The following is a 56,244-nucleotide window of genomic DNA, read 5'->3' as shown; positions in this document are numbered from 1 at the left end:
ATTATCCTCAGCCGCGACCCGGCCTTCGCCGCCGAAGGCGTCGAGGTGGCCGCCGACGCGGAGAGCGCCCTGGCCCGCGCCCAGGCGGCGGCCGGGGGCGAGCAGGTGATGATCCTCGGCGGCGGCGCGGTCTACCGGCTCTTCCTGCCCCGCGCCCACCGGGTGGAGCTGACCGAGGTGGATGACGCCCCGCCCGGCGACACCACCTTCCCGGCGCTGGGCGACGACTGGCGGGAGACCGCCCGGGACGAGGCCGAGGAAGACGGCTACCGCCTGACCTTCCGCACCCTGCTCCGTCGCGACGGTTGACCCGGAGGCGCCGTGTACCAGTACCTGTTCGGCCCCGTCCCCTCCCGCCGTCTGGGCATGTCCCTGGGCGTGGATCTGGTCCCGCACAAGGTGTGCAGCTTCAACTGCGTCTACTGCGAGTGCGGCCGCACCACCCGGCTGACCGTCGCCCGCGACGCCTACGTACCGCTGGAGGCGGTGACCGCCGAGCTCGAGCACTACCTGGCCCACCACCGCCCGCCGGATTTCTTCACCTTCTCCGGCGCCGGTGAGCCCACCCTCAACAGCCACCTGGGCGACGTGCTGGCCTTCATCCGCGAGCGCGCGCCGCAGGCGCGCACGGCGGTGATCACCAACGCCAGCCTGATCGACGACCCGCAGGTGCGCGCCGAGCTGGCCGGCGCCGATGTCGTCATGCCGTCGCTGGATGCCGCCACCGAGCGAACCTTCCGGCGCATGGACCGCCCCTCGCCGCGGGTGCGCCTGCAGCCACTGCTCGACGGCCTGGTGGCCTTCCGCGACCGCTTCAGCGGGGCCATTTGGCTGGAGGTGGTGATCCTCCCCGGCCACAACGACAACCCCGAGGACCTGGCCGCCCTGCGCGAGGCCCTGGTGCGCATCCGCGCCGACCGCATCCAGCTCAATACCCTTGACCGCCCCGGCACCGAGACCGACCTACAGCCCGCCCCGCGCGAGCAGTTGGAGCGAATCGCCGCCGAATGGGGGCTGGGGAACGTCCACGTGGTCGGCGCCGCCCCGCCCCCTGCCACCGAGGCGGGCTACCGCAGCGATGGCGGCTCCAACACCGTACTCGCGACCCTGGCCCGCCGCCCCTGCACCGCCGACGACCTGGCGCACCTGCTCGGCCTCCCCACCGACGAGGTGACCGCACGCCTGGCCACCCTGGAGGCAGAGGGGCAAATCACCGCCGTGGTGCAGGAGCGCGGGGTGTTCTACCAGGCCACGGACCGCGCCGCCCGGGGCGAGGCGGAGTGACGTCAGGGACTTGGGTGCCGCGAAGCCACGCACGCCTTCAACCACTACTGCAAGAGGCCTGCGAAACTTATTGAAAATATTGCGCCATTCCCCACCAGACGTATTGCGCCGATCCTCGACCATCGTGTAAAAGGTGGCGTATCCGCTGAGCCGCTTGAAAAGGCTCAACGGAGCCCGTGACGCGGGGGCACTCAAGCATCGCCGGCACCGGCCGACAACGGTTGGTGAGGGACCGGCTCGCGGAAACGGCGGCCCCGGCTGACAGAACGACAAAAGCAGAAGCTCAGAAAAAGACGAGGAGCACCCCCTATGAAGAAGCAACTCATCACCCTGGCGACGGCCACCGCCATGACCGCGCCCGCCGCCGTGCTGGCCGACGCCCACAGCGACGGTCCGGAGGTCTATGGCCGCGTGCACCTGTCCCTCGACCACGAGGGTTACGACGTCAACGCAGCCGGAGACAGTGGCGACCTCACCCTCGCCTCCCGGACCTCGCGGATCGGCGTCCGCGGCTCTGAGGAAGTCTCCTATGGGCTCACCGCGATCTACCAGTTCGAGCACCAGCTGGACGCCTCCGACTCAGGCTTCAGTGGCCAGCAACTGCGGGATACTTTCGTCGGCGTGCAGGGCGACTGGGGCCAGGTTCGTGCCGGCCGCCTGCCCGCGCTGAACGGCATCGTCTACGGGCCGGGTAATTTCTTCCCCACCCAGGCCGGTGACCCGGGCAACGTGCTCCTGGCAATGGGCGCCGCGGAGGACGATGGTAGTTTCCTGGGCGGCCGCGCTAGCGGCGTGGTCGAGTACACCACCGCCCTCGCCGGGCCGGTGCAGGCAAGTGTCCAGTTCATCCCCTCCGCTTACGAAGAGCCCGGCGATCACGAACACGATTACAGCCTCTGGGTCACTTACGACGAAGGGCCACTGGCGGCACAGGGCACGGTCTACGTCTATCACTACGATGATGATCCGGTTGGGTCCGGGGCTGAAGCGGGCGATAACGACACGCTGGCTGCTCTGCAGGCCGAGTATGATTTCGGCCTCTTCCGTGTAGGCGGTGGCTTTGCCACTGTTAGCTCAGACGTGGATGACATGGACGACTCCGCAGCGTGGCTCGGGGCAGGCTTTGACGTGACCGAAACCGGCACCATCAACGTTCAGTACTCCGGGCTGATGGCGGATAGGGATGACGCCGACGCCTCGATCATCGCGCTCGGCTTCACCGAAGCCCTCAGCGACCGTACGTCGGCCTACGCGAACGTAGCATTCATCGACAACGATGAGAAAAACGCCGTCAACCCTCACTCGTACGCCTCAACTGGCCCGCAGGACGGCATTGCGAACGATGAAGACGGCCAAGTGGTCTCCGTCGGCGTCATCCACGACTTCTAAAGCGGTCCTCACCCGCACAACAAGAAGCCCCGGGTGCAACCGGGGCCTTGTCTGACTCCAGGGCGCCCTCGGGCGCCCTTTTTTTGTCGGGATCGGGCTAATCGAAGTGGGTGCCGGGGCGGGCCTCGACCTCGGCGGGCAGGCGGTAGCCGCGCTCCATGGCCGTGCCGCCGAGACCGACGAGCAGCAGCGGGCGCAGGCCCTCGCCGCCGGCGGCGATGCGCGCGCTGACCAGCCACGGTCCCCACTGCCCGCCCAGCTCGAGGAAGGGGTAGCGATTGGAGCTGCGCCCGCCGGGCATGGGGACCGCGCTCTCGTCGTCGTCCCAGCGACTGCGTTCCCACGCCTGGTTGGCGGTGAGCCAGCCCACGCCCGTCTCGCCCAGGGGCCGCCACAACCCGGCGCCGATGGTCAGCTGCACGGTGTCCAGATCGACATCAGCACGCTGACCGGCAACGTCCTCGACCCGGTAGCTCACACTGCGCAGGCCGAGACTGCCGCTGGCGGTAACCGGCAGGCGGTCGGCGAAGTACTGCCCCTGAACGCCGAAGTGGACGTTGAGTTCGCCGTCGCGCTCCACCCGGGTAAGCCCATCGAAGCCGTCCGGGCGGTCGCTGTAATCGACCCCGCCGTCGCTGCCCGGCAGGCGGTAGCTGTCGTAGGGCTCGCCGCCAAGGCTGCCCACGCTCACGCCCCAGCGCCAGCCGTAGTGGTAGGGGTGGCGGTAGCGCGGCTCCTTGTAACGGCGCTCGATGCGCTGGTCCGGGCGCAGCACCAGCTCATCGACGACGTCCTGGTAGTCGGGGTCATCCCGGGTGACGCGCACCGTGTACGCCCCCGCCTCGGCGGGGCGGCGGATGGCACCGGGCTCCTGGTGGTCGTGGCTGTCCAGGCGGATGACGCTGTGCCGGCCGGCGGCACGCAGGTCCAGGTGGCCGTACTGGCGCTCGGTCAGGCGGGCCGAGAAGTAGGCCGCCGGGCTCCGCTCGCCGACTTCCACCGTGGCCGTCTCGCCGCGGTACTCGGCGGTGTCCAGCACCCGGATGCGGTAGCGCTGCCCCGGACGCACCGGCACCCGCGCCGGGGTGACGTAGTCGCGCCCGTCGATGCGCACCACCGCCCCGGCGGGCTGGGTGTGCAGGTAGAGGGTGGCTTGCTCGGCGTCCGCCCACGCCTCCGGCTGCAACGCCACCAGGCAACAGAATTGGGCGGGCAGTCCGGCGGGCTGATCCGGGGCACCGAGGACCTGGACGCGGATCTCGCCACCGAGACCGCGCAGACTGCGCGCCGCTGTCCGGCCGTTGTCGTCGGTGAGCAGGGTCATGCCGCCGATGCGCAGCTTGAGGTTGGGCTGTGGGCGCAGGGAGTGGCGGTCCACGGCCACGAAGCGGACCTCGCCGTCGGTCACCACCGGGATCACCTGCAGTTGCGCGGCGGCCTCCCGGGCGGTCTCCTCGAAGTAGGCGGCGAAGGTGGTCTCGCCCAGGCGGGGGCTGTAGAGTCGCTCATCGCCCACGCCGGTGCGCACCACCGTCTGGTGGCCCCGCGCCGCGCGGGCGAAGCGCTGCCCGGGGCGGTCCTCGGGCACCGCCTCGGTGAGCTCGAACTGCGCCATGGCCGGGGCGTTGCGCCGGGCCTGGGCGCGCAGCCGATCCATGCGCCCATCGGGCAGGCGAACCCGGACGTACCACCCTTCGGCCACCCGCTGCTCGGCCACTACGCTTGCACCCTCCAGGGCGACGTGGCTCACCGAGGCCACGGTGGCGGTAAGTTCCAGCTCGGTGTCCCGCTCCACCTCGTCCCCGGCGACCTCACCCCGGCGTTGCAGGCTGCGGAAGACCTCGCGCTGCTCGCCGCGCACGGCGGTGACCACCTCACCGGCGATCTCGTAGAGGGCCGACTGGCGTGCCTCCTCGGGGGTCTCGCCGGTGCCGTGCCCGTAGGTGTAACCCGGCTCCGCCGCCGCCCGCCCCTGCTCGCGCAACTCCGCAGCATCGGGGTGGCGATCGCCGAGCCAGGCACACCCGCCGCCGAGCACCATCCCGCCAACCAGCAGCAGGACGGCGGCGAAACGTGGCAGGCGGCCCGGCACGGGAGCCCCCGTCACCGCTGCTGCATGCGGTCGCGATGCTCGTCCCGGGCCCGTTCCAGATCCTGCTCGGCCTGCTCCCGCTCCTCGCGGGTCTCGGCCTCCTCCAGGGCGCGCTCGGCGGCCCGCTCGCTGGCGCTGCGCTCAACCCGCTCGGCACAGCCGCCGAGCAGCAGCGCGCCGAGCAGCGGGATCAACAACGTCCGGCCACGGCGCATGGTGCCCCCTACTGGTTGACCCGCTCGCGCAGCCGGTCCAGGTGGTTCTCGGCGGCGCCGCGCAGATCCGAACGCAGCCCATCGTCGTCCTCGGCGCCGATGGCGCGGAAGTAGGCGTCGAAGTCCTGCTCCAGATCGTACTGCGACATCACCACCCAGCGGCCGTCCTCGGTGACGTCGGTGCGTTTGACCTGCACGCCGACCAGGGTCTGGTCGATCCACTGCTCGGTGCTCTGCTGCAGCTGCTGCCGGGTGCGCGCGCCCTCCTCGTCACGGCCCAGGTCCTGACGGTCGAAGTATTCGCTGTTGAGCGCCTGGATGGTCTGGGTCAGCTGCTCGGCGATCTCGGCGGCGGCGTTGGTGCGCGCCTGGCGGCGCATCTGATCCGGATAGTCCGGCTCGGCCTGGGAGACGCCGAAGCCGTAGACCACCATGGACTCCTCCGGCGTCTCGCGCTGCACGTACCAGCCGGGCAGCCCCAGGCGCTCTTCGGCCTCAGGCTCGGTCTCGGGCGGCTCGTCGGGGGTGGTGCCGCAACCGATCAGGGTCGCGGCCAAGGCGCTGGCCGCCAGCAGGGCGGGGAAACGGTTCAGGGGCATGGATCCTCCGGGGTGAAAGCCGCTTCGTGGATGGTCTCCACCAGTCCCTACTATAGCCCAATCACCCCTGCTGCGCGCCGGGTATCCGGGCTAGAAGATGCGGCCGAAGACCATGTGCACGCCGGCGCTGCCGCCGGTGTCCGCGTGCAGGCCGACGTAGCCGGTGCGATCGACCATCAGATCGAGCTGGGTGTAGGCGCCGGTGAGCCGGTCCTGCTCGAAGCCGTCGCGTACACCATTCACGTACTGATCGCCATCGATGGCACTGAGGTAGCCGCCCACACTCCAGCGCACCGGGCCGACGCGCACCACCGGCCCGAGCCGCGCCTGCAGCTCGGTCCACTCGCGCTCGACCTCGCGGCCGTTGCTGCTGCCGTCGACGTCGTGCCAGGTGTAGCGGACCTCGCCGAGCAGGCTCACCGGCTCGCGGTGGAACAGGTGCGAGCGCACGCCGGCGCCGATGTAGTAACCGCTGAGCCGTGTGGTGTCGGCCACCTGGCTGTCGGGGGCGGGGCCGGGGTCGTCCACCCGGGAGCGCATCCAGCCGCCGAACAGGCCGGGCTGGATCTGCGGGTTGCCGACCTCGAAGAGCTGGAAGCCGACGCGGCTGGTGCGGTGCTCGACGGTGCGATCACCGTAGTCGAGGTCGGTCTGGGCGTGGGCACCGCTGATGCGCAGATCCACGTCGTATCCGCGCTCACCCTGGTAGCCGTGCGCCGACGCCGGGCCGGCCACCGCCATCACCACGGCGGCGATCAGCGGGGAACGGACGCGGCGGCGCGGGAGGGTCATGTGCGCTTCATGGCCTCGAAGAACTCGGTGTTGGTCTTGGTGTCCTTGAGCTTGTCGAGGAGGAACTCGATGGCGGCGACTTCGTCCATGTTGTTCAGGAGCTTGCGCAGGATCCAGGTCTTCTGCAGCTCCTCCGGGGTCATCAGCAGTTCCTCGCGGCGGGTCCCGGAGCGGTTGAGGTGGATGGCCGGGTAGATGCGCTTCTCGGCGATCTTCCGGTCCATGTGCAGCTCCATGTTGCCGGTACCCTTGAACTCCTCGTAGATCACCTCGTCCATGCGCGAGCCGGTCTCCACCAGCGCGGTGGCGAGGATGGTCAGGCTGCCGCCCTCCTCGACATTGCGCGCCGCGCCGAAGAAGCGCTTGGGCCGGTGCAGGGCGTTGGCGTCGACACCGCCGGTGAGCACCTTGCCGGAGGACGGCACTACCGTATTATAGGCGCGCGCCAGGCGGGTGACGGAGTCGAGCAGGATGACCACGTCCTTCTTATGCTCGACCAGGCGCTTGGCCTTCTCGATGACCATCTCGGCGACCTGGACGTGGCGCGAGGCCGGCTCGTCGAAGGTGGAGGAGACGGTCTCGGCGCTGAGCACCGAGCGGGCGAACTCGGTGACCTCCTCGGGCCGCTCGTCGATGAGCAGGACGATGAGGTAGCACTCGGGGTAGTTGTAGGTGATGCTCTGGGCGACGTTCTGGAGCATCATCGTCTTGCCGGCCTTCGGCGGCGAGACGATCAGGCCACGCTGGCCCTTGCCGATGGGGGCGACCAGATCGATGACGCGGGCGGTGAGGTCCTCGGTGGAGCCGTTGCCCCGCTCCATGCGCATGCGGTCGCGGGTAAAGAGCGGCGTCAGGTTCTCGAAGAGGACCTTGTTCTTGGCCGCCTCCGGCGGCTCGAAGTTGATCTGGTCAACCTTGAGCAGCGCGAAGTAGCGCTCGCCATCCTTGGGCGGGCGGATCTTGCCGGTGATGGTGTCCCCGGTACGCAGCGCAAAGCGCCGGATCTGGCTGGGCGAGACGTAGATATCGTCGGGCCCGGCCATGTACGAGGCATCGGCGGAGCGCAGGAAGCCGAAGCCGTCCTGGAGGATCTCGAGGACGCCGTCGCCGTAGATGGAGTCGCCGTTCTTGGCGTGGGCCTTGAGGATGGCAAAGATGATGTCCTGCTTCCGGGAGCGGGCAGTGCCCTCAATGCCCATGGACTGGGCGATCTCCAGGAGTTCGGTGGCTGGCTTTCTCTTGAGCTCGGTGAGATTCATGGTTCGCTTCGGCGTGGGGAGGGTCACGGGGGCGCCGTCCCGCCGGAGGTCCGCAGGGGCGCGGTAGCGCGGGACTGCATCCGGGGGCGGCGCCGCGGCGGTTTCGCTACAGGTTGCTGTCGATGAACGCGGTCAGCTGGGACTTGGACAGGGCGCCGACCTTGGTGGCCTCGACGTTCCCGCCCTTGAACAGCATCAGCGTGGGGATCCCGCGGATGCCGTACTTCGGCGGCGTTTCCGGGTTCTCGTCGATGTTCAGCTTGACCACCTTGAGGCGGTCGCCGTAATCGGCAGCGATCTCTTCGAGAATGGGGCCGATCATTTTGCACGGGCCACACCACTCGGCCCAGTAATCCACCAGCACCGGCACGCTGGCTTGAAGCACTTCCTGCTCGAAATTCTGGTCGGTGGCGTGCACGATTGCGTCGCTCACGGTAGAAGACCTCCAGGTTCGATTGCGTCGATATGGGCGGAGCCGCTGCGCGGGGCTCGGAAAATTGGAAACCGCTCGCTGATTGGAACCGAGGATCCCGACAAGGGGGCCGAATGCGGGATTGGGCGCTGCGCTGCCAAAAGAGCCGGTGCGCGACGCGCGGTTGTAGTAGGACGGAAAATAGCGGCCCTCGGCCAGCGTGTCAACTGCGCTGGCAGGCGCCGAGCGCTTCGCAGCAGCGCAGACCACGCTCTGCCACCTGTTTGAGGTCGCGCAGGGCGTCGTGGGCGGCGAGGATCCGCTCCTGGGTCTGCTCGCCGGCGCCTTCGTCGGCGATGGCTGCGGCGCGTGCCGAATCCGCCGCCTGCTCGAGTTCGATCACCCGGGCGCGGAAACAGCACAAGCGCTGACACTCGACGCAGTTGAGTGTCGCCTCACTCTTGCGCAGCAGCTCCTCGAACACCGCCCGCAGCACCGGCGAGGCGCCCGGGTCGCTGCAGACCGCCGCCACCGCCTCGGCGACGCAGTGGCTGATACGGGTCAGCTGCGCTTCCACCTCTTCCAAGGGGGCCATGGACTCGGCCAATTCCGGTTACCTCCGCTACGGGACAGGCTATGATCCTCTAATGATGCGGGTGAGACTCCACAATCACAAGTACCCCGCTGGCGGCCTAGCGTCGCGCCTCCCAGGGCAGGCCGTCGGTAATGCGCGCCCAGTCGTAGGCCGGGTCGCCCACGGCGATGAAATCGGGATTGAGCAGCGACGCCCCGGTGTTGTAACGCAGCGGGTCCCCGCCGACGTCCATCAGGCGACCGCCGGCGGCCTCCAGCACGCACTGCGCCGCACCGGTGTCCCACTCGCAGGTGGGCCCGAAGCGCGGGTACAGGTCGGCCTCGCCCTCGGCAATGCGGCAGATCTTCAGCGAGCTGCCCACCGAGAGTTCGCGGTAATCGCCCAGCCGGGCGAGGATATCGGACACCGCCGCCTCGCGGTGGGAGCGGCTGACCACGGCGGTCAGCGGCGGCTCGGCCGCCCGGGTGCGGATGCCGCGCCGCTCTCCGCCGGCCTCGCGCCAGGCACCGGCGCCTGCCGCAGCCGCCCACGTCACCCCCAGATCCGGGGCGTGCACCACGCCGAGCACCGGGCGACCGCCGTCGACCAGCGCGATGTTCACGGTGAACTCACCGTTGCGCTTGATGAACTCCCGGGTGCCGTCCAGCGGGTCGATCAGCCAGTACTGCCCCCACGCCGCGCGCTCGGCCGGCTCGATGTCCTCGCCCTCCTCCGAAAGCTGCGGCAGATCGGGGGTCAGGCCGCCCAACCCGGCCCGGATGGCGTCGTGGGCCGCCTGGTCGGCCCGGGTCAACGGGCTGTCGTCCGCCTTGGCCTCCACCTCGAAGTCGGCGGTGCGGTACACCGCCATGATGCGCTCACCGGCCTGCTCGGCGATCTCCTGCACCGGCGCCAGCCAGCGCTGCCACTGTTGCTCTGCCATCATCCCTTCCGTGTCGTTCGGGCGCGCATTACGCCGTGCGCGCCGCCAGGTGATCCCGCGCCAGGAACAGCGCGGTAATCGAGCGCGCCTCGGTCAGATCGGCCTGCCCGAGGAGCCGTTCCAGCTCTTCCAGCGGCCAGGGCACCACCTCGATCGGCTCCGGCTCATCACCGGGCAGGGGATGCTCGTAGAGCCCCTCGGCGAGGATGAGCTGCGTGCGGTGACTGAAGTAGGCGGGCGCCAGGGTGACGCTGCGCAGCACGGTGAGCCGCTCGGCGCCGTAGCCGACCTCCTCCATGAGCTCGCGGTTGGCAGCGCGCAGCGGGTCCTCCTCGGGCTCCACGCGGCCTTTGGGCAGCCCCAGCTCGTAGCACTCGGTGCCGGCGGCGTACTCGCGGATGAGCAGCACCTCGCCACGGGTGTTCACCGGGACCACCAGCACCGCCCCGGCTGCGCTGCCCCCCAGTCGCTCGTACTCCACCTCGACGCCGTTACGAAAGCGCAGCCCCACCGACTCGATGCGAAACAGCCGCGAGCGGGCAACGGTGCTGCGGTGGAGCGTCTCCGGGTAGCGATCGCTCATCGGCCCTGCCTTTTTTCGCGTCGGGCCATTGTACATCCCCCGACCCGGCGGCGGCGAGCGCCGCCTCAGGCGGCCAGGCGGGCGGTGTGGGCGGCGATGACCCGCTCCTCGTCGGTGGGGATAACCCAGGCGCGAAGGGCGCTGCCCGCCGCGGTCAGCCGGGGTCCACCGGCCTCGTTGGCGGCGCCGTCGAGCTCCAGGCCGAGCCAGGCCAGCCCCTCGAGGATGCGCCGGCGCACCGGCGTGGCGTGCTCGCCGATCCCGGCGGTGAAGACCACAGCGTCCAGCCCGCCGAGGACCGCAGCCAGGCCACCGATCTCGCGCAGCGTACGGTGGCAGAAGAGATCCACCGCCTCTTCGGCGGCCGGGTCGTCGCTGTCGAGGAGCACGCGCATGTCGGCGGAGAGCCCGGAGACGCCCAGCAGCCCGGACTCGCGGTAGAGCAGGCGCTCGACCTCCGCCGCCGTCATCCCCTCCTGCTGGAGCAGGTGCAGGATCACCCCGGGGTCGATGTTGCCGCAGCGCTGCCCCATGGGCAGACCGTCCAAGGCGGTAAAGCCCATCGTCGTGGCCACGCTGCGCCCGCCGGCCAGGGCGCAGAGGCTGGCGCCGGCGCCCAGGTGGGCGACCACGGTGCGCCCTGCCGCGGCGGCCGGATCGTATTCCGGCAGGCGGGCGGCGATGTACTCGTAGGAGAGGCCGTGGAAGCCGTAGCGGACCACGCCACGCTGCTCGTAGGCACGCGGCAGGGCGAAGCGCTGGGCGACCGCCGGCTGGGTGCGGTGGAAGGCGGTATCGAAGCAGGCCACCTGGGGCAGTTCTGGCGCCACCCGGCGCACCGCTTCGACAGCGGCCAGGTTGTGCGGCTGGTGCAGCGGCGCCAGGGGCTCGAGCTGGTGCAGGGCCTCGAGCACCGCCGCGTCGATGACCACCGGCGCGCTGTGCGCCTGGCCACCGTGGACGATGCGGTGCCCGGCGGCCACCAGATTCAGCTCGCCCAGATGGGCGCGAACCGCGTCGAGCACGGCCGACAGCGCCGCATCGTGGTCGGCACCGGCCCGCAGCTCGCGGGTGGCGACCGCCCCCTGCAGATCATCCACGTGCAGCCGTGCCGCGGCCCCGATCCCCTCCACCTGGCCACGCAGGTGCAGGGTCAGGGCGTCTTCATCCCCGTGCCGGTAGACCGCGTACTTGACGCTGGAAGAGCCGGCGTTGAGGACGAGGATGGCGTCGTCGGGCATCGGGCCGCCTCCGGCTAGAGGTGAGCCAGACCGCGGCGCTGGCGGTCAGCCACCAGCAGCGCAATGGCGCAGGAGGCCAGCCGGGCGATGACGTCATCGGCCCGGGAGGTGAGCACGATGGGCACCCGGGCGCCGAGAACGATCCCCGCCGCCTCGGCATCAGCCAGGTAGTAGAGCTGCTTGGCCATCATGTTGCCGGACTCGAGATCGGGCGCGATGAGGATATCCGGGTTGCCGGCCACCCGCGAGTGGATGCGCTTGGTCCGCGCCGCGCTCTCGGAGATGGCGTTGTCGAAGGCCAGCGGGCCGTCGAGCAGACCGCCGGTGATCTGCCCCCGGTCGGCCATCTTGCACAGCGCCGCGGCGTCGAGGGTCGAGGGGATCTCCGGGTTCACCGACTCGGTGGCCGAGAGGATGGCCACCTTGGGCTCGGCCACGCCGAGGGCGTGGGCCAGCTCGATGGCGTTCTGGCAGATATCCCGCTTGCAGGCCAGGTTGGGGGCGATGTTGATGGCCGCGTCGGAGATCAGCAGCGGGCGCGGATAGGTGGGCACATCCATGGCGTAGACGTGGCTGATGCGCCGCTCGGTGCGCAGCCCCTTCTGCCGGCTGACGACCGCGCCCATCAGCTCGTCGGTGTGCAGCGAGCCCTTCATCAGGCCCTCGACCTCGCCGCGGCGGGCCAGGTCCACGGCCACCTCGGCGGCCTGGTGGGAGTGCTCGACGTCGATGATCGGCGTTGCCCCCAGCTCCAGCCCCGCCTCGTCGGCGGCGGTGCGGATCTTGTGCTCGGGCCCGACCAGGGTGAGCGTCATCAGATCGTGCTCTGCCGCCTGCATGGCGCCCTGTAGAGCCAGGGCGTCCACCGGGTGGACCACGGCGACGCTCATCGCCGTCAGGTCGTCGGCCATGCGCAGCAGGCGGTGGAGTTGCCGACGCCGCCCCTTGCTGGTCCCGGCCAGGCTGCCCGGCTCGCCGTTGATGCGCTCAGTGGGCACGCGCACGGTGATCTGTCCGCTGATCACCGGGTCGCCGGTGTCCTTGACCGCGCGGGCGGCGATCACCGCCTGCCCGGTCTCGGCATCCTTCTCGACCACTTCCAGGGTGATGGTGACCACGTCGCCGATGGCGACACTGCCCTGGTAGATCAGATCCTGGGCCACCGGCTGGGTGCCGGGGCCAGGCAACTCGGTACAAACCGCGTTGACCAGCATCGTCCCCGGCCACAGGCCCTCGCCGAGGGTGCGCACATCCTGGTGATTGAGTCGGCTGGTGGTCTCCACCTGCTGGCCGGGGTGGAGCTCGTCGAAGAGGAAATTCTGCACCGTCATCGAGACACCCCGGCTCACTGCTGCAGCACGTAGGTGCCGGGGGCGTCGGTCAGCGGCTGGTACGAGCCCTCGCTCTGCCCCACGCCGGGCGGCGCCACACGGTTGCCCGAACGCTCGCGCAGCCACTGCTCCCACTCCGGCCACCACGAGCCCTGCTGCTCCGTCGCCTTCTCGAGAAAGACATGGGAAGGCACGTAGGGATCACCGATCCGCCGCGCCAAGCTGCGGTAGATGCGGCGGGGATGCCCCGGCGGCGTGACGATGCCGGCGTTGTGCCCGCCCTGGGTGAGGGCAAAGGTGACATCGGCGCGCGGCAGGAAGCGGTTGATCTTGTAGACCGAGCGCCAGGGCGCGATGTGGTCCTTTTCGGTGCCTACGGCAAAGGTCGGCACCTGGATATCGCCGATGTGGATCGGCTGACCACCGACGTCGTAGCGATCCTCGACGAAGTCGTTGTTCAGGAACAGATCCCGCAAGTACTCGCTGTGCATGCGGTACGGCAGCCGGGTGGTATCGGCGTTCCAGGCCATCAGGTCGATGACCGGGCTGCGCTGGCCCATGAGGTAGTCGTGGATCAGCCGCGAGTAGATCAGGTCCTTGGAGCGCAGCAGCTGGAACGCACCGGCCATCTTGGCGCCGTCCAGGTAGCCCTCCTCCCACATCATGTCCTCGAGGAAGGTAACCTGGCTCTCGTCGATGAATAGGTCCAGCTCGCCCGGCTCGGTGAAGTCGGCCTGGGCGGCGAGCAGGGTCATCGTGGCTAGGCGGTCGTCACCGTCGCGGGCCATGGTGGCCGCGGCCAGCATCAGCAGCGTGCCCCCCAGACAGTAGCCGACGGCGTGGATCTGGCGCTCCGGCACGATGGTCGAGACCGCATCCAGGGCGTCCATGACACCGTCCCGGCGGTAGGTGTCCATGCCCAGGTCGCGATCTTCGCGCCCCGGATTCTTCCAGGAGATGACGAAGACCGTGTGGCCCTTGCCCACCAGGTACTCGATGAGCGACTTGCCCGGACGCAGATCGAGGATGTAGTACTTCATGATCCACGCCGGGCAGATGAGGATCGGCTCCGGGTAGACGGTCTTGGTGGTGGGTTCGTACTGGATCAGCTCCATGATCCGGTTGCGGTAAACCACCTTGCCCGGTGTCACCGCCAGGTTCTCGCCCACCTTCCACTGCTCGGCGCCCACCGGCGCGCGGCCGCTGATCGTGCGCTCGCTGTCCTCGAGCAGGTTGGCGAAGCCCTGTACCAGGTTGGCACCGCCCTGGCTGAGGGTCTCGTCGAGGACCTCGGGGTTGGTGGGCAGGAAGTTGGACGGCGAGTAGAAGTCGAGCACCTGCCGGCCCATGAAGTTGACCACGTCCTCGTGGTGCTGGCTCACCCCACGAATGCCCGTCGTGGCGCTGTGCCACCACTGCTGGGTCAGCAGGAAGCCCTGCTCGAGCACGTCGTAGGGGAAACGGTGCCACTGCTCGGCGCTGAAACGGTCGTCCCCGGACCACGGCTTGGTGCAGGGCTCCGGGCAGGTGCCGGTCAGGCGACTAAAGACGTAGGCGTTGTAGCGCAGGGTGTTGCGCATCGCCTCGTCCATGAGCGCGAACTGCTTGCCCGGGTGGCTGGCCAGATGCACGGCCCAGTCGAAGGTGGCCAGCGACAACGCCGCCGGCGACAGCCCGAGGGTCATCCGGCCCAGGCCGGCGTGGAACAGGCGATCAACGGTCAGCGCTTCGCGCTCACCTTCCTCGAACTCGGGCATCAGGGGGTGGACCATGGTGGGGCTTCCTCGACGTTGCCAACGGGCCGCTCTCGGCGCCCGCGGGCGCCGTGTCGCACTGCACAATCTGGCCCCGGAAGCGCTGCGTGTCAAGGAACCCCCCGCCGCAACACCGGCTCAGAAGGTCACCCCGGCACCAACGCTGAACATCAGTGAGCGCGGGTAGGACTCGTCGTCGTGCTCCACCGAATCCCGGGCGTAGGCCAGGTCCAGGTCGATGACCGAGAACAGCGTCAGGCCGGTGGTGATGTACTCGAGCTCGGAGCCGGTGAGATTCTTGCGGTAGCCGAAGCGCACACCGGGCAGCCAGCCCTGGGGCGGGGCGGCCGAAACACTCACCGTGGCCCACTGGTGGTCGTCGCCAAAGGCGTCCTCCACGCCGTTGGCGTCCAGCGAGCCGGCCACCACCCAGCTCCGGTCCGGGGTGTAGACGGCGCCCTCGAGACCGAGCTGCCGCTCCAGGGTGTAGTCCGGGCGGGCCTCCAGCTCACCGCTGTCGATGAACTGCGCGGCGGCATCACAGCGCGACCGGGCGGTGCTGTCCGTATCGTAGTCATCGCAGTCCGTGCCGATGCGCCGGTAGTCGAGGCTCGGCTCGTTGACGTTGCGCAACGTCGCCCCGGCCTGCCAGCGCTCGGCCACCCACAGCGCGCCAAGGTCGACGCCGAGCCGGGTGCTGGCCTCGGTGTCGTCGCGCAGGGCGTCCTCCAGGACATCGGCGGTGTCGTCGTCCTCCACCTCATCGAAGGGGATGACTGCCTGGGAGAGCTCACCCTGGATCATGTTCAGCCGGGCACCGCCCACCAGTCGCCCCTGCTCGCGGACGACCAGCGGGCGCGCATACCCCAAGCGTAGCTCTCGGATCGTGGCATCCTGGATCTGGAAGGCCACCTCGGCCTCGTCCGGAACGCTATTACTACCTGGCGAAAAGCCCCCATCATCGAAGAGCAGTCCCAGCCGCGCCTGCCCGGAGCCGCGGGCCTCCACGGTTAGGGCGTCGCCGCGCTCCTCGCTCAGCGGCACCACCACCGGCGTCAGCGGGAGCTGGGCGGCGCCGCCGAGCTTGAGGTAACCGTCCTCCACGGCCGCCTCGAAGAAATCGATGAACTCAAGGAACTCGTCCTCATCGTCAAGATCCGCCGCCAGGGCATCGTCCAGTCGGTCGATGAAACCGTCCACCGGACCCAGCTCCGCCCCGGCGCTCACCGAGCCGAGCCCCACGTGCCGCTGCCCGGGTCGGGCGGCGGCACCGGCGGGGTTGGCGAGCCCCCCTAGGGCGTGGGGGTGACTGGTGGCACCCAGGGTGAACCCCGGGCTCACCGCGGCGCCGGGGGCCGCCGCCAGCGCCGCGGCGGGCGCGGCGGCCACCGCCAGGGCGCCGGCCAGATACAGACTGCGACGGCGGCTCACGATCCATCCTCCTCTGCACCGTGCCCCAGGGGTTCGCGCTGATCCCGGCCCACCAGGATGCGGACATCGGCCCCGCGGGGCAGATCCCCTTCGGTCACCTCCTGAATCCGCTCTAGGGACTCGCCCAGGGCGACGGCCTGCTCACCGTGGCCGGGACGGTAGCGGATGTGCGTGGTCTGCTGGCCATCACGGCCGTGCGCCGAGTCCTGGACGCGCACCACGTAGTGCCCTTCCTCCCGTACGCGATCCGCCATGGCCCGACCCATTCCCACCTCGCCGGAGGCGTTGATGACCTCGACGTCGAGCTGCCCGGCGCGGCGGCGCAGCAGCTCGATCCGCTCGCGCTGCTCGTCGGCCCGGCCGGCCTCCATGGCGGCCCGGGCCCGGGTGCTGGCGTGGGCGGCTTCCAGGTGCTCGACCCGTGCCGCCAGCTCGCGCCGCGACGGCGCCGGCTGCGGGCGGTGGGTAAGCTGGGCCGTCACGGTATTCGTGGGCTCGACCCCGCTGTCCGGCAGATCACGCCCGGCGCTGAGGGCAAGATCGATGGTGGGACCAAGGTGGAGGCGCACCCCGGGGCGCAGGGCGAGCCCGAATTGGTTCTGCACCTCGTCGCCGCTGACCCCGTAGACGGCGGCCGCCTCCAGGGTGAGATCGAGGGACGCGGCCACGCGGTGCTCGGCGCGGGCCCCGTAGCGCAGCCGGTTGACGGCGCGGTAGCCGGGCTGACCGTCGATCTCCGCCACATCGGCCCGCTCCACCGCCACACTGCTGTGCAGCCGCGTGGCGCCCAGGTCGTCGCTCAGGTGCAAGCCGAGACCAAGGTTGTGGCTGCCGCTGCCGATGCCCGAGTCGCCGTCGGCCGGGGCGACGGTGCCGTAGCCGGCCAGGGTGATGTCCGCTGCGCCCGGCTCCCGGCGCAGCGGCGTCGCCGCCTCCAGGGCCAAGTGGCGCAGGCCATTGCCGTCATCGCCCTGCGACCGGTGGTTGGCGGAGAGACCGATCTCGTAGCCGGCGGGCAACCCGTAGCGGACCCGGGGCTCGATGAGCTGCGCATCTTCCCGCTCCGAGCCCGACCAGCTCTGACGGCCAACGGACAGGGCGTGCACGGCAGCCCCATCCTCAAGAACCTCGGCGCCGCGGACCCCGGGGGGATCCGCGGCGCTGGCCGCGGTGCTCACCGCGGCCAGCAACAGGCCCAGCACTGCTACGAATGTCCGATCCATGGGAAGGCCTTATCGGAAAAACCTATCCCCGGTTAACGGCCGACCAACGCGCGCCTTGAATGCTGTGAAAGGCTACGATTCAGCATCTCCGCCGGCTTCGTCATCGGCCGCTCCCTGGCCCTCGTTCTGCTCCTCAGCCTCGTCCTGCTCCTCGGCCCGGTCCTGTTCCGCGGCAGCCTCTTCGGCCGCTTCCTCTCGCGCCGCCCGCCGGGCCTCGGCGCGCTCCCGGGCCAGCTGCTCGCGCAACTCAGTCACGCGTCCGCCAAGCTCCTCGAGCCGCTCATCATCGGCGAAGACCACCACCGCGCGGGCCTCGGTGCCCCGCACCCAGGGGTGCAGGCCGCCGACGCCGGCCAAGGCGAACCACCCCCAACCGGTAGTGCAGATCGGCTCGGCGGTGGTGGAGCCGTCGTCGAGGTTGGTCCAGCGCACGTTGATCAGAGCATTGCCACCCTTCTCCGCGGCCTGCTCGGCCAGCTCGTCGGCGACCTGATCAACCAGCGCGTCGCAACTGGTCCAGGCAAAGCCGCGGGCCGAGGCCTCCACCGGGCCGATTTCCACGTAGGGAAGGTTGCCGGCGGTACCACCGGAGTAAAAGGCGCGCTCGTCGTAGTCGGTATAACTGGAGGTGGTGCTGCACCCCGCCGCCACCAGGCCGGCACCGACGATGGCGATGATCCCTAGGCTTTTCTGCTGCATGGGTCTCCCCCCAAGGCAATACGTCACACATGGGCCGCCGGTGGGCGGCTAGAATCCGAGTTCGAGGCCGACATTGACCAGCGCCGAGCGGGGCACGGAGGAACCGTCGTGCTCCACATCGTCGGTACTCACCGCGGCGTCGATGTTCAGGACGCGGAACAGGGTCAAGCCGCCGGTGATGTACGACAGCTCGCTGCCGGCGTTATTGGTCCGGTAGCCGAGCCGGAACCCCGGCCAGAGATAGCTCTCACTGGCATAGCCCACGCCCACCGCCGTCCACTGGTACTCGTTGTTGTTCTCAGCGCCGTGGGGCCCCTCGACGCTGTTGAGATCGTGACTGAAGCCGAGCATCCAGCGCCGATTGGGCGAGTGGAGCGAAGCCTCCACCGTGCCCTGACGCTCCAGGGTGTAGCTCTTGGTGCGACTGACCCGGTCCTGCACCGAGGCAGGCAAGTCGTCGTAGCCGGCGATCTCCGGGTAGTCGAGGCTCGGCTCGTTGAGGTTCTTGCCGGTCAGCCCGACCTGGTAGTTGCGCGCCACCCAGAGCAGGCCCAGATCGACGCCGAAGGCGTCGTCGCTGGAGCGGCTGTCGGAGAAGTCGTCACTCAGGGTATCCAGCGCGTCGTCGTCGATCTCGCTGACCGCCCGGGCCATCTCGGCCTGGTAGTAGTGACCGCGGCCGCCGACGAAGAGCTCACCGTCGCGGCTGCTGTAGGTGCGGGCGGAGTAGCCGAGGGAGAAGCGCCCAATCGCGGCGGCTTCCATGTCGGAGTAGAGAGCCAGATCGTCTTCGCTCACCTCCCCAACCTCGCGGTCAGGGCCTTTTATGGTGACGTCGTCACCGTCGTACTTGATCTCCCAATCTCCGGAGCCGCATGTCGCGTCGTTGGCATTCTTACTACAATCCCACCCACTCAGGGGCATCCCGCCCAGTCCGCTCTCCAGGCGCCCGCCAGCGATACCTAGGCGAGCACTGCCAGTACCCTGAACATCGAGGGTCAGCGCCCCACCCAGGATTGCGTGATTGGCCACCAGCGGCCCCGGTGGTGCATGCACCCCGCCGGTGACCGCGAGGAAACCATCGTCCTGCCCCCGATCCAGCAGGCTCTGGCCTCGGCGCTCAATCGCCTGGATCTCACCCACGGCGTCTAGCAGGGGGCGAAGCGCATCGTCCGCCTGGCCATCCAAGTCACTAACGTCGAACTGTTCCTCCGCCCGCTCGAAGTCTCGGATGACGTCGTCCAGGCGATCGAAGTCGTCGGCCCAATCCTCAAAGTCATCGACAAAGCCGTCGATCTCGCCGAGCTCATAACCGACCCCGAGGGAACCGAGGCCAAAGCGAAAGCCCCGCGGCATGGCGGCGCCGGAGGCGGGGTTGGCGACGCTGCCCATCACCCCCTGGGTGTGGCTGATCTCACCGTAGGCGAGGTTGGCGCCGGACGGATGGTAGGGTGCGGCCAGCAGCGGTGTGCAGGCCAGGGTGGCGGCCAGGCCGGTGCCTGCACCGAGGAGTGCTCTTCTCATCGGGATCCCCCTTCCCGTGCGGCAGGCCACGGGGCGCGCCTGCCCATAGGAGTGAAATTACCCGACAACACGAGAGGTCACAAGGATTTTATCGCCGCAGGGCAACCGGCCGCGGGTGCGGCCGGTTGCCCGGGCCCTAGCGGCTCAGGACTCGCCGCCGCGCAGCAGCTCCATGGGGCTGCTGCGCCAGTCCCGGCGGGCCCCCAGCCAGCCCGCGCCGGCCACCGTCACCGCGCCGACGACCGCACCCAGCACCACCACCGATCCGGGGAAGGCGTAGGTCAGATCGAACAGGTACCGGGCCGCCAAGTAGCCGCCCGAGGCGGCGGCGATGCCGGCCAGCAGCCCGGCCAGCGCCCCGGAGGCCGCGAGCTCGGCCACCGCGATGGCCTCCAGCCGTCGCCGCGAGGCGCCCAGGGCACGCAGCAGCGAGGCCTCGAAGCGCCGCTGCGCCGCCGCCGTGCGCAGGGCGGCGAGCAGCACCACCACCCCGGCCACCAGGGTCAGAGCAGCCATCAGCTCCACCACCCGTGCCCCCTGGCCGATGATTCGCCGGGCGGTCTCCAGGATGGCCCCGATATCCAGCGGCGTAGCCCCGGGGAAGCGCTCGTTGAGCTCCGGCAGCACCCGCTCGGCGGCATCCCCCAGGCGGAAGCTGGTGATGTACTCCGGATGGGCATCGATCATCCCCGGGGCGGCGATGACAAAGAAGTTGGGATTGAAGCTGTCCCAGCGCAGCTCGCGCAGCGAGGTCACCGTACCGCTAACCGGCTCGCCGTCGATGACGAAGCTGATCTCGTCACCCACCTCGATGCCCACGCGCTCGGCGTAGCCGGCCTCCACCGACCACTCGGCACCGGGGTCGTCTCCCCACCACTCGCCGGCGATCACGCGATTGTCCTCGGGCAGGGTCTCGGCCCAGGTGAGATTGAGGTCCCGGTCGACCATGCGCTGGGTCCGCGGCGACTCGAAATCACCGGGGCGGACGCGGTCCTCATTGATGGCGTCGAGCCGGCCGCGGGTGATGGCGTAAAGGGTCACCTCGGTGTCCAACTCCTCGGCCAGGAAGGCCTGCAGCGGCTCGACCTCCTCCGGCGCCACGTCGATGAGGAAGGTATCCGGCGCATCGTCGGGGATGCCGGCCTGCCAGGTATCGAGCAGGTCCTCGCGGACCGCCGAGAGCAGCAGCAGCGCCATCAGCCCCAGGCCGACGGCCACCACCTGCACCACGGTGGCGCCGGGACGCCGGCTCGGCCCGGTGAGCCAGAGCAGCCGCGAGCCGCTGCGCGCACGCAGCCAGCCGGCCAGGCGCACGGCGGCATACGCAGCGATGGCCAGGGCGGCCAGGGTGGCGGCCGTGGCCGCCAGGACCACGCCGGCGAGGGTGAGATCGCCGGCGCGCCAGACCATGAGCGCGGCGATCACCGCCGCCGCCACGGCGTAGGCCCCGCCGGTCCGCACCACGCCGGCACCTGCGGTGCGCCGCAGCACCCGCATGGGCGGCACATGGCGCAGCCGAGCCGCTGTGGGCAAGGCGAACCCGGCCGCCGCGGCCACCCCGAGGCCCACCCCGTAGACGGCCGGCAGCGGCCCCGGAGGTGGCAGGTTGGGCGGCAGCACATCGGCCAGCAGGGCGATCATCACCGCGTGCAGGGCGAAGCCGATGGCCGCGCCGAGCACGCCGGCGGCGAGCGCCACCGCGCCGAGGACCGCGGCCTGGATGGCCACCACCCGGCCCTGCCGAGCGCCGAGCACGCGCATGACCGCCACGCGGTCGAGCTGCGCCTCGGCGTAGTGCCGGGCGGTGAGCAGCACCGCGGCGGCGGCGACCACCACGGTGATCAGCGCCGCCAGGCCCAGGAACCGCTCGGCCTGGCCGACGATCTCCTGGATGGCCGGCTGCGCCTCGGTGCCGGTAAGCACCTCGGCCTCCGGGCCATCCGCCCCGCGCAGCCACTCAGCGAAGGCATCCAGCTCGGCATCGGGGCCGGCGAGCAGCAGGGCGTGGCTCACCCGCGCGCCCTCGCCCACCAACCCGGTATCTGCGATGTCCTCCCAGGCCATCAGCACCCGGGGCGCCACGGTGCCGAACATGCCGGCACGATCGGGCTCGGCGGTAACCAGCCGCGTCATGGGCAGCTCGCTCTCGCCGACCTCCAGCGATCCGCCGAGCTCGGCGCCGAGCAGGTCGAGCAGTCGCGGCTCAACCCAGGCCTCACCCGGCTGCGGGCGCTGCTCCGCCACCCGGTCGGCGCTCTCGCGATCCTCTGCGTAGCGCAGCTCACCGCGCAGGGGGTAGCCGGCCTCCACCGCCTTGGCGGAGACCAGGCGCGTGCTGCCGTCAGCGGCCACCACGGTGGGGAACTCCACCGTCCGCGCCGCCTGCAGACCGCGCTCGCGGGCCTCGTCCAGCCACGCCTGCGGAGCGGCGTCGTCGGTGCGTACCAGGCGATCGGCGGCGATCAGCTCCGCCGCGCGCTCGGTGGTGGCCGCCCCCACCCGGTCGCCCAGCCACCCAACGGCGGTCACCGCGGCCACAGCCACAACCAGCGCGGCGGCGAGGATCCCCAGCCGGCCGGCGGCCAGATCGCGTCGCAGGAAGCGCGCGGCTAGCCGCAGCGTGGTGCCAATCGCAGAGTTCGGGGCGCTCATCGGGCCAGCACCCCCTCGCGGAAGCGATAGACGGTCTCGCAGCGCTCGGCCACCGAGGGATCGTGGGTGACCAGGATCAGGGTGGTGCCGTGCTCCCGGTTGAGGTCGAAGAGCAGGTCCACCACCTGGGCACCGATGGTGTCGTCCAGGTTGCCGGTGGGCTCGTCGGCCATTAGTAGCCGCGGCTCCGTCACGAAGGCGCGGGCGATGGCCACCCGCTGCTGCTCGCCGCCGGAGAGCCGCTCGGGGGTATGGTGCAGGCGATGCCCCAGCCCCACCCGCTGCAGCGCCGCAGCCGCCGCCTCACCGTCGCCACCACGGCCGGAGAGTTCCAAGGCCAGGCGCACGTTCTCAAGCGCCGAGAGCCCGCCGAGCAGATGGAAGGCCTGGAAGACAAAACCGATGCGTCCGGCCCGCGCTGCCGCACGCCCGTCCTCGTCCAGCGCGGTCAGCTCCTCGCCGTCGACACAGACCTGCCCGCTGGCGGGCTGCTCCAGGCCGGCCAGCAGCCCGAGCAGGGTCGATTTACCGGAGCCCGAGGCCCCCAGGATGGCGACGCTCTCGCCGTGGCGGATGGTAAGATTCAGGTTATCGAACAGGACGACCTCGCCGTCGGGGCCACGAAAGCGCATCCCCAGGCCGCGGGCTTCCAGCGCCGGGTGAGGGGTGCCCGCCGCGGCGGGGGCGTCGGCTTCTTCCTTCAGCATCGGGTGTTCGCTCCTATGGCTGGTACCGGCTGCTTCTTTTTGCCCCTGCGCCGGGCGTTGTTCGCCGCGGCACTGGCGCTGCTCCTGGCGCCGGCGGCGGCCGCCGCCGAGCGTCCGACCATCCTGGTCTTCGGCGATTCACTCTCCACCGCCTACGGCTTCGACCGCGACGAGGCGTGGCCCGTTCTACTCGAGACACGCCTGGACGAGGCCGACCTGCCCCACCGGGTGACCAACGTCAGCCGCAGTGGCGAGACCACCAGCGGCGGGACCCGGCGCCTGCCCGACGCCCTCCAGGAACACGAGCCGGAGATCGTCCTGCTCCAGCTCGGGGGCAACGACGGCCTGCGCGGCCAACCCCCGGAGCGGATCCGCAGCAACCTGGCGCGGATGATCGAGCAGGCCCACGAGGCGGACAGCCAGGTATTGCTGATCGGCATCCGCATCCCACCGAGCTACGGGCGAACCTACACCGAGCAGTTCGCGGCCATCTACCCCGAACTGGCCGAAGAGCACGACCTGCCGGTGATCCCCTTTCTCCTCGATGGGGTCTGGGACCGGGACGGGATGATGCAGAACGACGGGGTCCACCCCACCGCCGAGGCGCAGCCGAAGATCGCCGAGCGGGTGTGGGAGACCCTGCGCGAGCTACTCGACGCCCCCTCCTGACGGCTGACTGACGCCCCCGACCGGCGAGGGCGGGGTGAGGCCGGGGTCGGCCAGGGGCCTCGCTCGCCAGGGACGGCGAGCGTGGAGCCCCCAAAGGTGGGCGGGTAGCGTCCCCAGGTCGGCACCGGCGCCAGCACGCCCCCGCCGGCGGTGATCGTCGGTCGCCCCTGGGGGCAGGTATCAGGAGGTGGCTTTCTCGCCGCCGAACCACTCCATCATGCGCGGGATCAGGGTGCGCAGCTCAAGGGTCATCAGCGAGAAGTCGGCATCGAGCTGCTCGGCCTGGCTCTCCGGGTCGCGGTCGCCGGCCTGCTCGCGGATGACGTCGTGGAATTTCAGGCGGCGCAGGCTCAAGTCGGTGTCGAGCACCGCGCTGAGCCGCTCGCTGTAGGTCACCGCCAGCCGGCGAACGCGCTTGCCGGCATCGATGTGGGCACGCATCTCGTCGGAGGTCAGGTCCTGGCGCTTGACGCGGACCTCGCAACCCTCGGCGTTGGGGTCCTCGAGCACCGCCTCTTCGCCTAGCTCCAGGTCACCGGGCAACTGCTGCTGCGCCAGCCAGCGGGTCATGATGGTCCCCGGCCCCATCTCGGTCTCCGGCGGACTGAGGGTGAGATCCCCCCACGCCTCGCGCAGCTGCTCGACGAAGTGCTCGGCCTGTTTCTCGGAGCCGGCGTCCACCACCAGGTAGCCGGCCTCAGTATCCAGGTAGCCCCAGGTCCGCTTGTGGCGGCTGAATGCCCGCGGCATCAGGTCGGTGACCACCTCGTCGCGGATGCGGTCGCGCTCGCGCTTGCGCACCTTGCGATGCTCGGCCGCCTCCACGGCGCTGATGCGCTCGTCCATAGCCTCGCGAATCACCGCCGCGGGCAGCAGCTTCGTCTCCTCCTGCAGACAGAAGAGCAGGCTGCCGGCGGCGGCGTGCACCAGCGGCGCCCCGGGGCCGAGCGGCGGTACGAACCCACTGCGGCTCGGCTCCAGTGCCCCGCAGGGCGTGAAGGCGAGCGCACCCAGGCGCTGGTCGGCGGTCTCGGGGTCGTAAGCGACGTCATCGCGCAGGCGGTAGGGGATCAGGTTACGAAACCACATGGGGGGCCAGTCGGTTGCGCAGCTTCAGGGCTCGGTCGGCGGCCTCCTGCCGGTCGTCGCCGAGCACGGTGATGTGGCCCATCTTGCGGCCGGGGCTCGGCGCGCCCTTGCCGTAGAGGTGGAGGGTGGCCGCCGGGTCGGCGAAGACCTCGTCCCAGGGCGGGGTGCCGGCATCCCAGACATCGCCGAGCAGGTTGACCATGGCCGCCGGGGTCAACCGCCGGGTGCTACCCATGGGCAAGCCGCAGATGGCACGCAACTGCTGGTCGAACTGTGAGGTGACCGCCCCCTCGATGGTCAGGTGGCCGGAGTTGTGCGGCCGCGGGGCGATCTCGTTGACCATCAGCTGTCCGCCGGCGTCGATGAAGAACTCGACGCAGTAGGTGCCGACGGCGTCGAGCCCCTCTCCCACCACCCGGGCGATCTCCACGGCCTGCTGACACAACGCCGGGTCGAGGTCGGCATCGCTGACCGACAGATCGAGGATGTGGTCCCGGTGGCGATTCTCGGTCACCCCGTAGTGGACAAAACGGCCATCCACGCCGCGGGCGGCCACCACCGAGACCTCCATGGCCAGATCGATACGCGCCTCGACCACCGCCTCCTCGGCACCGATGGCCGGCCATGCAGCGGCCACGGCCTCGACGCTATCCACCCCCGCCTGGCCCTTGCCGTCGTAACCCAGCCCGGCGCTCTTGATCACCGCCGGGGCACCGAGACGTTCCACGGCAGCGGCCGCCTCCGCGGCCCCGCGGACGGACTCGAAGGGGACCGTGGGCAGGCCGTGCTGGCGCAGGAAGGTCTTCTCCAGGGCGCGGTTCTGCGTCGTCGCGAGGGCGTGGGGGGACGGCCGCACCGGTAGGCACTCCGCGGCGGCCTCGACGGCCCCCCGGGGCAGATTCTCGAACTCGTAGGTCAGCACGCTCAGCTCGCCAGCCAGGCTGCGCAGCAGCTCCGCCGTGGGCTCGGCGTCGTGCACGACATCGGCCACTTGCCCGGCCGGGGCCTGCCCGGCGCCGGGGGCGATGACGTGGACCCGGTAGCCGGAACGCCGCGCGGCCACGGCGAGCATGCGGCCGAGCTGGCCGGCACCGAGGATGCCGATGGCCGCTCCCGGCAAGATCGGCGCGGCGACGGTCATGAGAGCTCCTCCCCATAGACGCGCTCGGCCTGCTGGGTGCGGAAGGCCTTGAGCGCGTCGGCGTAGCGCGGATCCTCGCGGGCGAGCATGGCCACCGCAAAGAGCGCCGCATTGCGCGCGCCGGCGGTGCCGATGGCGAAGGTGGCGGTGGGCACGCCGGCCGGCATCTGGACGATGGACAGCAGCGAGTCGAGGCCGTTAAGGGCCTTCGACTGCACCGGCACCCCGAGCACCGGGACGATGGTCTGCGCGGCGAGCATGCCGGGCAGATGGGCGGCACCGCCGGCGCCGGCTATGATCGCCCGCAGGCCGCGCTCTTCGGCCTCGGCGGCGTAGTCGGCCATCAGTTGCGGGGTTCGGTGGGCAGAGACCACTCGGGCCTCATGGGGCACCTCGAAGTCACGAAGCACCTCGGCGGCGCCGGAGAGGGTGTCCCAATCGGAACTGCTGCCCATCACGACGCCCACTAACGGCTGCGCGTCGGTCATAACGGGTCCACTCGCAAAAGCGAAAATTGTAGCACGGGCGGGAGGTCAGGAGCGGATATTGAGCAGCGTGCCGGTCATCTCGTCGACGGCCCGCACGACGCGGACGCCGGCGTGTCCCTGCTGCTCGTAGCTCAGCGACTGGATGACCGCCGTGTGCATCTCCTCGGAGCGAGGATCGGACTGCGCTGTAACCCGGGCCACCTGGGCGGCGGTCCGGGTCAGGCCCTCGTCCGCGCGGTGGATGGCCTGCATCCCCGCCGGATTGAAAGCGGTCACGTCCATGGCAACGCGCTGCCCGCAAGTTTGCATCAGTGAATAAGTGTAATCCGGGCCGGCCGTCGACACCAGCCCGCCCGACCCGGAAGATGGCTTCAGTCGCCGTAGAGCACGCCGTGGCGGACGTAGGAGCCCGGTGCCGGCTCGATCGGGGCGTGCTTTTTCGACCCGACCTTCCGTGCAGCAACGCTCTCGCCGCCGTGGCCGGCCAGCCACTGCCCCCAGTCGTTCCACCATGAGCCCTCGTGGGCCTCGGCCCCGGCCAGCCACTCATCCTGATCCACCGTCTTGGCGGTGTTGGTCCAGTAGCCGTACTTGTTCTTGTGGGGCGGATTGATGACGCCGGCGATGTGGCCGGATCCGCCAAGCACGTAGCGGGTAGGACCGGAGAGCAGCCGCGGGCCACGGATGGTGCTCTTCCAGGGGGCGATGTGGTCTTCCTTGGCCGACATGAAGTAGGCCGGGATGTCGACCCGGCCCAGGTCGATGGCCTCCCCCGCCAGCTCCAGGGCACCCGGCTCCTTGAGCAGGTTGCGCTGATACATGTTGCGCAGGTAGAAGCTATGCATCTTGGCGGGCATGTTGGTGGAATCGGAGTTCCAGTAGAGCAGATCGAAGGGGAACGGCTCATCGCCCTTGAGGTAGTTGTTCACGAAGAACGACCAGATCAGGTCGTTGGCGCGGAGCATGTTGAAGGTCGTGGACATGTACCGACCCTCCAGATAGCCCTTCCGGCTCATGCGCCGCTCCAGCGTGGCGATCTGCTCCTCGTCGAGGAAGACCTCCAGCTCACCGGGGTACTCGAAGTCGAGCATGCAGGTCAGGAAGGTCGCGGCCTGAATGCGCCGGTCCCCGCGGGCCGCCAGCCAGGCCAGGGTGCAAGCCGACAGGGTCCCGCCGAGGCAGTAGCCAACCAGGTTCATCTCGTCGCTGCCGGTGATCTCCTGGACGACATCCATGGCCGTCACCGGCCCCTCGAGCATGTAATCCTCGAAGCGCTTCTCGGCCAGGCTCTCGTCGGGGTTGCGCCAGCTGATGATGAATACGCTATGGCCCTGATCCACCAGCCACTTCACCATGGACTTCTCGCTGTTGAGATCCATGATGTAGTACTTGTTGATCCACGCCGGCACCAGCAGCAGGGGCCGCTTGTGGACCTCGGCGGTGGTGGGCTCATACTGGATGAGCTGCATGAGTTCGTTCTGGTAGACCACCTGCCCCGGGGTGGTGGCGAGGTTGGTGCCGACCTCGAAGGCGTCGTAGTCGGTCATCTTGATGTCGAGCCGGCCACGACCCCGCTTGAGGTCGTCGAGCAGATTGCTCAGCCCCTGCAGCAGGTTCTGGCCGCCGGTCTCGACAGTCTTCTCGAGCACCTCGGGGTTGGTGGCCACGAAGTTCGACGGGGCCATGGCGTCGATGAACGCCCGGGTGTAGAAATCCACTTTCTTCTTGGTCTGATCATCGAGCCCTTCCACGTCCCGGACCACCGCGTGGGTGTGATCCGCCGCCAGGAGGTAGGACTGCTTAACGAAATCGAAGAAGGGGTGATCCTCCCAGTGCTGGTGCTGGAAGCGCCGATCCCCCTTGGCCGGCTGCGCCACCGGCTCGGACTCCAGCCCCCAGAAGCGCAGGGCCACGTTCTGCATCAGGCTCATGTAGTCCTGCCAGAAGGACATCTGCACCTGCATCAGGCGGGCCGGATCGGCCATCACCCGCGCGCTCAGCTGCTGGAACAGCTGCGCCATCTGCGCGGCATCCTCCATGGCCACGTGGTGCGTCGACTGCTCCTGCTGCAGGAACTCCTGCACCAGCTCCTGACTCTTGGCGGTAATCTCGGTCAGCGACCGGGAGAGCGCCTCGTAATCGATGTCCTGGTTCCGGGTGCCGTTCTCTTGTGCCATACCGCTCCTCGCGATCGGGGCCACGTGCCCCGCGGGTGTCTTGTCTCCGGAGGAACATACTAATGCACGCAGGATTGCGTTGCGATGCGCCAACCGATGCCGGGCTGCGCGGCGTGCTGGCCGACGGCGACGATGCCCTCGCCGCCGCATGGGCCGAGCGCCTGGGCGTGCCCCAACTCGACGCCCACCCCGACGCCGGCCCCGGGGTGGTGCTGCGCGCCGGCGACCCGCCGGCGCTGCAGATGCTCGGCCGGCGCGCCCCCGGACCGGTGGCGGTGGACTTCGCGGACCGGCAGCTGAAGCGCCGGGTGGCCGGCTCCACGCCCCGCCGCGACCCGTTGGCGCGCGCCGTGGGGCTACATAGACGACCGCAGACGGCAGTGGTCGATGCCACCGCCGGACTCGGCCAGGACGGCTGGGTGCTCGCCGCTCTGGGCGCCTCGGTGACCTGGATCGAGTGCAGCCCGGTCCTCTCCGCCCTGCTCGCCGCCGCCCTCGAGCGGGCTGCCGCCGAGCCGCAGCTGGCCGCCACGACCGAGCGCATCCGCCTGCAACCGGGGGATCTGCGCGACGTGCTGGGGCGGCTCCCCACCGCCTCGTGCGAGGTGGTCTACGTTGATCCGATGTACCCCGACGGCGCCACCCGCGGCGCCGTCGGCCGCCCAGCGCAGGTCCTGCGGGCCCTGCACGCGAGCGCACCGCCCCCGGCCGAAGCCGACCTGCTGGCCGCGGCGCTGGCCCACGCCACCCGCCGGGTGGTGGTCAAGCGTCCGCAGCGCGCGGCCCCGGTGTCCGGCCCACCGCCAAGCCGGGCGGTATCCGGCCGGGCGGTGCGTTTCGACATCTACGAGCGGGGCTAGGATATACGGCGGCGTCGAGAGGAAGGGAGGCCGGACGAAAGCGCCAGCGGCACCCGAGGGTGTCCGCTGGCGCGGGGCATAGGCCGTATAGATGGCTGGGGGAGGTGGATTCGAACCACCGCTGACGGAGTCAGAGTCCGTAGTCCTACCGCTAGACGATCCCCCAGCAGGAACTGCTGCTTTCGCCGCGTTAACGCTTGGAGAACTGCGTCGCGCGACGGGCCTTGTGCAGGCCGATCTTCTTCCGCTCGACCATGCGCGCATCGCGGGTGATGAAACCAGCACGCCGCAGCGGCGCCTTGAGCTCGGCGTCGTAGTTCGCCAGCGCCCGGGCAATGCCGTGGCGCACCGCACCGGCCTGCCCGCTGGACCCGCCGCCCGAGACGGTCGCCTTGATGTCGAACTTGTCCGCGGCGTCCACCTGATCCAGCGCCTGGCGCACGATCATGCGCCCGGTCTCGCGCCCGAAGTACTCGTCGAGCGGGCGACCGTTAACGGTGATATTGCCGTTACCCGGGGTCATGAACACCCGCGCGGCAGAGGTCTTGCGGCGTCCGGTTCCGTAATACTGCTGATTCGCCATGGTCTTGATCGTTCCCGATTGTAGCCTCAGAGCTCCAGCGGCTGCGGCTGCTGAGCGTGATGACGGTGCTCGTTCCCGGCGTAGACCTTGAGCTTCTTGAGCATGGCCCGGCCCAGCCGGTTCTTCGGCATCATCCCGCGCACCGCGCTCTCGATCAGGCGCTCCGGATGACGTTCACGCACTTCGGCCACGGACCGGCTCTTGATGCCGCCCGGGAAACCGGTGTGCCAGAAATACTGCTTGTCCCGCTCTTTCCGCCCGGTCAGGCGAACCTTGTCGGCGTTGATCACGACAATATAATCGCCCGCGTCGACGTGCGGAGTAAAGACCGGCTTGTGCTTGCCGCGCAGGCGATGCGCGACCTCGCTGGCCAGCCGCCCGAGCGTCTTGTCGGTGGCGTCGACCAGGTACCAGTCGCGTTGAACCTCTGCGGGCTTGGCGCTATACGTCTTCATCGCTTCGCTCTCTCCGTCGAAGACCGCGCATAATAACGGAAGGCGGCGGTACTGGCAACCGCCACTGCCCCCGCCGTCCGCGGCGGCTCAGACTTCTTGGTTGGCCGGCAGGTTGCGCCCGGCGAAGATCTCCATCATCTCCCGGCGCAGATGCCTGCGGATCGTGTTCGCCTCTTCATCGTCAAGGTCGGCACTCGACTCGCCGAAGAGGTAATTATCCAGGTCGAACTCGCGCAGGATCATCTTCGTGTGGAAGATGTTCTCCTGGTAGACGTTCACGTCCAGGGTCTGGTAGCGCTCCTTGGTGTCCTCGGAGAGGTAGTTCTGGATCGAGTTGATCTCGTGATCGATGAAGTGCTTGTGCCCCTCCACGTCGCGGGTGAAGCCGCGCACGCGGTAGTCCATCGTCACGATGTCCGAGTCGAACGAGTGGATCAGGTAGTTGAGCGCCGTCAACGGCGAGATCACGCCGCAAGTGGAGACATCGATGTCCGCCCGGAAGGTGCTCACACCCTTGTCCGGATGCATCTCCGGGTAGGTGTGCACGGTGATGTGCGACTTGTCCAGGTGGGCAACGACATCGTCGGGCAGCGGCCCGGGCCGCGCCTCGGCGCTCTCCTCGGCCTCCTCGGGCGACACCGGACCCTCGGAGATGAGGATGGTCACGCTGGCCCCCTGGGGGTCATAGTCCTGGCGCGCGACGTTGAGCACATTGGCGCCGATGATCTCGGCGACGTTGGTCAGGATCTCGGTCAGCCGTTCGGCGTTGTACTCTTCGTCGATATATTCGATATACGCCCGCCGCTGCGCCTCGGTCTTGGCGTAGCAAACGTCGTAGATGTTGAAGCTCAACGACTTGGTCAGATTGTTGAAGCCGTGGAGCCGGATGCGGGTGTAATCGACCAACGCCTGGGCCCTCCCGTCGCCGGTGGGAAGTGTGCGCTCAAGGAAGCAGGGAATTATGCACAAATCTGGCGATAACGCCACCGTTGTAATGGACAGTAGCTCCGCGGCCGACGTTCCGTGGAACACCCGCCGCGCGGCCCACGGCCACCCCGCCGGTCACGCCCCAGCGGGGCCGCCGAAGAGCTCGGCGAGCCGTTCCCCCGGGCTCTCCGCGGACATGAACGCCTCGCCGACCAGGAAGGCGTGGATGCCGGCCGCGCGCATACGGGCCACATCCCCGGCGGTGTGGATGCCGCTCTCGGTCACTGCCAGGGCACCGGAGGGCATCGCCCCGGCCAGCGCCTCGCTGGTTGCCAGATCGGTATGGAAGGTCCGCAGGTCCCGGTTGTTCACGCCGACCAGCGCCGGCCCCAGCGGTGCGACCCGGGCCAGCTCCTCGGCGTCGTGGACCTCGATGAGCACATCCATGCCCAGTTCCACCGCCAGGGCGTGCAGCTCTGCCAGCTGCGCATCACCCAGCGCCGCGGCGATAAGCAGGATGCAGTCCGCCCCGAGGACACGCGCCTCGTAGACCTGATAGGCATCGACGGTGAAGTCCTTGCGGAGCACCGGCACGGTGACGGCCTCGCGGGCCTCCTGCAGATGGGCGTCATCGCCCTGGAAGAAGTCGCGGTCGGTCAGCACCGACAGGCAGGCGGCACCGTGACGCTGGTAGTCGGCGGCGATGGCCGCCGGCCGGAAGTCGTCGCGGATCACGCCACGGCTGGGCGAGGCGCGCTTGATCTCGGCGATGACCCCGGCGCCGCCGGCCTCAACCCGCTGCAGCAGCGCATCGCAGAACCCGCGGGTCGGCGCCAGGTCGGCAGCGGCGGCCGACAACTCGCGCAGCGATCGGGCCTCGGCGCGCTCGACCACCTCCTCGGCCTTGCGGCGCAGGATGCGGCGCAGGATATCCGGCGTCCCGGTGGCGCTCATTGGGCGAGCTCCCGGGTCGTCGCCACGAAGCGCTCCAGGGTCTGGGCGGCGGCCCCGGAGGTCATGAGTTCCCGAGCCCGCTCCACACCACGACGCAGATCGGGCGCCTCACCGCCGACATAGAGCGCGGCACCGGCGTTGGCGGCGATCAGCTCCATGGCGGCAATGCGCTCGCCGGCGAAGGCGGCACGGATCATCGCCAGGCTGTCCTTGGTGCCGGAGATGGTCACCTCATTGAGCGGCGCGCTGCGCAGCCCCAGATCCTCCGGCGTGACGGTGTACTCCTCGATCTGCCCGTTGCGCAGCTCGGCGATCCGCGTCGGGGCGGCGATGCTGATCTCGTCCAGCCCGTCCTCGGCGTGGACCACCAGCACATGATCGCTGCCCAGGGTCTGCAGCACCTCGGCCACCGGGCGCACCCACTCCTGGCCGAACACCCCGAGCAACTGGCGCCGCGCCCCGGCCGGGTTGGACAGGGGGCCGACCAGGTTGAACAGGGTGCGCACACCGAGTTCCTTGCGCGGCCCCACGGCGTGCTTCATGGCGCTGTGGTGCAGCGGGGCAAAGAGGAAACCGACGTTGACCCGGCGGATGCACTCGGCCACCGCCTCGCTGCTGAGCTCCAGCGTGGCGCCGCAGGCCTCGAGCAGATCGGCACTGCCACTGCGCCCGGAGACCGAGCGGTTGCCGTGCTTGGCCACCGGGATGCCCCCGGCGGCGGTGACGAAGGCGGCGGCGGTGGAGACATTCAGGGTGCCGCTGGCATCACCGCCGGTGCCGCAGGTGTCCACCAGGCGGTGGAAGTCGTCGCCGACATCGACCCGCTCGGCGAGCTCACGCATGACCGAGGCAGCAGCGGCCATCTCCTGGACCGTCTCCCCCTTCAGGCGCATGCCGATGAGGAAGCCACCGATCTGCGCCGGCGTGGCCCCACCGGTCATGATCGTGCGGAAGACCGCGGTCATCTCATCGGGGCTGAGGTCCTGGTTTTCCGTGATTCGACGAAGGGCGGCGGTTAGGTCCATGGGGTGCCTCGGTTTTTTGATGGTTCAGGGTACTAGGGGCAGGGTTCAGGCGACGGCGCGGGGCTGCTCGAGGAAGTTGCGTAGCAGATCGTGGCCGGACGATGTGAGGATCGATTCCGGGTGGAACTGCACCCCCTCGACCGGGAGACGGCGATGGCGCAGACCCATGATCTCGTCGACGGCGCCGTGGGCCCCCTCGGTCCAGGCGGTGATCTCCAGCTCCTCAGGGAGGCTTTCGCGCTCGACGATCAGCGAGTGGTAGCGGGTGGCCTCCAGCGGCTCGGGGAGGCCGGCGAAGACTCCCTGGCCGCGGTGACGCACCGCGGACGTCTTGCCGTGCATGACCTCGCGGGCCCGGACCACGCGGCCACCGAACACCTGCCCGATGGTCTGATGCCCGAGACAGACGCCGAGGATGGGCACCTCGCCGGCCAGGCAGCGGACCACCTCAAGCGACACGCCGGCCTCGTTGGGCGTGCAGGGCCCTGGCGAGATCACGATGCGCTCCGGACGCAAGCGGCGCACCTCATCGGCACTGATCTCGTCGTTGCGCACCACCTCGACCCGGGCACCCAGCTCACCCAGGTACTGGACCAGGTTCCAGGTGAACGAGTCGTAGTTGTCGATCATCAGGATCATAAGCCAGCCTCGGCCATCTCGACGGCGCGCAGCAACGCCCGGCCCTTGTTCAGGGTCTCTTTCCACTCCAGCTCGGGGACCGAGTCGGCGACCACCCCGGCGCCCGCCTGGACATGGACCTGGCCATCGTGGACCACCGCCGTGCGGATGGCGATGGCGGTATCCATATTGCCCGACCAGGACAGATAGCCGACGGCCCCGGCGTAAACGCCCCGCTTGACCGGCTCGACCTCGTCGATGATCTCCATGGCGCGGATCTTCGGCGCGCCGGAGACTGTCCCGGCGGGGAACGTGGCCCGCAGCACGTCCATGGGGCCGAGCCCGGGACGCAGCCGGCCAACCACGTTAGAGACGATGTGCATGACCTGGGAGTAGCGCTCCACCACCATGCGCTCGGTCAGGCGCACGGTGCCGGTCTCGGCCACCCGGCCGACGTCGTTGCGCCCGAGGTCGATGAGCATCACGTGCTCGGCGATCTCCTTAGGGTCCGAGACCAGTTCCTGCTCCAGCTCCCGGTCGCGGGCTTCGGTGGCCCCGCGCTTGCGGGTCCCGGCGATGGGACGCACGGCCACCTCGCCATCCTCGAGGCGGACCAGGATCTCCGGCGAGGATCCGACCACCTGGCACGCACCCAGATCGAGGAAATACATGTAAGGCGACGGATTGGTGCAACGCAACGCCCGGTAGAGATCGAGCGGCTCGGCGCTGAACGGCATGCTCATGCGCTGCGAGGGAACCACCTGCATCACGTCGCCTGCAGCGATATACTCGCGGATCCGCTCCACCGCGTCCTCGAAGCCGGCCTGGGTGAAGTTGTAGCGGGGCTCGCCGGCCGCCACACCACGCCCCCGGGACGGGGGCCGCTGCACGGGCTCGGCCAGCCGCGCGGCCAGCTCGTCGAGCCGGGCTAGCCCGGCCTCATAGGCGCCGGGCTCGCGCGGGTCGCAGTGGACCACCAGGTAGAGCCGGCCAGCGAGGTTGTCGAAGACCACCACCTCCTCGGCCTCCACCAGGCAGATATCCGGCAGCCCCAGGGCGTCTTCCGGGGCCCCCTCAGCCAGGCGCGGCTCGACGTAACGCACGGTATCGTAGCCGAAATACCCCACCAGCCCGCCGAGAAAACGCGGCATCTGCGGGAATCCGGAGGGCGTTGCGGCGCGGTGGCGGTGCTGGTAGGCCTCGATCCAGGCGAGCGGATCGCGAACCTGCTCCTCGTCGACCAGCGCGCCGTCGCGGCGAACCTCGACCCGGTGGCCGTAGACGGCGATCTCGGTCCGGGCCGGCAGGCCGATGATGGAGTAGCGCCCCCACTTCTCGCCACCTTCCACCGACTCAAAGAGGAAGGAGCGCGGCCCGCGGGCGAGCTTGAGATAGGTGGACAGCGGCGTGTCGAGATCGGCCAGCACCTCCCGGATAAGGGGGATACGGGTGTAGCCGGCCTCGGCGAGGCTGTGGAATTCGTGCTCTTTCATCGCCTCAGGCCGCCCCGCGAAGCAGCGTGACCACGCCGCTGAGGTCATCGACGATGGCGTCGGCCCCCAGATCCTCCGGCGCGACGCCGCGGCGATAGCCGTAGGGCACGCAGACTACCGGGATGCCGGCGTTGTGCGCCGCTTCGACATCGGTGCTCGAGTCGCCGACCATCAGCACCGTCCGCGACGCCGCGCCCAGGCGCTCCATGGCCAGGCGCAGCGGCTCGGGATCGGGCTTGCGCGCCTCGGTGCACTCGCCGCCGACGACCACATCGATGGCGTCGGCCACGCCCATGCCCTCGAGGATCGGCTCGGCGAAGCGCCGCGGCTTGTTGGTGACCACGGCCAGACGCATGCCGGCCCGGGCCAGCGCCTGCACGGTCTCCACAACCCCGGGGAAGGGGCGACTGTGGACATAAACGGCCTCGCCGTAGCACTCGAAGAAGCGCTCCAGGGCGGTGTCCAGTTCCTCGTCGGGCGGGGTACCGTCGTCCTCGCCGGTGAGGGCACGCGCCACCAGCCGTCGGGCGCCGTTGCCCACCCAGCCACGGACCTGCTCCTCGGTTACCGGAGACCGGTCCCGCTCGGTGAGAACCTGGTTGATGGCAGCGGTCAGATCCGGGGCGCTATCCACCAGCGTCCCGTCCAGATCGAAGAGAATCGCGCGAGTCAGCGAGAGTTCCATAGCCAGCTTTCAGGCAGAAAGCTACACCCTACCGGCTGGCCGGCCCGGACCGCAAGCTGCTGCGGCGCTCAGGCCACCACCGGCTGATCGTAGGCAATGGGCAGTTCGTCGAGCTCCTCGAAGGTCACCTCCTCCCAGGCGTGCTCGTGCTCGAGGAGCTTGCGCAGGAGGCGGTTGTTGAGGGCGTGCCCGGACTTGTGCCCGTGGAAAGAGCCGATCAGGCTGCTGCCCAGCAGGTAGAGGTCGCCGATGGCGTCGAGGATCTTGTGCTTGACGAATTCGTCCCGGTAGCGCAGCCCGTCCTCGTTCAGCACCCGGTAGTCGTCGACCACGATGGCGTTGTCCAGGCTGCCCCCCAGGGCCAGACGGGAAGCCCGCAGCGCCTCGATCTCCTTCATGAACCCGAAGGTCCGCGCCCGGCTGACCTCCTTGATGAACGAGGTCGAGGAGAAATCCACCTCGGCCCGGGCGTGCTGATCGAGGAAGACCGGATGGTCGAAGTCGATGGTGAAGCTGACCTTGAAGCCCTCGAAGGGCTCGAAGGCCACCCACTTGTCACCGTCGACGACCTGGACCGGCTCCAGGATGCGCACAAAGCGCTTCGGCGCCTCCTGCTCCTTGATCCCGGCAGAGCGGACCAGGAACACAAAAGGCGCCGCACTGCCGTCCATAATCGGTACCTCGGCGGCGGAGAGATCGACGTAGCAGTTGTCGATCCCGAGTCCGGCCAGCGCCGAGAGCAGGTGCTCGACGGTGGACACGCGCACCCCGTCCTCGACCAGGCAGGTCGAGAGACGGGTGTCGCCCACCGCAGCGGCCGTTGCCTTGATCTCGCGATCGAGATCCGTCCGCCGGAATATGATGCCCGCATTGGCCGGAGCCGGGCGGAGGGTCAGGTAGACCTTCTCGCCGGTGTGCAGGCCCACGCCGGTCGCGCGGATGCTGTTCTTCAAGGTGCGTTGACGGATCATGGCTCGACTCGGCTCCACTGCTCATGCGGCTACATGTGTGCTCAGCCGCAACCAGCGCGACCGGACACACCGCCTTCACCGTTTATAGCGGCGAGACGTCGCGAAATATTAGTGTAACAAATCCAAAAAGTATATTGCAGCGCACAAAACGCGCCGCGCCTCAGTCGGCCTGGCGACGCAGGAACGCCGGGATATCCAGGTACTCCATGTCGCCGTCGGTATCCGCCTCCTTGCGCTCGTTGGCGGCGTTCTGCCGGATCACCGTGGGCCGGTCGAGCTGCGCGTAGTCGACCTCGCCGGTGTGCTTGCGCGGACCGGGCTGCGCCTGCTGGGCGACGCGAGCCACATCCTCAGCGGACTGAACCGCCGGCCCCAGACCGGTGGCCACCACCGTCACGCGCAGCTCGTCCTCCAGTTCGGGGTCGATCACGGCACCGACCACCACGGTCGCCTCGTCGGAGGCGTACTCGCGCACGGCGTTGCCGACCTCGTCGAACTCGCCGATGGAGAGGTTGTAGCCACCGGTGACGTTGACCAGAACACCGTTGGCGCCGGCCAGGTTGAAGTCCTCGAGCAGCGGGCAGGCGATGGCCCGGTCGGCCGCCTCGCGGGCACGCCCCTCGCCCGAGGCCACGCCATTGCCCATCACCGCCATGCCCATCTCGGACATCACGGTGCGCACGTCGGCAAAGTCGACGTTGATCAGGCCCGGACGGGTGATCAGCTCAGCAATACCGCGCACCGCGCCATGGAGCACGTCGTTGGCCGACTTGAAGGCGTCGATCAGGGTCAGGTTCTTGCCGAGCACCGGCAGAAGCCGCTCATTGGGGATGGTGATCAGCGAATCGACGCTGTTCTCCAGCTCCTTGATGCCCTCCTGGGCCACGCCCATGCGCTTGTTGCCCTCGAACGGGAACGGCTTGGTCACCACCGCCACGGCGAGGATGCCCATCTCGCGGGCGACCTCGGCCACCACCGGGGCCGCCCCCGTGCCCGTGCCACCGCCCATGCCGGCGGTGATGAAGACCATGTCCGCCCCGTCGAGCACTTCCTGAAGGCGGTCACGGGACTCCTCGGCCGCCTGCCGGCCGGTGGTCGGATCGGCCCCGGCCCCCAGGCCCTTGGTGATGCCGGAACCGAGCTGCACCGTCACCCCGGCGCGGGTATTGGCCAGGGCCTGGGCGTCGGTGTTGGCGTAGATGAACTCCACGCCCTCGATCTCGCTCTCAACCATGTGCTGGACGGCGTTGCCACCGCCGCCGCCGACTCCGATCACCTTGATGACCGCGTTCTGATTGGCGGTATCCATCAGATCAAACATGATGCTGCCCTCCTCAAGCGTCGCGGACGCTAGCGATTACTGAAATGACTAGAAATTGCCCTTGAACCAGTTCTTCATCCGCCCCCACAAGGCGGTTATCCCGGCGTCCTGCGCCAGCGCCGGCGACATGCCGCTTTCGCGGTTGCGCGCGCCGAAGGCGAGCAGACCGACGCCGGTGGAGTACATCGGGTTGCGCACCACATCGGATAGGCCGGTAACGAACTTCGGCACCCCGATGCGCACCGGCAGGTGGAAGACCTCCTCGGCCAGATCGGTGACCCCCTCCATCTTCGAGCTACCGCCGGTGAGCACGATGCCCGCCGGGATCAGATCTTCGAAGCCGCTCTTGCGCAGCTCCGACTGCACCAGCGAGAGCAGTTCCTCGTAGCGCGGCTCCACCACCGACGCCAGCGACTGGCGGGACAGGCGGCGCGGCGGCCGGTCACCCACCGAGGGCACCTCGATGCTCTCCTCGGGGTTGGCCAGCTGCGACAGGGCGCAGGCGTAGCGCACCTTGATGTCCTCGGCGTGGTGCGTCGGCGTCCGCAGCGCCACCGCGATGTCGTTGGTGACCTGGTGCCCGGCGATGGGGATGACGGCGGTATGGCGGATGGCGCCGCCGGTGAACACCGCGATATCGGTGGTCCCGCCGCCGATATCGACGAGGCAGACGCCCAGCTCCTTCTCGTCGTCGCTGAGCACAGCGTGGCTCGCCGCCAGCTGCTGGAGAACGATGTCGTCCACGTCCAGCTGGCAGCGGCGGACGCACTTGGTGATGTTGTCCGCCGCCGAGACCGCACCGGTGACCATGTGGACCCGCGCCTCCAGCCGCACGCCGGCCATGCCCAGGGGATCGCGGATACCCTCCTGGCTGTCGATGACGAACTCCTGCGGGATCACGTGCAGGATCTGCTGGTCCGCCGGGATCGCCACCGCCTTGGCCCCATCGAGGACACGCTCCAGATCGGCCTGGCGGACCTCCTTGTCGCGGATGGCCACCATCCCGTGGGAGTTGAGGCTGCGGATGTGGCTGCCCGAGATCCCGACATAGGCCGAATGGATCTCGCAGCCGGCCATCAGCTCGGCCTCCTCGATGGCGCGCTGGATCGACTGCACCGTGGAGTCGATATTCACCACCACGCCCTTCTTGAGACCGTGGGACGGGTGGCTGCCCACACCGATCACCTCCAGCTCGCCCTCCTCCTTGGCCTCGCCGACGATGGCGACCACCTTCGAGGTACCGATATCGAGGCCCACCAACAGGCTGTCTTCGCTCTTTCGCACCATGCTCTGCTCCGCCTTCAGTCCGCTTCGTCTGCCGCACCCCAAGCCACGGCAAAGCCGTTGGGGTAGCGCAGATCGACCCGCTCCATCGGGGCCTCTTGTCGTTCTTCCAAGGCCGGCAGCACGGCGGCGAAGCGCTCCACGCGCTCGCCCGGGTGCTGCCGGCCCAGGGCCATCTCAATGCCGCCCTCCAGCCGCGCGCTCCAGGACCCCCGGGGCGAAAGACCGAGCGCCACCAGGTTGACACCGCGCTCAGCGAGTCGTTGCTGCACCTCCCTGAACAAGCCGGCCATCTCACCCTCGCTGCCGTCCGGACCGCGCAGCACCGGGAGCCCCTCCGGGATGCTCGCCGGCCGCGGCTCGAACCGCTCGCCGTCGCGGTCGACCAGCGCCTGCTCTCCCCAGCGCGCCAGCGGCTCGCGCTCACGCAAGGTCACTTGGATCCGCCCCGGCCAGGCCCGGCGCACCTCGGCACCCGCCACCCAGGGCAGCGCCTCCAGGGCGTCCCGGGCGCCGCGCACATCCACCCCCAGCACACTCCTGTGCAAGTGCGGTGCCAGCGCCTGGCGCAAGTCATCGTCCGCCACGCGCTCCGGCGCGGCGCTCAGTTCCACCCGCTCCAGGGGCAGAATCCGCCCCTCCTGAAGCGCCACGGTGGCCATACCGGCAGCGCCGGTGGCCAACAGCGCCACCGCTCCACCCCAGAGCCAGCCCCGCAGCCCCGGGGCGCCGACCCGCTTGCGGCGCGTAGGCTGCCGGCCCAGCAGGTCTCTCCAGTCTTCGCGGCTCACGGCAACGCCTCCCCGAGAATGCGAGCCACCAGCTCATCGAAACCGATACCGGCCTGCGCCGCAGCGATCGGGACCAGCGAGTGATCCGTCATGCCCGGGATGGTGTTCACCTCCAACAGCCACCAGCGTCCGTCGGCATCCCGCATGACATCCACCCGCCCCCAACCGTTGCCGCCGCTGGCGGAAAAGGCCTCGCGACACAGCGCGCCGAGCTCCGCCTCCTCGTCCGCACCCAGACCGCTCGGGCAGTGGTGCCCGGTATCGTCGGCCTGGTACTTGGCGGCGTAGTCGAAGAAGGCGTGGGATGTCTCCAGCCGGATCGACGGCAACGCCCGATCGCCGAGCAGCGCCACGGTGTACTCCTCGCCCTCGACCCACTGCTCCGCGAGGACTGTATCGTCGTAGGCCGCCGCTGCCCGGTAGGCCTCGGCCAGCTGCGCCGGCCCGTCAACCCGGGTCATGCCCAGACTCGACCCTTCCCGGACCGGCTTGACGATCACCGGATACGCCAGCCCCTCGGCCAGCACCGGAGACTCGCTGGTGAGCAGCTGACCCGCCGGCGTGGGCAGTCCACTACCCTGCCAGAGCCGTTTGCAGCGCCACTTGTCCATGCCCAGCGCCGAGCCGAGGACACCGCTGCCGGTGTACGGCACCCCGAGCAGCTCCAGCAGCCCCTGTACCGTACCGTCCTCACCCCCCCGCCCATGCAGGGCGATGAAGACCACGTCGTAGCCCCGCAGCCCCTCCAGGGCGCGGTCACGGGGGTCGTAGGCCTCGGCGTCGTAGCCGCGGCGCTGCAGCGCGGCGAGCACCGCCCCGCCACTGCGCAGGGAGATGTCCCGCTCGGCGGAAGTGCCCCCCATGAGCACCGCCACGCGACCGACCCGCTGCGGATCCGGGATACCAGTCATGGCCGCACCTCCCCGATCACATGAACCTCGGGTTCCAGCCATACACCGTGCACCACAGCAACCCGCTCCCGGACCTGCGCCATGAGCCCCTCGATATCCGCCGCACTGCCACCCTCGTTGATGATGAAATTGGCGTGGCGCTCGGAGACCCGGGCACCGCCGCGCCGCGCCCCCTTCAAACCGGCCTCCTCAATCAGCCGCCCGGCCGCATCCCCCGTGGGATTGCGGAAGACCGAACCGCAAGTGGGCTGCCCCACTGGCTGCACGGCGTTGCGATGCTGCAGCAGCGCCCGCACCCGCTCGCGGAGCACCTGCGCATCGGCGGGGGGCAGTTCCCAGGTCGCGGCTAGGAACCACTCGCCGGCGGGGCCGGCCACACTGCGATAGCCGATCCGGAAATCGGCCGGAGCCCGCCGCCGGATGTGCCCCTGGCGATCGATGGTCTCGACCTCGACCACGCGCTCCCAAGTCTCGCCGCCCCAGGCGCCGGCATTGAGGGCCAGGGCCCCTCCCACGGTGCCCGGGATACCGGCCAGGAACTCGAGCCCGGCCAGCCCCTCCCGGACTGCCGCCCGAGCCAGGCGACCGCACGCCACGCCGGCTTCCGCGTGGACCCGGCCATGCGCCCCCACCACCAGCTCGTCCAACCCGCCCTGGGTCAGGACGACCGTCCCTGCCACGCCACCATCGCGGACCAGCAGGTTGCTGCCCAGACCACACCAGAGCAGCGGCTCGTCGGCTGGCAGGCGCGCCAGGCAGTCGATCAGCCCGTCGCGGCCGGCCGGACAGCAGAGCCGACGCGCCGGCCCACCAACCCGCCAGGTGGTGTAGCCGGCCAGCGGCTCCTGCTCGCGCCACTCGCCGGGCCGGATCCGCCGCCGCTCGACCGCCGCGCTCACGCCGCACCTCCCGCCGCCGGGCCGGCGCCCAGGCGCGCCGGGAGCCCACCGATGCTGCCGGCACCCAGGGTCAGCACCACGTCGTTATCGCGCAGCAGCCCGGCCAGCAGCCCCGGCACCTCGTCCAGGCTGTCTGCGAAGATCGGCTGCGCACCGCCGCGATCGCGCACCGCCGAGGCCAGCGCCCGGCCGTCGGCGCCGGGCAAACGCGCCTCGCCGGCGGCATAGACCTCGGTGAGCACCAGCGCGTCGGTGCCACTGAGCACCCGCGCGAAATCGTCGAAAAGCTCCCGCGTGCGGGTGTAGCGGTGCGGCTGGAAGACCACCACCAGGCGCCGCTCCGGCCAGGCGGCGCGGGCCGCCTCCAGGGTCGCCTCCAGCTCCCGGGGATGATGGGCGTAGTCATCGACCAGCGCCGCCGCCCCCCCGGCGAGCGGGATGTCGGGATAAACCTGGAAGCGCCGGCCGATACCCTGGAAGCCGGACAGCGCCCGCTGGATTGCCGCCACATCCACCCCCAGCTCTCGGGCCAGGGCGATGGCAGCGGTGGCATTGAGCACGTTGTGCCGTCCGGGCAGGCTCAGCTCCACGGCGAAGGCGGCGTCATCGCCCTCCTCGACCCGGAACCGGGTGCGATGGCCGTCGGCCTCCAGGGCACTGACCCGCACGTCGGCATCCGCGGAGAAGCCGTAAGTCAGAACCGGCCGGCCGATCTCTTCGCGCAGCCGGCGCACCTCCGGGTCGTCGATGCAGAGCACCGCCAGGCCGTAGAACGGCAGATGGTGCAGGAACTCGATGAAGGTCCGGCGCAGGGCGTCGAAATCACCGCCGTAGGTGCCCAGGTGGTCGGCGTCCACGTTGGTCACCGCCGCCATCATCGGCTTGAGATGAAGGAACGAGGCGTCGCTCTCGTCGGCCTCGGCCACCAGGTAGGGCCCGGCACCCAGGCGCGCGTGCGCCCCGGCACTGATCAACCGCCCGCCGATGACGAAGGTCGGATCCAACCCGCCCTCGGCCAAGCAGCTGGCCAGCAGGGAGGTCGTCGTCGTCTTGCCGTGGGTGCCGGCCACCGCCACACCGTGACGGAAGCGCATCAGCTCGGCGAGCATCTCGGCCCGCGGCACCACCGGGATGCGCTGCTGGCGCGCCGCCTGCACCTCGGGGTTCTCCTCGGTGACAGCAGTGGAGACCACGACCGCGTCCACGCCCTCGACATGGCCCGGATCGTGGCCGATCCGCACCGCCACCCCGAGACCGAGCAGGCGCTCCACCACGGCGCCCGACTTGACGTCGGATCCGGTGATGGTGAAGCCGAGGTTGTGCAACACCTCGGCGATGCCACCCATCCCGGCCCCGCCGATGCCCACGAAGTGGATGCGGCGCACCCGGCCGAAGGCGCCACGGCCATCGGCCGGCGCGGCGAAACGCGGCTCGCGTGCAGGGACTGCATCAGCCATGGGCCACCTCCTCACAGATCGTCGCCACGCGGTCGGTGGCATCCGGGCGCGCCACGTCGCGAGCCGCCTCCCCCATCCCCGCCAGGCGTTCACGGTCGGCGAGCAGATCGGCAAGCACCGCACCCAGCGCCCCCTGCTCCACGTCGCCCTCAGGCAGACACCGGGCTGCGCCGGCGGCGCACAGCAGCTCGGCGTTGGCCGTCTGGTGGTCGTCCACCGCCCAGGGGAGCGGCACCAGCACGGCCGGCACCCCGGCCGCGGCCAGCTCGGCCACGGTCAGGGCACCGGCGCGGGCCACCACCAGATCCGCCCAGGCATAGGCGCCGGCCATGTCCTCGATGAACGGCACCACCTCCGCGTCCAGGCCCAGCTGCCGATACCCGGTGCGCGCCTCCTCCAGGGTGAGCTCGCCGGCCTGATGCAGCACCTGCGGCCGCGGCCTGTCGAGGCCGGCCAGCGCTTTCGGGACGAAACGGTTCAGGGTCCGCGCCCCCTGGCTGCCGCCGAGCACCAGAACCCGCGGCGCGTCCGGGCGCCCGGCGTAACGGGATCGCGGCGCCTCCAGCCCGTGGATGCTTGTGCGGATGGGATTGCCCACCCACTCGCCCCGCGCCCCCAGGGTATCGGGGAACCCGGTCAGCACGCGGCGCCCGAGGCGAGCCAGGAAGCGATTGGTCAGCCCGGCCCGGGCGTTCTGCTCGTGGATCACCAGCGGCCGCCCGGTGAGCCGGGCGGCCAACCCGACCGGCCCGGCCACGTAGCCGCCCATACCGAGGACCACATCCGGACGCCGGCGACGCAACGCGGCCCCGGCAACCGCCACCGCGCGCCCCAGCCGCCAGGGCAGCCGGAGCTGCGCGGCCAGCCCCTTGCCGCGCAGCCCCTGGATCTCCAGCCACTCGGCCTCGACCCCGGCGGCGGGCACGACGCGGCCCTCCAGGCCGCTGCGCGTCCCGAGCCAGACCACCCGGTGGCCACGCTCGCGCAGCAGCTCGGCCACCGCCAGGCCGGGGTAGACATGCCCGCCGGTGCCACCGGCGGCGATGGCCACGGTCAGCGCGGTCATGACGGCTCCTCCTCGGGACGGCGCCCCTCGGCCCGCGCCTCGGCCAACTCGTAGCCACAGCGCAGCAGCAGCCCAATCATGGCGCCCGTCGCCAGGGCGCTGCTGCCGCCGTAGCTGAACAGCGGCAAGGTCAGGCCCTTGGTCGGCAGCAGCCCGGTGGCCACCCCCATATTGATGAACGCCTGCAGGCCGATGGCCAGCCCCACCGCCCAGGCCAGGTAACCGGCGAAGGGCAGTCGGTGGCGGTGGCACAGCCAGCCCATGGCCATGGCCCGCCAGACGATGTAGGCGAAGAGCAGGACCACCACGACCACGCCGATCCAGCCCAGCTCCTCGGCCAGCACCGAGAAGACGAAATCGGTGTGCGCCTCGGGCAGGTAGAAGAGCTTCTGCACGCTGCCGCCGAGCCCCACACCCAGCCAGTCTCCGCGGCCGATGGCGATCAGCGACTGGGTGAGCTGGAATCCGGTATTGAACGGATCGGACCAGGGATCCATGAAGGCGGTCACCCGCTGCCAGCGGTAGGGCGAGTAGACCACCAGGGCGGCGGCCGCCGCCGCCAGCACCCCCACCAGGGTGACGAACCGCCACAACGGCGCGCCCGCCAGGTAGAGCAGACCCACCGCCAGCGCCATGAGCATCAGCGCGGTGCCGAAATCGGGCTGCCGCAGCAGCAGGAAGGCACACGCCGCCGAAACCAGCACCGGGACCAGGAAGGCAGCCATGGAGGTGCGCAGCTGCTGCTGTCGGCGCACCAGGAAACCGGCGAGATAGAGGGCCAGCAGCACCTTGACCACCTCGGCGACCTGCAGGTTGAACACGCCCAGCGGGATCCAGCGCACGGCACCATTGACCTCGCGCCCCACACCGGGGATCAGCACCAGCACGAGCAACCCCAGCGCGACGAGCAGGAGCCCCGGGCCGGCCCGCTCCCAGGTGGCCAGCGGGACCTGCAGGAGGGCCAGGACCATGCCCAGGCCGAGCAGGGCGAAGAAGACCTGGCGCTTGAAGAAGTAGAACGGATCCCCGGTGGCCTGCTCGGCCATGGAAATCGAGGCCGAAGCGACCATGACCAGGCCGAGCAGCGCCGTAGCCGCCACCACCCAGACCAGCCGCTGGTCCAGGCTTGGCCACAGCGGCAGCCGCGTACCGCGTTCGGCAACGCCTGCGGTCATCTCAGCCATGGGCCACCTCCCCGCGAACGGCGTCGCGGAACGCCTCGCCGCGTGCCTCGAAGCCGCTGTAGGCATCAAAGCTGGCGCACGCCGGCGCCAGCAGAACGGCGTCACCCGGCTCGGCCCAGCGGGCGGCGGCCGCCACGGCAGCGGTCATGCCGCCGACCCGCTCAATGGGCACGCGGCCGGCGATGGCCGCCTCGATAGCCGGCGCGTCCTCGCCCACGAGGATGACGGCCCGCGCCGATTCGGCACAGACCCGGCCCAGCGGCCGGAAATCCGCACCCTTGCCCTGCCCGCCGGCGATCAGCACCACCGGCCGCTGCAGGCCGCTGATGGCAGCCACGGCAGCACCGACATTGGTCGCCTTGGAGTCGTTGATCCAGCGCACCCCGCACCACTCGCCCACCGGCTCCATGCGGTGCGGCAGTCCGGCAAAGGCCTTCAAGGCCTTGCACTGCGCGGCTTCCGGGATCCCCAAGGCGTCGGCCAGGGCCATAGCGGCCAGCGCATTGGCGCAGTGGGCGCGACCGGGCACGGGAAGCGCATCGGCGGCCACCCGCGGCCGACCGGCGACGGCGAGCCAGGTACCGCCGTCCCGCTCGAGCAGGTGGTAGTCGGCCGGCCGGTCGATCGCGAAGCGGCGCACCGTGCCGGCCTGGCGTCCCAGCTCGGCCAGATGTGGATCCTCGGCGTTGAGTACCGCTGTCCCGACCCCCTCGAGCAGCCGCGCCTTGACCGCCGCGTAGTCAGCAAGGCGGTCATAGCGGTCCATGTGATCGGCGCTGACATTGAGCACCGCCGCCACGTCGGCCTGAAACCCGGGGCACGCTTCCAGCTGGAAGCTCGACACCTCCAGCACATAGCCATCGGCCGGCGCCCGGGTCAGCAGCTCCAGCGCCGGCGTCCCCAAATTGCCACCCACGGCGACGTCGAGCCCGGCGGCCCGGGCCATTTCGCCGAGCAGGCTGACCACGGTGCTCTTGCCGTTGGACCCAGTCACCGCGCAGACCGGCGCGTTCACCGCCTCGGCGAACAGGGTCAGCTCGCCCACCACCGGCCGCCCGGCGGCGCGCAACTCGGCCCAAACCCCGTGACGCAGATCGAGCCCCGGACTGGCCACCACCCGAACCGCGCCGAGCAGGGTTTCCCGATCCAGCCCCCCGGTCACCACCTGGACCTCGGGGTGCTCGGCCTGCAGCTGCCCCAGGCGGGGCGGCTCGCTGCGGCTATCCACCACCACGACCGCCTCGCCACGGGCGCGCAGATGGCGCACGCAGGCCATCCCCGTGGCACCGAGGCCGGCGACGGCGGTATATCCGTGATGGCGGTCGCCTGCTGCCATTAGCGCACCTTCAACATCGCCAGACCGATCAGGACCAGGACCACGGTGATGATCCAGAAGCGGACGATCACCCGCGGCTCGGGCCAGCCCTTGAGTTCGTAGTGGTGGTGCAGCGGCGCCATGCGGAACACGCGCCGCCCGGTCAGCTTGTAGGAGAGGACCTGGATCATCACGGAGACCGTCTCCATGACGAAGATGCCACCCATGATGAACAGAACGATCTCCTGGCGGACGGCCACGGCCACCACGCCCAGGGCGGCGCCGAGGGCCAGGGCGCCCACGTCGCCCATGAACACCTGGGCCGGGTAGGTGTTGTACCAGAGGAACCCGAGTCCGGCGCCGACGATGGCGCCACAGAAGATCACCAGCTCCCCTACCCCGGGCACTGACGGGATCCCGAGGTACTCGGCGAAGATGTGGTGCCCGCTGGCGTAGGCGAAGACCGCCAGGCCGGTGGCCACCAGCACCGTAGGCATGATGGCCAGGCCATCGAGCCCGTCGGTGAGGTTGACGGCGTTGGAGCTGCCCACGATCACCAGCGTTGCCAGCGCGATGAACCCGATACCTAGCGGGAAGACCCACTCCTTGACCAGCGGCAGCACCAGGCTGGTCTCCACCGGGTCGGCGGCGGTGGCGAACAGGAACGTGCTTGCCGCCAGGGCCGCGAGCATCTGCAGCGAGAACTTGGTCCGGGCGCGCAGCCCCTGGCTGTCCTGCCGGGCCAGCTTGAGGGCGTCGTCGACCCCGCCGATCACGCCGAAGGCGAGGGTCACCAGCAGGACCACCCAGACGTAGCGATTGGTCAGATCCGCCCAGAGCAGGGTAGACACCGCGATGGCGACGAGGATCAGCGCGCCGCCCATGGTGGGGGTGCCCGCCTTCTCCAGGTGCGTCTGCGGGCCATCGTCCCGGACCTGCTGTCCGACCTGGTGGAGCACCAGGCGCTGGATCACCGCAGGGCCGATCATCAGCGCGATCCCCAGGGCCGTGAGCACCCCGAGGATGGTCCGGAACGTAATGTACTGGAAGACGTTGAATCCCGAGTAGAACGTCTCCAGCACCATGGCCAAGTGGTAGAGCACCTAGCGATCCCCCCCTTCCGTTGTCGATTCTTCCGCGGCCAGGCCTGCCGCCACGTGCTCCATGGCGGCGGAGCGCGACCCCTTCACCAGCACCACTGCATCGGCGGGCATCTCGGCCCGGCACGCCTCGATCAGCGCCGAGGCGTCGTCAAAACAGCGCCCGCCAACCCCGAAGCCCTCGGCAGCCGGGGCAGCGGCCCCGCCCAGGGTCCAAAGCCGCTGGATCCCGGCAGCCCGCGCCCGTTGCCCGGCGCGGCGATGCCAGTCCGCCGCCTCCCGGCCGAGCTCGCCCATGGCCCCGAGGAGCAGCCAGGGCGCACCGCCGAACTCCGTGACCGTATCGATGGCGGCCTGCAGGCTTGCCGGGTTGGCGTTGTAGGTATCATCCACCAGCCACCCCCCGTGACACCCCCAGCGCAGCTGCAGCCGCCCCGGCACGGCCGCGGCGGCCGCCACCCGCTCCAGGATGGTCCGGGCCGGCACCTCGAGCGCGGCGGCGCAGGCCGCGGCGGCGGCGATGTTCTGGGCGTTGTGGCGACCGAGCAGCGGCGTCGGCGCTGCCGTCCAGCCGCCTCCGAGATCCAGCTCGAGCCGGCTGCCCCGCCCCCGGTAGCGGATCTGACCGGTCTCGGCGCCGAAGGTCAGGCAGCGCCGCGCGCCGGCCAGCTCCCGCCACAGGCCGCTGTAGTCGTCGTCGGCATGGATCACGGCAACGCCGTGGCCGGGCAGCCCCTCAAAGAGTTCGCCCTTGGCGCGGGCGACTCCGTTGAGCGAGCCGAAGCCCTCCAGGTGTGCTGGCCCGGCGTTGGTCACCACACCCACGTCCGGCTGCGCCCACGCGGTGAGCTGTGCAATCTCACCGGGTGCGTTGGCACCCATCTCGATGACGGCGTAGCGGTGCCCACCATCAAGCCGGCAGAGCATCTCCGGGACGCCCAGCAGGTTGTTCCGGTTGCCCTCGGTGGCCAGCGTCGGACCGGTTTCGGCAAGCATCGCCGCCAGCAGTTCCTTGACCGTGGTCTTGCCGTTGCTGCCGGTGACGGCCACCACGCGCGCCCCGCTGCGACGCCGACACTCCGCGCCCAGAAGCGCGAGGGACGCGGCCGGGTCCTCGACCACCAGCGTGGGCAGCGCCGCCACCGGCCGAGCCCCGAGGACCGCCACGGCGCCCCGCGCCGCGGCGTCGGCAGCAAAGTCGTGGCCATCGCTGCGGGCCCCGGCCAGGGCCACGAAGAGCGTCCCCGGCGCGGACCGGCGGCTATCCAGCGCAACACCGTTCACCGTCGCACCGCCGTCACGACCGACGAGTTCGGCACCGGTCAGCGCAGCCACCTGATGCAGGCTCAGCGGGTCCATGCACCCTCCTCGGCAGCGCCGAGCAGCCGCGCCACCTCCTCACGGTCAGAGAAAGGCAGCCGGTGCCCGTCCACTTCCTGGTCCGTCTCATGGCCCTTGCCGGCGACCAGGACCACATCTCCGGCGCCCCCCCAGGCGACAGCCTCGCGGATGGCCGCGCCCCGATCCGCCACCAGTTCGGCCGCCTCGCCGGCCCCGTCGGCCACGGACGCCCGGATGGCGGCGGCATCCTCGCCCCGGGGGTTGTCATCGGTGATCACCACCCGGTCGGCCAGGCGCGCTGCGACCTCGCCCATCAGCGGGCGCTTGCCGGTGTCGCGCTCGCCCCCGCAGCCGAATACGACGCACAGCCGCCCGTCGGTATGCGCGCGCAGGGCGCTCAGCGCCTGCTCCAGGGCCCCCGGTGTATGGGCGTAGTCCACCACCACCAGCGGTGCCCCGACGGCCTGGAACTGCTCCATCCGCCCCGGCACCGGACGCAGCGTCGCCAGCCGATCGAGAACGGCGTCCATGGGCCGCCCTAAAGCCAGGGCCGCCGCCACTGCCGCCAGCACGTTGGCCACGTTGAAGCGCCCGAACAGGGGCAGTCGCACCGAGCGTCGGATCCCGCCCAGACAGAGTGTGAGCTGAACGCCGTCGGCCACCGGGGTTACCGCCTCGGCGGAGAGGTCCGCAGCGGCGCCGGCAGCGCTGTAGGTGAAGACCGCACCGGCGGCCCGGTCGTGCAGGCGCCGGCCGAGTTCGTCGTCCAGGTTGAGCACCTGGGCCCGCAAACTGGGGAACTCGAACAGCCGGCTCTTGGCGTCGGCATACGCCTCGACCGAGCCGTGGTAATCCAGGTGGTCGCGCCCCAAGTGGGTGAGTACGGCCAGATCCACCGCTGTGGCGGACAATCGCCCCTGCTCCAGGGCGTGGGAGGAAGCCTCCATGGCCACGCCGCGGGCGCCCGCCTGGCGACAATCGGCCAAGGCCTCCTGCAGGGCCACAGCGTCCGGTGTGGTCAGCACACCCGGGCGCAGCCGGTCCACCAGGCCGTGGCCAAGGGTTCCGACCACGCCCCAGGGCGCCTCGGCGGTGCTGAGCAGCTGGGCAATAAAATGGGTGACCGAGGTCTTGCCGTCGGTGCCGGTAACCGCGATGACATCCAGATCCCGGGATGGCTCCCGGTAAAGGCGCGCAGCAACAGCACCCAGGTATCGGCGCAGGCCCGGCACACCGACCATCGGCACGCCGGCCGCCTCGGCAGCGGCACGCGCCGGCGCGGCATCAGCGTCGTCGTCCGTATCCCACGCCACAGCAGCAGCCCCGGCAGCTACCGCTGCGGGCACGTAGGCAAGTCCGTGCTCGCGGCTGCCGGACAGCGCCAGGAACACGGCGCCGGGCTCAAGGCGCCGGGTATCGAGGGCCAGCCCGCGGACCGAAACCGCCGGGAGTTCGCCACCGACCCACGGTTCGAACAGCCAGCGCAGGGTGACCCCGGATGCGGACAAAGCGCTCATGACCCCTCCCCCTCGGCGACGACGGGCACCTCGAGCTCCGGGAGATCGTCCGGCGGCACGTTGAGCATCCGCAGCGCACTGCCCATCACCCGGGAGAACACCGGCGCCGCCACCTGGCCGCCGTAGTAGAGATCGCCGCGGGGCTGATCGATGGTCACCGCCATGACCAGCCGCGGGTCCGACGCCGGGGCGAAACCGACGAAGGAGGCGAGGTAATCCTCCTCGGCATAGCCGCTGGGGCCGCTCTTGAGCACCGTTCCGGTCTTGCCGGCCACCCGGTAACCGGAGATGGCCGCACGGGTGCCGGTCCCGCCGGGCTCGACCACGGCCTCGAGCATGGCGCGCAGCTCGGCAGCCAGATCCGGGTCGAGCACCTGCCGGCCCTGCGGGGGATCATCCAGGGCGCGAATAGAGACCGGGCGCATCACCCCGTCGCGGGCCACCGCGGCGTAGGCGCGCGCCAGCTGCACGGGCGTGGCGGTCACGCCGTAACCGTAGGAAAGCGTAGCGCGCTGCACGTCGCCCCGCGGCGGCGCCGGCAGGAAGTGCCCGGCGACCTCGTCGCGCAGGCCGCTGCGGGTACGCTCGCCGAAGCCCACATCCTCCAGGGTGCTCCAGAGGGCCCGCGGCTCGGTCTCCAGGGCCATCTTGACCGTGCCCACGTTGCTGGATTTCTGCAGCACGCCGGCAATGTCGAGCTCGCCGTAGTCGAGGAAATCGCGGACCGTGTGCCGCCCCACGCGCATGGTCCCCGGCGCGGTATCGAACTCCTGCCCGCTGCGCACGGCCCCGCTGGACAGGGCGGCGGCGATGGTGAACGGCTTGATCACCGACCCCGGCTCCTGGGCCCAGCTCACCGCCCGATTGCGGCGCTGCTCGGCCTCGACGCCGGAGCGGCGATGGGGATTGAACGAGGGCTGGCTGACCATTGCCAGCACCTCACCGGTGGTTGCATCCAGCACCACGGCCGCACCGCCCTCGGCATCGTGGCCATGGACGGCGCGCTTGAGTTCGCGGTACGCCACATACTGGATGCGCCGGTCCAGCGAGAGGCGGATGTCCTCGCCGGGGCGCGGCTCGCGCAGCAGCTCGACATCCTCGATGGTGCGCCCGAAGGGATCACGGACCACACGCTTGGCGCCGCTACGCCCGCTCAGGGCATCGTTAAAGGCGCGCTCGACGCCGCCCAGCCCACGACCATCGATGTCCGTGAAGCCGACCAGCTGCGCGGCCACCTCGCCGGCCGGATAGAACCGGCGGAACTCCTGCTGCAGCTGAACACCCGGCGCATCCAGTTCCTGGATGCGCGCCGCCACCCGTGGGGACAAGTGGCGCCTCAGGTAGACGAACTGCCGCCCCTCCCGGGCCTGCAGGAAGTCGCGCAGCTCGGCCGGAGCACGCTCGAGGGTCTGGGCCACGGCGGCGACGGCCCCCCGGTCCTCCAGCAGCTCCGCCGGGTTGGCCCAGGCCGACTCTACCGGTGAACTGATCGCCAGCGGCTCGCCGTTGCGATCGGTGATCACCCCGCGGTGCGCCGGCATGCTCACCGTACGCAGGTGGCGGGCGTCGGCCTCGTCGCGCAGGAACTCGCTGTTGATCACCTGCAGATCCAGGGCGCGCAGGATCACGGCACCGGCAGCCAGGGCCAGCACCACCACGACGCTGTAGAGCCGCCAGCGTGGCGGCCCCTGAAGCGGGGGTTGTCGGCGCGTGTTCCTGCTCACTCTCGCCACCTCAAGGGCGCCTCAGGATGATGATCTCGTCACGCTCGGGCAGCGCCATGCCCAGCTCCTCGCCGGCGACGCGCTCCAGACGGCTGTGCCCGGCCCACGCCCCCTGCTCAAGCTGCAGCATGCTCCACTCCTCGCGCAGCCGATCGCTGCGCTCGAGTTCGTCCTGCAGGGTCACGAAGACCCCGCGGTACTCGTGCTGGACGGCCACCACGCCGATGGCACTGGCGACCACCGCCGGGACCAGCACGGTCATGCCCCAGACCGCACGGCTCATGACAGCCGCTCCGCTACGCGCAGCACCGCACTGCGTGCGCGCGGGTTGCCGGCCACCTCGTCGTCGCCCGCGCGCAAATCGCGTCCCAGCGGCCGCAGACGGGGCTGACAGCCTTCCGGCGGCACCGGCACCGACGGCGGCAGATCGCCGACGCTCGAGGCCCGGCGGATGAACCGCTTCACGCGCCGGTCTTCCAGGGAGTGGAAAGCGATGACGGCCAGTCGCCCGCCGGGGGCGAGCAGGTCGATGGCCCCATCGAGGAAGCGGTCCAGCTGTCCGAGTTCGTCATTGACCGCAATGCGCAGGGCCTGGAAGGTCCGCGTCGCCGGATGGCGCCCGGGCTCGCGGCGTGGCACCGCCTGCTCGACCAGCCGGGCCAGCGCCAGGGTGGTGCGCGGCGGCTCACCGGCCTCGCGGGCAGCGACGACGGCACGGGCGATACGCCCGGCGTGGCGCTCCTCCCCCAGCTGGCGCAGGATCCCGGCGATCTCGCGCACGCTCAAACGCTCGAGCAACGCCGCGGCCGACTCGCCGGAACTCGGGTCCATGCGCATGTCCAGCGGGCCGTCCCGCTGAAACGAGAAACCGCGGTCGGGGTTGTCAACCTGCGGCGACGAGATACCGAGATCCGCCAGCAGGCCGTCGATACCGGCGGTCAGACCATACCCGGACAACATTCGGGGCAGATCGGCCAGCTCGGCACCGAGCACGGTACAGCGGGGGTCATCCGATAGGGTCTCGCGGGCGTGGGCCAGCGCCTCGGGGTCGCGATCCGCGACCCACAGCTGGCCGCGGGGCCCCAGCCGCTCGAGGATGCCGCGGGCGTGGCCGCCACGACCGTAGGTGGCGTCCACATAGCAGCCGTCCGGGCGCACGGCGAGCGCCTCCAGCGCGGCCTCGTAGAGGACCGGCCGGTGTGTCGTCGCCGTTGGCTTCTGCTCCGCCACTGCGCGCATCTCCGCTGCGGACATGACGCCCCCTGACCTGATCTACAGGGCGAGGCTCTCCAGCTCCCCGGGGAGCTCGGCATCCGACGCGGCCGCCTCCTGCAGCCAATCCGCCCGCCGCTGCTCCCAGAGGGACTCATCCCAAAGCTCAAACTTGTTGCCCTGCCCGATCAGCACCACCCGCTTTTCCAGGCCGGCGTATTCACGCAACGGCGGGGGGACCAGGGCGCGTCCGTTGCCGTCAACCTGGAGTTCCTGGGCGTGACCGATCAGAAGGCGTTTGAGTCGCTTGGCGCTCGGCTGGAGGTCCGGCAGGGCGATCAGTTTGCGCTCGATCCCTTCCCACTCGGGCAGCGGGTAGAAGACCAGGCAACGATCGCGATAGTCGATCGTTGCCACTACCTCGCCGCTGCAGTGACTCAGGAGGCGGTCGCGGTGCCGGGACGGGAAGGCTAGCCGCCCCTTGGCATCCAGGTTGAGTTGGTTGACTCCGCGAAACACCGCGCCCCCCGCTGCTCCATGCCGTGCCCTTTTATCCCACTTTTAACCACGTTGCGACACTATAGGAGGGGGCCCACACCCCGTCAACCAGCCGTACCGCCGCACTGCCCGGCGCCAAACATGAAGTTACGCACGGGATTTCAAGTCGAAGGGCGGCCGATGCGACAACCAAATAACTGGCTTTACGGGATGTTAACCGCATGTGCTAATAACGCACATCGGCTCTATTGGGTATCTACCTGTCATTGAAGGGTTGACGTGCTCGCGCGCGTTCGTAATATGGGGGTGGAGTCGGCCGGATGGCCGCTGTGCCGCACCGCGGCACGGAGGAAAGTCCGGGCTCCACAGGGCAGGGTGCCAGGTAACGCCTGGGGGGCGTGAGCCCACGGAAAGTGCCACAGAAAACAGACCGCCGATGGCCGCCGCGGGGCGGCGGCACAGGTAAGGGTGAAAAGGTGCGGTAAGAGCGCACCGCGCGACCGGTAACGGTTCGCGGCACGGTAAACCCCACCCGGAGCAAGGCCAAATAGGGGAGCCATGGCGTGGCCCGCGCCGCTCCCGGGTAGGCCGCTAGAGGCGTGCGGTGACGCACGCCCCAGAGGAATGGCCATCCTCGACAGAACCCGGCTTACAGGCCGACTCACCTCTTTTTTCCGCCACGCGACCTGTGACTCAGCCCCGGGCGAGTTCCAGGGCGCGCTGGTATAGGGCGTTGCGCCGCCCCCCGGTCAGGCGCGCAGCCACGCGAGCCGCCTGCTTCACCGGAACCCCTTCGCCGAGCAGCGCGCGCAGCGTGTCATCGGCGTCGGCGCCTGCCTCCCGCGCCGGCGCCCCCTCAAGGACCACGACGATCTCTCCCCGCTGCTGATTGCTGTCCGCCTCCACCTGCCCCAGGACCGCCTCCAGCGCACCGCGCAGCAGCGTCTCGTGCACCTTGGTCAACTCCCGCGCCACCACGACCCGGCGCTGTCCACCGCAGATCGCGACCAGATCGCGAAGGCAGGCGGCGATGCGGTGCGGCGCCTCGAAGAAAACCGCGGTCCGCGGCTCGGCCGCCAGCTCCTGCAGCCGGCTGCGCCGGGCGGCATCGCGCGAAGGCAAGAAGCCGTCGAAGACGAACCGGTCCGCCCCGAATCCGGCCACCGAGAGCGCGGCCGTGACGCTGCAGGCCCCCGGCACCGGCGACACCGGCACCCCCTCGGCGGCGGCAGCGGCCACCAGCCGGGCGCCCGGGTCGCTGAGCAGCGGCGTACCCGCATCACTGACTAGGGCCACATCCCGGCCGGCCGCCAGGATCCGGAGCAGGCGGGGCAGGCGCGAGGCCTCGTTATGCTCGTGCAGGCTCAGCAGGCGCGCCCGCAGGCCGTACTGCTCCAGCAGACGCCCCGTGCGCCGCGTATCTTCGGCGGCCACCCACTCGACACCGCCCAGGATCTCGGCCGCCCGGCGGCTCAGATCGGCCAGATTCCCGATCGGCGTCGCCACCACCCACAGCGTCCCGCCGCCGTTTGACACGGGTGCGACGGGCGCCGGATACTCCGAAGGCTTATCCACAGGCTTCTCCGACGGTTCCCATGACCTGCCCCTCGCGCGTTCTCCAGTTCCTGATCGCGGCCGCGCTGCTGGCGGCACTCTACAGCTGTGCCCCGGCACCGGTCACGCCGGCCGACGCCCCGGAGCAGACCGAGGCGCAGGCGGATGAGGCCCGGGGGGGGGGGGGGGGCCCCCCCCCCCGCGGGGGGGGTGGTTGGGGGGGGGGGGGGG

Annotated in this window: 54 protein-coding genes, 1 tRNA gene and 1 other RNA gene (1 of these 56 only partly in view); 6 read left to right on the top strand and 50 right to left on the bottom strand. The window is 70.1% G+C overall.

The window, feature by feature from the left end; all coding sequences use genetic code 11:
- The 3 genes from LRG10_RS11595 to LRG10_RS11585 all read left to right on the top strand — a co-directional run.
- On the top strand, nt 1-309 hold the 3' portion of the coding sequence (locus tag LRG10_RS11595) for a dihydrofolate reductase (protein WP_201172289.1). Its footprint begins 180 nt before the window's first position; 309 of the gene's 489 nt are visible here — the last part of the coding sequence; its start codon lies off the left edge, out of view; its stop codon occupies nt 307-309.
- Between the two features lie 12 nt (nt 310-321).
- Nucleotides 322-1,284, top strand: coding sequence for a radical SAM protein (locus LRG10_RS11590; protein WP_238635651.1), 963 nt, complete (start codon nt 322-324; stop codon nt 1,282-1,284).
- Nucleotides 1,285-1,593: 309 nt separating this feature from the next.
- Nucleotides 1,594-2,673: a porin gene (locus LRG10_RS11585; RefSeq protein ID WP_238635650.1), complete on the top strand. Its 1,080-nt coding sequence runs from the start codon at nt 1,594-1,596 to the stop codon at nt 2,671-2,673.
- Between the two features lie 97 nt (nt 2,674-2,770).
- Here LRG10_RS11585 and LRG10_RS11580 read toward each other — a convergent pair whose 3' ends face one another.
- From LRG10_RS11580 to LRG10_RS11495, 18 genes are all read right to left on the bottom strand, one after another.
- Nucleotides 2,771-4,780, bottom strand: a complete 2,010-nt coding sequence (locus LRG10_RS11580; protein WP_238635649.1) for a hypothetical protein — start codon at nt 4,778-4,780, stop codon at nt 2,771-2,773.
- Nucleotides 4,777-4,980 carry a hypothetical protein gene (locus LRG10_RS11575; RefSeq protein ID WP_201172308.1) on the bottom strand — a complete coding sequence of 68 codons (204 nt, stop codon included), beginning with the start codon at nt 4,978-4,980 and terminating at the stop codon, nt 4,777-4,779. Before LRG10_RS11575 ends, LRG10_RS11580 begins: the two co-directional genes overlap by 4 nt.
- A gap of 8 nt (nt 4,981-4,988) precedes the next feature.
- Entirely contained in the window at nt 4,989-5,579 is a 591-nt protein-coding gene (locus LRG10_RS11570; protein WP_201172310.1) for an LPP20 family lipoprotein, read from the bottom strand.
- Nucleotides 5,580-5,669: 90 nt separating this feature from the next.
- Nucleotides 5,670-6,371 carry a hypothetical protein gene (locus LRG10_RS11565; protein WP_238635648.1) on the bottom strand — a complete coding sequence of 234 codons (702 nt, stop codon included), beginning with the start codon at nt 6,369-6,371 and terminating at the stop codon, nt 5,670-5,672.
- The gene (gene rho, locus LRG10_RS11560; RefSeq protein ID WP_201172324.1) at nt 6,368-7,630 is read right to left on the bottom strand and encodes a transcription termination factor Rho; all 1,263 of its coding nucleotides are present in this window, start codon (nt 7,628-7,630) and stop codon (nt 6,368-6,370) included. Before rho ends, LRG10_RS11565 begins: the two co-directional genes overlap by 4 nt.
- A gap of 106 nt (nt 7,631-7,736) precedes the next feature.
- Nucleotides 7,737-8,063: a thioredoxin TrxA gene (gene trxA, locus LRG10_RS11555; RefSeq protein ID WP_011814842.1), complete on the bottom strand. Its 327-nt coding sequence runs from the start codon at nt 8,061-8,063 to the stop codon at nt 7,737-7,739.
- A gap of 202 nt (nt 8,064-8,265) precedes the next feature.
- Nucleotides 8,266-8,649, bottom strand: a complete 384-nt coding sequence (locus LRG10_RS11550; protein ID WP_201241672.1) for a hypothetical protein — start codon at nt 8,647-8,649, stop codon at nt 8,266-8,268.
- Between the two features lie 85 nt (nt 8,650-8,734).
- On the bottom strand, nt 8,735-9,559 hold the full coding sequence (gene cysQ / locus LRG10_RS11545; RefSeq protein ID WP_201172328.1) for a 3'(2'),5'-bisphosphate nucleotidase CysQ: 825 nt from the start codon (nt 9,557-9,559) through the stop codon (nt 8,735-8,737).
- A 28-nt stretch (nt 9,560-9,587) separates the two neighbouring features.
- Nucleotides 9,588-10,142 carry an ADP compounds hydrolase NudE gene (gene nudE / locus LRG10_RS11540; RefSeq protein WP_201172330.1) on the bottom strand — a complete coding sequence of 185 codons (555 nt, stop codon included), beginning with the start codon at nt 10,140-10,142 and terminating at the stop codon, nt 9,588-9,590.
- A gap of 65 nt (nt 10,143-10,207) precedes the next feature.
- Nucleotides 10,208-11,383 carry an acetate/propionate family kinase gene (locus LRG10_RS11535; RefSeq protein ID WP_201172332.1) on the bottom strand — a complete coding sequence of 392 codons (1,176 nt, stop codon included), beginning with the start codon at nt 11,381-11,383 and terminating at the stop codon, nt 10,208-10,210.
- 14 nt (nt 11,384-11,397) lie between these two features.
- Complete coding sequence (locus tag LRG10_RS11530; protein WP_201172334.1) at nt 11,398-12,714, bottom strand: bifunctional enoyl-CoA hydratase/phosphate acetyltransferase; 1,317 nt, start codon at nt 12,712-12,714, stop codon at nt 11,398-11,400.
- A gap of 14 nt (nt 12,715-12,728) precedes the next feature.
- Nucleotides 12,729-14,486, bottom strand: a complete 1,758-nt coding sequence (locus tag LRG10_RS11525; RefSeq protein ID WP_238635647.1) for an alpha/beta hydrolase — start codon at nt 14,484-14,486, stop codon at nt 12,729-12,731.
- 120 nt (nt 14,487-14,606) lie between these two features.
- Complete coding sequence (gene traF / locus LRG10_RS11520) at nt 14,607-15,899, bottom strand: conjugal transfer protein TraF (protein ID WP_238635646.1); 1,293 nt, start codon at nt 15,897-15,899, stop codon at nt 14,607-14,609.
- A complete protein-coding gene (locus LRG10_RS11515; RefSeq protein WP_238635645.1) occupies nt 15,896-17,122 on the bottom strand; it encodes a LytR C-terminal domain-containing protein in 1,227 nt (408 codons plus the stop codon). Before LRG10_RS11515 ends, traF (LRG10_RS11520) begins: the two co-directional genes overlap by 4 nt.
- Before the next feature lie 72 nt (nt 17,123-17,194).
- The gene (locus LRG10_RS11510) at nt 17,195-17,821 is read right to left on the bottom strand and encodes a hypothetical protein (protein ID WP_201172345.1); all 627 of its coding nucleotides are present in this window, start codon (nt 17,819-17,821) and stop codon (nt 17,195-17,197) included.
- A 48-nt stretch (nt 17,822-17,869) separates the two neighbouring features.
- Nucleotides 17,870-19,345, bottom strand: coding sequence for a conjugal transfer protein TraF (traF, locus tag LRG10_RS11505; RefSeq protein WP_238635644.1), 1,476 nt, complete (start codon nt 19,343-19,345; stop codon nt 17,870-17,872).
- Nucleotides 19,346-19,489: 144 nt separating this feature from the next.
- Entirely contained in the window at nt 19,490-21,997 is a 2,508-nt protein-coding gene (locus tag LRG10_RS11500) for an ABC transporter permease (protein ID WP_238635643.1), read from the bottom strand.
- A complete protein-coding gene (locus LRG10_RS11495) occupies nt 21,994-22,704 on the bottom strand; it encodes an ABC transporter ATP-binding protein (protein ID WP_238633888.1) in 711 nt (236 codons plus the stop codon). The genes LRG10_RS11500 and LRG10_RS11495 overlap by 4 nt, the downstream gene beginning before the upstream one ends.
- A 15-nt stretch (nt 22,705-22,719) precedes the next feature.
- Between LRG10_RS11495 and LRG10_RS11490 the strand changes: the two genes are divergently transcribed.
- A complete protein-coding gene (locus tag LRG10_RS11490; protein ID WP_201172373.1) occupies nt 22,720-23,373 on the top strand; it encodes an arylesterase in 654 nt (217 codons plus the stop codon).
- A 180-nt stretch (nt 23,374-23,553) separates the two neighbouring features.
- On the opposite strand, the gene LRG10_RS11485 is transcribed toward LRG10_RS11490, so the two are convergent.
- The 5 genes from LRG10_RS11485 to LRG10_RS11465 form a co-directional block, all read right to left on the bottom strand.
- Nucleotides 23,554-24,462, bottom strand: coding sequence for a recombination-associated protein RdgC (locus LRG10_RS11485; protein WP_201172376.1), 909 nt, complete (start codon nt 24,460-24,462; stop codon nt 23,554-23,556).
- Entirely contained in the window at nt 24,449-25,603 is a 1,155-nt protein-coding gene (locus tag LRG10_RS11480; RefSeq protein ID WP_238635642.1) for a 5-(carboxyamino)imidazole ribonucleotide synthase, read from the bottom strand. The genes LRG10_RS11485 and LRG10_RS11480 overlap by 14 nt, the downstream gene beginning before the upstream one ends.
- Complete coding sequence (gene purE / locus LRG10_RS11475; RefSeq protein ID WP_201172390.1) at nt 25,600-26,091, bottom strand: 5-(carboxyamino)imidazole ribonucleotide mutase; 492 nt, start codon at nt 26,089-26,091, stop codon at nt 25,600-25,602. Before purE ends, LRG10_RS11480 begins: the two co-directional genes overlap by 4 nt.
- Nucleotides 26,092-26,136: 45 nt before the next feature.
- Entirely contained in the window at nt 26,137-26,373 is a 237-nt protein-coding gene (locus LRG10_RS11470) for a hypothetical protein (protein WP_201172393.1), read from the bottom strand.
- Between the two features lie 89 nt (nt 26,374-26,462).
- Nucleotides 26,463-28,268, bottom strand: coding sequence for an alpha/beta hydrolase (locus LRG10_RS11465; protein WP_201172396.1), 1,806 nt, complete (start codon nt 28,266-28,268; stop codon nt 26,463-26,465).
- A gap of 62 nt (nt 28,269-28,330) precedes the next feature.
- Between LRG10_RS11465 and LRG10_RS11460 the strand changes: the two genes are divergently transcribed.
- Nucleotides 28,331-29,128: a class I SAM-dependent methyltransferase gene (locus LRG10_RS11460; protein WP_201172399.1), complete on the top strand. Its 798-nt coding sequence runs from the start codon at nt 28,331-28,333 to the stop codon at nt 29,126-29,128.
- Between the two features lie 92 nt (nt 29,129-29,220).
- Here LRG10_RS11460 and LRG10_RS11455 read toward each other — a convergent pair.
- The 26 genes from LRG10_RS11455 to mraZ all read right to left on the bottom strand — a co-directional run bounded on the left by LRG10_RS11455 (nt 29,221) and on the right by mraZ (nt 54,480).
- Nucleotides 29,221-29,294, bottom strand: a tRNA-Gln gene (locus tag LRG10_RS11455).
- A 24-nt stretch (nt 29,295-29,318) separates the two neighbouring features.
- A complete protein-coding gene (gene rpsI, locus LRG10_RS11450; RefSeq protein ID WP_201172401.1) occupies nt 29,319-29,711 on the bottom strand; it encodes a 30S ribosomal protein S9 in 393 nt (130 codons plus the stop codon).
- Between the two features lie 26 nt (nt 29,712-29,737).
- On the bottom strand, nt 29,738-30,166 hold the full coding sequence (gene rplM, locus LRG10_RS11445) for a 50S ribosomal protein L13 (protein ID WP_201172413.1): 429 nt from the start codon (nt 30,164-30,166) through the stop codon (nt 29,738-29,740).
- A gap of 87 nt (nt 30,167-30,253) precedes the next feature.
- On the bottom strand, nt 30,254-31,072 hold the full coding sequence (speD, locus tag LRG10_RS11440) for an adenosylmethionine decarboxylase (RefSeq protein ID WP_201172416.1): 819 nt from the start codon (nt 31,070-31,072) through the stop codon (nt 30,254-30,256).
- A 156-nt stretch (nt 31,073-31,228) separates the two neighbouring features.
- On the bottom strand, nt 31,229-32,047 hold the full coding sequence (gene trpC, locus LRG10_RS11435; protein WP_201172419.1) for an indole-3-glycerol phosphate synthase TrpC: 819 nt from the start codon (nt 32,045-32,047) through the stop codon (nt 31,229-31,231).
- The gene (gene trpD / locus LRG10_RS11430; RefSeq protein WP_201172422.1) at nt 32,044-33,072 is read right to left on the bottom strand and encodes an anthranilate phosphoribosyltransferase; all 1,029 of its coding nucleotides are present in this window, start codon (nt 33,070-33,072) and stop codon (nt 32,044-32,046) included. The genes trpC and trpD overlap by 4 nt, the downstream gene beginning before the upstream one ends.
- Nucleotides 33,073-33,117: 45 nt before the next feature.
- Nucleotides 33,118-33,711 (bottom strand): aminodeoxychorismate/anthranilate synthase component II, encoded by a 594-nt coding sequence (locus tag LRG10_RS11425; protein WP_201172425.1) that lies wholly within the window; start codon nt 33,709-33,711, stop codon nt 33,118-33,120.
- Nucleotides 33,708-35,183, bottom strand: coding sequence for an anthranilate synthase component I (gene trpE / locus LRG10_RS11420; protein ID WP_201172428.1), 1,476 nt, complete (start codon nt 35,181-35,183; stop codon nt 33,708-33,710). Before trpE ends, LRG10_RS11425 begins: the two co-directional genes overlap by 4 nt.
- A 4-nt stretch (nt 35,184-35,187) precedes the next feature.
- Nucleotides 35,188-35,868, bottom strand: a complete 681-nt coding sequence (locus LRG10_RS11415) for a phosphoglycolate phosphatase (RefSeq protein WP_238635641.1) — start codon at nt 35,866-35,868, stop codon at nt 35,188-35,190.
- Between the two features lie 68 nt (nt 35,869-35,936).
- A complete protein-coding gene (lpxC, locus tag LRG10_RS11410) occupies nt 35,937-36,839 on the bottom strand; it encodes a UDP-3-O-acyl-N-acetylglucosamine deacetylase (RefSeq protein ID WP_011814870.1) in 903 nt (300 codons plus the stop codon).
- Nucleotides 36,840-36,999: 160 nt separating this feature from the next.
- Nucleotides 37,000-38,160 carry a cell division protein FtsZ gene (gene ftsZ, locus LRG10_RS11405; protein WP_201172434.1) on the bottom strand — a complete coding sequence of 387 codons (1,161 nt, stop codon included), beginning with the start codon at nt 38,158-38,160 and terminating at the stop codon, nt 37,000-37,002.
- A gap of 48 nt (nt 38,161-38,208) precedes the next feature.
- On the bottom strand, nt 38,209-39,447 hold the full coding sequence (gene ftsA / locus LRG10_RS11400) for a cell division protein FtsA (RefSeq protein WP_201172437.1): 1,239 nt from the start codon (nt 39,445-39,447) through the stop codon (nt 38,209-38,211).
- A gap of 14 nt (nt 39,448-39,461) precedes the next feature.
- Nucleotides 39,462-40,235, bottom strand: coding sequence for a cell division protein FtsQ/DivIB (locus tag LRG10_RS11395; RefSeq protein WP_238633879.1), 774 nt, complete (start codon nt 40,233-40,235; stop codon nt 39,462-39,464).
- Nucleotides 40,232-41,146 carry a D-alanine--D-alanine ligase gene (locus LRG10_RS11390; RefSeq protein ID WP_201172454.1) on the bottom strand — a complete coding sequence of 305 codons (915 nt, stop codon included), beginning with the start codon at nt 41,144-41,146 and terminating at the stop codon, nt 40,232-40,234. Before LRG10_RS11390 ends, LRG10_RS11395 begins: the two co-directional genes overlap by 4 nt.
- Nucleotides 41,143-42,045 carry a UDP-N-acetylmuramate dehydrogenase gene (gene murB, locus LRG10_RS11385; protein ID WP_238635640.1) on the bottom strand — a complete coding sequence of 301 codons (903 nt, stop codon included), beginning with the start codon at nt 42,043-42,045 and terminating at the stop codon, nt 41,143-41,145. Before murB ends, LRG10_RS11390 begins: the two co-directional genes overlap by 4 nt.
- The gene (gene murC / locus LRG10_RS11380; RefSeq protein ID WP_201172460.1) at nt 42,042-43,502 is read right to left on the bottom strand and encodes a UDP-N-acetylmuramate--L-alanine ligase; all 1,461 of its coding nucleotides are present in this window, start codon (nt 43,500-43,502) and stop codon (nt 42,042-42,044) included. Before murC ends, murB begins: the two co-directional genes overlap by 4 nt.
- The gene (gene murG, locus LRG10_RS11375) at nt 43,495-44,568 is read right to left on the bottom strand and encodes an undecaprenyldiphospho-muramoylpentapeptide beta-N-acetylglucosaminyltransferase (protein ID WP_238635639.1); all 1,074 of its coding nucleotides are present in this window, start codon (nt 44,566-44,568) and stop codon (nt 43,495-43,497) included. Before murG ends, murC begins: the two co-directional genes overlap by 8 nt.
- On the bottom strand, nt 44,565-45,752 hold the full coding sequence (gene ftsW, locus LRG10_RS11370) for a putative lipid II flippase FtsW (protein WP_201172464.1): 1,188 nt from the start codon (nt 45,750-45,752) through the stop codon (nt 44,565-44,567). Before ftsW ends, murG begins: the two co-directional genes overlap by 4 nt.
- On the bottom strand, nt 45,745-47,088 hold the full coding sequence (gene murD / locus LRG10_RS11365) for a UDP-N-acetylmuramoyl-L-alanine--D-glutamate ligase (RefSeq protein WP_201172466.1): 1,344 nt from the start codon (nt 47,086-47,088) through the stop codon (nt 45,745-45,747). Before murD ends, ftsW begins: the two co-directional genes overlap by 8 nt.
- On the bottom strand, nt 47,088-48,170 hold the full coding sequence (gene mraY, locus LRG10_RS11360) for a phospho-N-acetylmuramoyl-pentapeptide-transferase (RefSeq protein WP_304118308.1): 1,083 nt from the start codon (nt 48,168-48,170) through the stop codon (nt 47,088-47,090). The genes murD and mraY overlap by 1 nt, the downstream gene beginning before the upstream one ends.
- A complete protein-coding gene (gene murF, locus LRG10_RS11355; RefSeq protein ID WP_201172468.1) occupies nt 48,171-49,526 on the bottom strand; it encodes a UDP-N-acetylmuramoyl-tripeptide--D-alanyl-D-alanine ligase in 1,356 nt (451 codons plus the stop codon).
- Nucleotides 49,514-51,025, bottom strand: a complete 1,512-nt coding sequence (locus LRG10_RS11350; RefSeq protein ID WP_238635638.1) for a UDP-N-acetylmuramoyl-L-alanyl-D-glutamate--2,6-diaminopimelate ligase — start codon at nt 51,023-51,025, stop codon at nt 49,514-49,516. The genes murF and LRG10_RS11350 overlap by 13 nt, the downstream gene beginning before the upstream one ends.
- Nucleotides 51,022-52,749: a penicillin-binding protein 2 gene (locus LRG10_RS11345; protein ID WP_238635637.1), complete on the bottom strand. Its 1,728-nt coding sequence runs from the start codon at nt 52,747-52,749 to the stop codon at nt 51,022-51,024. The genes LRG10_RS11350 and LRG10_RS11345 overlap by 4 nt, the downstream gene beginning before the upstream one ends.
- Nucleotides 52,750-52,759: 10 nt before the next feature.
- A complete protein-coding gene (ftsL, locus tag LRG10_RS11340) occupies nt 52,760-53,032 on the bottom strand; it encodes a cell division protein FtsL (RefSeq protein ID WP_201172482.1) in 273 nt (90 codons plus the stop codon).
- Nucleotides 53,029-54,003: a 16S rRNA (cytosine(1402)-N(4))-methyltransferase RsmH gene (gene rsmH, locus LRG10_RS11335; protein WP_238635636.1), complete on the bottom strand. Its 975-nt coding sequence runs from the start codon at nt 54,001-54,003 to the stop codon at nt 53,029-53,031. Before rsmH ends, ftsL begins: the two co-directional genes overlap by 4 nt.
- 18 nt (nt 54,004-54,021) lie before the next feature.
- Complete coding sequence (mraZ, locus tag LRG10_RS11330) at nt 54,022-54,480, bottom strand: division/cell wall cluster transcriptional repressor MraZ (RefSeq protein WP_238635635.1); 459 nt, start codon at nt 54,478-54,480, stop codon at nt 54,022-54,024.
- Between the two features lie 287 nt (nt 54,481-54,767).
- Here mraZ and rnpB point away from each other — a divergent pair.
- Nucleotides 54,768-55,127: RNase P RNA component class A (rnpB, locus tag LRG10_RS11325), an RNA gene on the top strand.
- Nucleotides 55,128-55,152: 25 nt separating this feature from the next.
- On the opposite strand, the gene rsmI is transcribed toward rnpB, so the two are convergent.
- Entirely contained in the window at nt 55,153-56,034 is an 882-nt protein-coding gene (rsmI, locus tag LRG10_RS11320) for a 16S rRNA (cytidine(1402)-2'-O)-methyltransferase (protein ID WP_201172492.1), read from the bottom strand.
- Nucleotides 56,035-56,244 lie beyond the last annotated feature (210 nt).

It is taken from the genome of Halorhodospira sp. 9628, from assembly GCF_022228075.1.
Taxonomy (GTDB): domain Bacteria; phylum Pseudomonadota; class Gammaproteobacteria; order Nitrococcales; family Halorhodospiraceae; genus Halorhodospira; species Halorhodospira halophila_A.
The sequence above is the reverse complement of the archived record's forward strand: the minus strand, read 5'-3'. Positions and strand labels throughout refer to the sequence as shown.

Excerpts from the sequence above, each read along its gene's own strand:
- LRG10_RS11585 (WP_238635650.1), top strand. The coding sequence starts at position 1,594 with ATGAAGAAGCAACTCATCACCCTGGCGACGGCCACCGCCATGACCGCG.
- LRG10_RS11575 (WP_201172308.1), bottom strand. The coding sequence starts at position 4,980 with ATGCGCCGTGGCCGGACGTTGTTGATCCCGCTGCTCGGCGCGCTGCTG.
- LRG10_RS11570 (WP_201172310.1), bottom strand. The coding sequence starts at position 5,579 with ATGCCCCTGAACCGTTTCCCCGCCCTGCTGGCGGCCAGCGCCTTGGCC.
- LRG10_RS11565 (WP_238635648.1), bottom strand. The coding sequence starts at position 6,371 with ATGACCCTCCCGCGCCGCCGCGTCCGTTCCCCGCTGATCGCCGCCGTG.
- rho (WP_201172324.1), bottom strand. The coding sequence starts at position 7,630 with ATGAATCTCACCGAGCTCAAGAGAAAGCCAGCCACCGAACTCCTGGAG.
- cysQ (WP_201172328.1), bottom strand. The coding sequence starts at position 9,559 with ATGGCAGAGCAACAGTGGCAGCGCTGGCTGGCGCCGGTGCAGGAGATC.
- nudE (WP_201172330.1), bottom strand. The coding sequence starts at position 10,142 with ATGAGCGATCGCTACCCGGAGACGCTCCACCGCAGCACCGTTGCCCGC.
- LRG10_RS11535 (WP_201172332.1), bottom strand. The coding sequence starts at position 11,383 with ATGCCCGACGACGCCATCCTCGTCCTCAACGCCGGCTCTTCCAGCGTC.
- LRG10_RS11530 (WP_201172334.1), bottom strand. The coding sequence starts at position 12,714 with ATGACGGTGCAGAATTTCCTCTTCGACGAGCTCCACCCCGGCCAGCAG.
- LRG10_RS11525 (WP_238635647.1), bottom strand. The coding sequence starts at position 14,486 with ATGGTCCACCCCCTGATGCCCGAGTTCGAGGAAGGTGAGCGCGAAGCG.
- LRG10_RS11515 (WP_238635645.1), bottom strand. The coding sequence starts at position 17,122 with ATGGATCGGACATTCGTAGCAGTGCTGGGCCTGTTGCTGGCCGCGGTG.
- LRG10_RS11510 (WP_201172345.1), bottom strand. The coding sequence starts at position 17,821 with ATGCAGCAGAAAAGCCTAGGGATCATCGCCATCGTCGGTGCCGGCCTG.
- traF (WP_238635644.1), bottom strand. The coding sequence starts at position 19,345 with ATGAGAAGAGCACTCCTCGGTGCAGGCACCGGCCTGGCCGCCACCCTG.
- LRG10_RS11500 (WP_238635643.1), bottom strand. The coding sequence starts at position 21,997 with ATGAGCGCCCCGAACTCTGCGATTGGCACCACGCTGCGGCTAGCCGCG.
- LRG10_RS11495 (WP_238633888.1), bottom strand. The coding sequence starts at position 22,704 with ATGCTGAAGGAAGAAGCCGACGCCCCCGCCGCGGCGGGCACCCCTCAC.
- LRG10_RS11490 (WP_201172373.1), top strand. The coding sequence starts at position 22,720 with ATGGCTGGTACCGGCTGCTTCTTTTTGCCCCTGCGCCGGGCGTTGTTC.
- LRG10_RS11485 (WP_201172376.1), bottom strand. The coding sequence starts at position 24,462 with ATGTGGTTTCGTAACCTGATCCCCTACCGCCTGCGCGATGACGTCGCT.
- LRG10_RS11480 (WP_238635642.1), bottom strand. The coding sequence starts at position 25,603 with ATGACCGTCGCCGCGCCGATCTTGCCGGGAGCGGCCATCGGCATCCTC.
- purE (WP_201172390.1), bottom strand. The coding sequence starts at position 26,091 with ATGACCGACGCGCAGCCGTTAGTGGGCGTCGTGATGGGCAGCAGTTCC.
- LRG10_RS11470 (WP_201172393.1), bottom strand. The coding sequence starts at position 26,373 with ATGGACGTGACCGCTTTCAATCCGGCGGGGATGCAGGCCATCCACCGC.
- LRG10_RS11465 (WP_201172396.1), bottom strand. The coding sequence starts at position 28,268 with ATGGCACAAGAGAACGGCACCCGGAACCAGGACATCGATTACGAGGCG.
- LRG10_RS11460 (WP_201172399.1), top strand. The coding sequence starts at position 28,331 with ATGCACGCAGGATTGCGTTGCGATGCGCCAACCGATGCCGGGCTGCGC.
- rpsI (WP_201172401.1), bottom strand. The coding sequence starts at position 29,711 with ATGGCGAATCAGCAGTATTACGGAACCGGACGCCGCAAGACCTCTGCC.
- rplM (WP_201172413.1), bottom strand. The coding sequence starts at position 30,166 with ATGAAGACGTATAGCGCCAAGCCCGCAGAGGTTCAACGCGACTGGTAC.
- trpC (WP_201172419.1), bottom strand. The coding sequence starts at position 32,047 with ATGAGCGCCACCGGGACGCCGGATATCCTGCGCCGCATCCTGCGCCGC.
- trpD (WP_201172422.1), bottom strand. The coding sequence starts at position 33,072 with ATGGACCTAACCGCCGCCCTTCGTCGAATCACGGAAAACCAGGACCTC.
- LRG10_RS11425 (WP_201172425.1), bottom strand. The coding sequence starts at position 33,711 with ATGATCCTGATGATCGACAACTACGACTCGTTCACCTGGAACCTGGTC.
- trpE (WP_201172428.1), bottom strand. The coding sequence starts at position 35,183 with ATGAAAGAGCACGAATTCCACAGCCTCGCCGAGGCCGGCTACACCCGT.
- LRG10_RS11415 (WP_238635641.1), bottom strand. The coding sequence starts at position 35,868 with ATGGAACTCTCGCTGACTCGCGCGATTCTCTTCGATCTGGACGGGACG.
- lpxC (WP_011814870.1), bottom strand. The coding sequence starts at position 36,839 with ATGATCCGTCAACGCACCTTGAAGAACAGCATCCGCGCGACCGGCGTG.
- ftsZ (WP_201172434.1), bottom strand. The coding sequence starts at position 38,160 with ATGTTTGATCTGATGGATACCGCCAATCAGAACGCGGTCATCAAGGTG.
- ftsA (WP_201172437.1), bottom strand. The coding sequence starts at position 39,447 with ATGGTGCGAAAGAGCGAAGACAGCCTGTTGGTGGGCCTCGATATCGGT.
- LRG10_RS11390 (WP_201172454.1), bottom strand. The coding sequence starts at position 41,146 with ATGACTGGTATCCCGGATCCGCAGCGGGTCGGTCGCGTGGCGGTGCTC.
- murC (WP_201172460.1), bottom strand. The coding sequence starts at position 43,502 with ATGGCTGATGCAGTCCCTGCACGCGAGCCGCGTTTCGCCGCGCCGGCC.
- murG (WP_238635639.1), bottom strand. The coding sequence starts at position 44,568 with ATGACCGCGCTGACCGTGGCCATCGCCGCCGGTGGCACCGGCGGGCAT.
- ftsW (WP_201172464.1), bottom strand. The coding sequence starts at position 45,752 with ATGGCTGAGATGACCGCAGGCGTTGCCGAACGCGGTACGCGGCTGCCG.
- murD (WP_201172466.1), bottom strand. The coding sequence starts at position 47,088 with ATGGCAGCAGGCGACCGCCATCACGGATATACCGCCGTCGCCGGCCTC.
- murF (WP_201172468.1), bottom strand. The coding sequence starts at position 49,526 with ATGGACCCGCTGAGCCTGCATCAGGTGGCTGCGCTGACCGGTGCCGAA.
- LRG10_RS11350 (WP_238635638.1), bottom strand. The coding sequence starts at position 51,025 with ATGAGCGCTTTGTCCGCATCCGGGGTCACCCTGCGCTGGCTGTTCGAA.
- ftsL (WP_201172482.1), bottom strand. The coding sequence starts at position 53,032 with ATGAGCCGTGCGGTCTGGGGCATGACCGTGCTGGTCCCGGCGGTGGTC.
- rsmH (WP_238635636.1), bottom strand. The coding sequence starts at position 54,003 with ATGTCCGCAGCGGAGATGCGCGCAGTGGCGGAGCAGAAGCCAACGGCG.